Here is a 52,939-nt window from a genome sequence, read left to right as displayed (position 1 = left end):
GAGCAGCACTCCGTGCCGACCGTGCCCGCTGGCCACCCACACGCGCCGCAGCACCGGATGGGGTCCGACGAGGGGCCTGCCGTCCGGCGTCACCGGGCGCAGACCTACCAGCGTGGCGAGGCGCGGCTCTTCTGCCGCCTCCGGGACCAGGGCGCGGGCGACCGTTCGCAGCCAGCGCCGAGCGTGGAGATCGGGAATGGGTGAGGCCGAGGCGCGGGCTGTGGCCCCCACGTATAGCCCGTCGGGGCGCCCCAGGGCGTAGCCGTGAGGCCCCTCGCCGCGCCGCCGAAAGCCTACCCGCGCCGGGTGGTCGCGCGGCCCCCCCAACAACAGGGCCTGGCCCTGTACGGACCGCACGGGCACCCCGAACGCGGCGCTCCAGACCCCCGCAGCAAGCACCACCAGCGAAGCCACCCGCTCCCCCCGGTCGGTGTGGACCCGCACGCTCTTCCCCCGCGGCTGGAGGGCAAGCACCCGCGCAGGCATGAGCCGAAGCTGGCTGCGGGCAGCCCGCACCACGCTGGGAGGATGCACCTGGCCCTCGGCCGCTGCCCATACGGGGGCCTGTCCTTCTCGCAGATGCCACACCCCCGCCCGAAAGCCCACCGGCTGGCCACTGCGCGCTTCTAGGCGGGAGGCGAGCTCGGGCCAACAGCGCAGGCTCTCCTGAGCCTGGGCATCCAGGTCAGTGCCCTGTAACCGCTCTCCCGCCGGGGTCAGCAGGCCCGCGCCCGCTCGCCAGGCGGCTCCCGGCAACCCCGCGTCCAGCACCTCAACCGGGCAGCCCGCCTCCTGCAACGTCCAGGCCACCAGCGAGCCTATGATCCCAGCGCCCACCACGAGGACGGTCATACAGGCTGCTCCGGGTCAGGGAGGCGCGGCACGCCCACCGGAGGACTGCTGGGGTGAGCGTGATCGCGCTTGGGCATTCGGCCCGCCCGCCAGGCCAGGCGGCCTGCCTGCACGCCCAGCGCAAAAGCGCGGGCCATCGCCACCGGGTCGCGGGCTTCGGCAATCGCCGTATTCACCAGCACCGCGTCGGCTCCCGCCTCCAACGCCTGGGCGGCGTCGCTGGGCACCCCCAGGCCCGCATCCACCACGATGGGCACGCTCGCCCCGTCGAGCACCGTGCGCAGCAGCTCCGCCGTGCGCAGGCCGCGCCCCGTTCCGATGGGGCTGGCAAGGGGCATCACGGCGGCGCACCCGGCCTGTTCCAACGCGCGGGCCAAGACCGCGTCCGGCTGGACGTAGGGAAGGACCGTAAAGCCTTCCTCCACCAACTGTTCGGCCGCCCGCAGCGTTCCAACGGGGTCGGGAAGCAGCCAGCGGGGATCGGGAATCACCTCCAGCTTCACCCAGTTCACGCCCGTAGCGGCGCGGGCCAGCCGGGCCACCCGCACGGCTTCCTCGGCGGTGCGGCACCCCGCCGTGTTGGGCAGCAGCTGGTAGCGGCTGAGGTCGAGGGCATCCAAAAGGCCCGCGTGGCCGGGCGCCTTGAGCTCGACGCGGCGAATCGCCACCGTCACGATCTGTGCCCCGCTTGCCTCCAGCGCGTCCCGCATGACGGCAAAGTCCGGGAATTTGCCGGTGCCCAGCATCAGCCGCGAGGTGAAGGGCTGGCCGCCGATGGTCAGGGGACCGTGCATGCTTAGCCTCCTCCGATGACGCGCACAATCTCAATGACGTCTTGCTCGCTGAGCGGGCGATCCGGCACCCGCGCTCCGGGGTAGAAGTCGTCGTTCACCGCGACGGCCACCCGTTCGAGTGGAATGCCCAGCTCGCGGAGCAGGGCGTGCAGGGTGAGGCCTGCGCGGTAGGGATACAGCTCACCGTTCACCTGCATCAAAGACCTCCTGGGAGAGGCGGGCAAGCAGCGCGGCGGCGGCCTGCGCGGGATCGGGCGCGTCCAGCACCGCCCGCACCACCGCAAGGCGGGTGGCTCCCGCAGCCAGCACGTCGTCCACGGTGGACCGGTCGATGCCGCCGATCGCGTACCAGGGCACGGCGGGCGCAAGGGCCGCCACCTCCCGCACGTAGGCGAGCCCTGCGGCGGGGCGGCCCGGTTTGGTGGGCGTGGCGTGAACCGGTCCAGCGGCGATGTAGGCCGGTTCCTCGGCCAGGGCCTGCAGGGCCTGTTCCCGGCGGTGGGTGCTTAGGCCCACCAGCAGGCGGGGCGCGAGGCGGCGGGCCCACACCGGGGGAAGGTCCGCCTGCCCCAGGTGAACGCCGTCCGCGCCGCTCGCGAGCGCCACATCCACCCGGTCATTGACGAAGAGGGGGACTCCCCGCGCGTGGGCGAGGTCGCGCAGCCGCTCGGCGAGACGGATCAGGGGCCGGGCCTCCCCCTCCTTGACCCGCAGCTGCAGGGTGTCTACTCCGCCGTCGAGGGCCGCTGCCACCCGAGCGACGAACTCGGCTTCGGCTTGACCGGGGCGGGGCGTCGCGACCAGATAGAGCCGTCCCAGGCGCCGGGTCACGGCCTGTCCTCCCGGGCGCTCATCCCAACCTGCTCTGATTCCAGAACGTCCTGCAAAGACACCGCGTGTTCTTCCGCGAGTCGGTACGTTCTTCTCGGGTTCGGCTGCGACTCACCTGCAGTTGATGTCAGGTAGAGTTCGCTCCCCGCCTCGCGGAACTCGCGCGCCTTGTCCTCCAGCCCGGCGAGGACGTCCCCGGCCCGCAGCTCGTGGCTGAGCTTCATGGAGCAGAACTGGGGGCCGCACATGGAGCAGAAGTGGGCGGTTTTGGCCGCCTGGGCGGGCAGGGTCTCGTCATGCAGGGCGCGGGCCTTTTCGGGATCGAGCGAGAGGTTGAATTGATCCTCCCAGCGGAACTCGAAGCGGGCCTGGCTGAGGGCGTTGTCGCGGGCCTGGGCGCCGGGATAGCCCTTGGCAAGGTCAGCCGCATGGGCGGCGATGCGGTAGGCCAGGACGCCGTCACGCACGTCCTCCCGATTCGGCAGGCCCAGGTGTTCTTTGGGGGTCACGTAGCACAGCAGCGCGGTGCCGTACCAGGCGATCTGCGCGGCGCCGATCGCCGAGGTGATGTGGTCGTAGCCGGGCGCGATGTCGGTGGTGAGCGGCCCCAAGGTATAGAAGGGGGCCTCCTGACAAACCGCCAGTTGGCGGGTCATGTTCTCGCGGAGGCGCTGCATGGGCACATGCCCCGGCCCCTCGATCATGGTCTGTACGCCGTGCTCCCAGGCCACGCGCGTGAGCTCGCCCAGCGTCTCCAGCTCGGCAAACTGCGCGGCGTCGTTGGCGTCCTCGATGGAGCCGGGACGCAGGCCGTCACCCAGGCTCAAGGTGACGTCGTAGGCTGCCAGAATCTCACAGAGTTCTGCGAAGTGGGTGTAGAGAAAATTCTCGTGGTGATGGGCCAGGCACCAGCGAGCGAGGATAGAGCCCCCTCGCGAGACGATGCCGGTGCGCCGCCGGGCGGTCAGCGGGATGTGCGCGAGGCGGACCCCCGCGTGTACGGTGACGTAGTCCACCCCCTGCTCGGCCTGCTCGATCAGGGTATCGCGGTACACCTCCCAGGTGAGTTCCTCGGGCGCGCCCCCCACCCTTTCGAGCGCCTGGTAGATGGGGACGGTGCCCACCGGTACCGGGCTATTGCGCACAATCCATTCTCGCGTCTGGTGGATGTGCCGCCCGGTGGAGAGGTCCATCACCGTGTCGGCCCCCCAGCGAGCAGCCCACACGAGCTTTTCAACCTCCTCCTCGATGGAGCTGCTGACGACGGAGGTGCCGATATTGGCGTTGACCTTAACCCGAAAGTGACGCCCGATGACGGTGGGTTCGAGTTCGGGATGGTTGACGTTGGCGGGAATCACCGCTCGGCCCCGCGCCACCTCCGCCCGCACCCATTCGGGGGTGATCTCGCGCGGGATGCTCGCGCCGAACGCCTCGCCGGGATGCTCGTGCCGCAGCTCAAAGCCGTCAAGCTGGCGCAGGTTCTCCCGCAGGGCCACAAACTCCATCTCCGGCGTGATCTCGCCGCGCCGGGCGGCCTGAAGCTGGGTGATCGCCGCGCCGCTGCGGGCTCGGCGGGGACGCGGCGGCTGCGGAAAAGGCAACGGCCCAGCCTCGTCGAGTGGAGCCAGCAGGCGCTGCGGAGCCGCCGTCAGCCGGGAATCGCTGGCCAGCCAGGGCCGAGCATGGGGCAGCCCCCGGCGCAGGTCAATGTGAACGAGGGGATCAGTGTAGGGACCGCTTGTGTCGGGGACAAGCACATCAGGATTGGGCCGCGAGCGGGTGAAGCCGCCCACCTGTTCGAGGGTGGGGGACTGCCGAATGGCCCGCACGGGCACTCGCACCTGCGGATACAGGGTGCCCGTGAGGTACCGTTTCTCGCTGCCCGGAAAGGGCGCCGTGCTGACAACAGATTCGCGGGAATAGGCCGACATCCAAACCTCCGAGAAGGGCGAGGGGCCTCCGGGCCAAGGCGGGCGGCCCGAAGCAACAAACGCTTCAGCGGTTCAGCGGCTTTACGGCAACATCAAACCCCCCTCCTGCAACGTCGGAGGGGGGCCACACGTTCTGTGTTCAGCACCCGTCACGCTCCCTCCGCCGGTGTTACCCGGATCAGGTTCCTAGGGTTGGGCCGAACGGCCCTCTCAGCCCCCGCCTGGGCGGGTGGGCACCCCTGGTGACTGCCTGAAGTGTGCCACCAGGCCAGCCGGGGGTCAAGGGCCGCCCCACGAGCAGACCGAGGACAAGGCGGGGCTGGCCCGGACCTCGTCTCCCGAAACGGCCCCCGCCCCGGCCCACGGTCTACGATCCCTGCCATGATCGTCGCGATCGGACACGACCTGATAGAGATCGAGCGCATCCGGGGCCTGCTCGCGCGGGAGGGACGGCGGGCGGAGAAGCTCTTTGCGCCGACCGAGCTGGCGTACTGCGCCCGGCTCGCCGACCCCGCCCCCAGCCTTGCGGCCCGCTTCGCCGCCAAGGAGGCCTTTCAAAAGGTTTGGCCGCGTCCGCACGGCTGGCGTGACGTGTGGGTGGAGCGCGAGCGCACGCCGGATGGCCCCTTTCCCTTTGCCCCCCCGGTGCTGGGGTTTGCACCCGAGATCGCCGCCGAGTTGGAGGCGCGCGGCTGGGTGGCGCACCTCACGTTGACCCACACGAAGGAGCACGCCTCCGCGGTCGTGGTGCTGGAGGCACGCTAGGCCGCCTGTCCTCACCTCGGAGGAAACACCCGCAGCCCGTCTATCCCCTCCAGTTGCTCCGAGAGGCGTGCGCCGTGCAGCAGGTGTGCCTCGAGCACGCCCGGCAACCAGGGCAGCACGTCGGACGGCAGGGCTGCGGGCAAAAACCAGGCGACTTCCGACGCTTCCGGCGTGGGCTGCGGCGTGCCGTCCCAGCGGCCAGCCAGAAACAGGAAGGCTGTTCCCGTCACCCCCGCCAGGTCATAGCGGCTGACGCCCAGAAACCGCAGCTCCGCCGGATTCACCCGCACCCCAACCTCCTCCTCCGCCTCGCGGGCTGCCGCCTCGGCCAGTCCCTCGCCCCGCTCGACGTGACCGCCCGGCAGGCCCCAGAGTCCCGCGCCGTAGGCGGCTCCCGTTCGGCGGCCCAGCAGCACGCGCCCCTCATGGTCCTGCAGCACCAACCACGCGATCAGGTGAGGGATCATGGGTCGGGAAGTTGGCTCGCTCGCCAGCCGGTCAAGAGGGTGAGGGCGGTGACGGCCAGCAGGAAGCCCAGGGGCACCCGCCAACCACCCGTCCAGTCGTGCAGGGCACCAAAGAGAAAGGGGCCGGCCGCGGCCAGCAGGTAGCCGACGCCCTGTGCGAGCGCGGAGAGCTGCGGCACCTGCGCCGGATGGGCGGCCCGCTGCGCGATCAACACAAGGGCCAGCGGAAAGGTGCTCCCGCACCCGGCTCCCAGCAGCAACACCCACAGCAGCGGCCAGCCGGGGGCAAACAGCAGCCCCCAAAGCCCCCCACCGATCAGGGCCGCCGCACCGAGAACCAGCGGAAAGGGGTTCTGCAGCCGCGCGGCCAAAATGGGCACGGCCAGCGTGAAGGGGAGCTGCACGATGTTGCCGGCCGAGAGCAGCAGCCCACTGGCGGCGGCGCTTAGGCCGCGGTCTTGCAGCACGCGTGGCAGCCAGGTCAGCCAGGTAAAAAACACCAGTGACTGAAACCCCATGAAAAGCGTGACCGGGAGAGCATAGGGATTGTGCCACACGGCAGGCCCCTGCGCCGCGCGCGGCGCGTGCGTCTGCCGCCCGAACAGCGCGGGAAGCCAGGCGAGCACGCCCGCTGCGGCCAGCCCCACCCACACGCCGAGAGAAGCCCGCCATGACCCACCCAGCGCGGTTCTTAGGGGCACGGCCAGCCCGGACGCGAGGGCTGCCCCGCTCACGACGGCGAGCGTGTACACACCGGTCATCAGGCCCACCCGTTCGGGAAAGTCGCGCCGCACCAGGCTGGGAAGCAGCACGTTGACGATGGCGATGCCCGCCCCGACCAGCACCGTTCCAAGCAGAATCCACGGCAGGCTGGGCCCCACCCGCAGCAGCGCGCCCAGACCGATCACCGCCGTGCTGAGCAGGATCACCGTCTCCGAACTGCGCCGCCGCGTGAGCAGCGGGGCCAGCGGTGCAAGGACCCCCCAGCACAGCAGCGGAATCGTGGTGAGCAGGCTGACCGTCGCCGCCTTCACGTGAAGCTCGGCCTGGATCTGGCCCAGCAGTGGCCCGAAGCCCGCGATAGAGGGCCGCAGGTTGAGGGCCACCAGCACAATGCCCAGGATCAGCCAGGGCAGCGGCGTGCCCCGGCGGGTGGCGGCAGCCTCCGGTGCCTCCTGCGTTGGGCGGGTCGTTGGTTGGGTCGCGGGTGGTTTGAGCGGCATGATCCTCCTGTTTGGCGCCGTCTGGAGCTTTCCCCATCATGCTCCTCCCGGCCCGCTTGGGCTGCTATCCTGTGAGGTGCGTCACCGGGGGTGCCCTGCACAGCAGCGGGGCTGAGACACACCCCAAAGAACCTGATCCGGGTCATACCGGCGGAGGGAGCGTGATGCGCGGGCCCCGAACGGGTGACCCGTGAACGCTTCCCCTTCGTGACGCGAGGGGGATGTTTTGATGCGAAACACTGCCGTGCTGCTCGGCCTGCTGGTCGCAGGAATGGCCCAGGCCCAAACCACCCTGACGGTCATCACCCACGATTCTTTTGACCTCGACAAGAGGCTGATCGCCCGGTTCGAGCAGGCCAACAACGCCCGCGTGCGCCTCGTGAAGGGAGGAGACGCCGGCGAACTCCTCAACCGCCTGATTCTGACGCGCCGCGCGCCCATCGCGGATGTGGTGTACGGGCTAGACAACACGCTGCTGCCCCGTGCCAGGGCCGCCGGGATCCTCGAGCCCTACAAGTCTCCGGCACTGGCGCGGGTACCCGCAGCCTACCGCCTCGACGAAGCCGGTCTGCTGAACACCGTGGACGCGGGTTTTGTGGCGCTCAACTACGACCGTGCCTGGTTTCAGAAGGCGGGGCTGGCGCTGCCCCGGAGCCTGGATGACCTGAAAAAGCCCCAGTACGCGCGCCTGACGGTGGTCTCCTCCCCGGCGACGAGCAGCCCCGGGCTGGCCTTTTTGCTCGCGACCGTGAACCACTACGGCGAGGCGGGTGCCTGGGCCTGGTGGCGCGAGGCTCGCGCGAATGGCCTCAAGGTGGTGCGCGGCTGGTCCGACGCCTACGAAAAGGAATTCAGCCGCAACGGCGGCCGGTATCCCATCGTGCTGAGCTACGCGAGCAGCCCCGCCGCCGAGGTGTACTACGCCGACAGCTACGACCCCCAAAAGCTCCCCGCGCAGGCCCCGACGGGCAACCTCTTCCTGCCGGGCAGCACCTTCTTGCAGCTGGAAGGCGTGGGCATCCTCAAGGGGGCCAAACAACCCGCTCTCGCCCGCAAGTTTGTGGACTTCATGCTGAGTGCCCCTGTACAGGCCGACATCCCAACCCGGATGTGGGTGTACCCCGCTGTGAGCGGCACGCCCCTTGACCCCGTGTTCCGCTTTGCGGAGAAACCCGCCGTGCCCCCGGTCAAGGCGAGCGTGATGGCCAACCCGCAGCGCCTTGTCGACGCCTGGGTGACGAACGTCCTGCGGGCGCGGTAGGCCGCCGGCGTGTTGGCCTGGCGCGGTTGGCTGCTCGCCCTCCCCTCCCTCCTTTTCCTGCTGCTGCTCCTCGCCCTCCCCCTGGGGCGGACCCTGGTCGAGGGCGGCGTGAACCTGGGGGTGTGGCGTGACCCCTACTTTCTCGGGCGCCTCGGCTGGACGCTCGTTCAGGCAAGCCTTTCTGCCCTGATCGCTCTGGGCGTGGGTGCGCCCCTCGCCTACCTGCTGTCGCGTTTCGCCGTTCCCGGCAAGGGCCTGCTCCTGCAGGTGCTGCTGCTCCCCTTCGTGACCCCTACGCTTGTCGCGGTGCTGGGCATCACGGCCCTGTTGGGGCCGCAGGGCTGGCTGACGGCACCGCTGGGCCTCGACCTCGGCGGCACCCCCGCCCTCCTGATCCTCGGTAACCTCTTTTTCAACCTGCCGGTGATGGTGCGCCTCGCCTACGGCGGGTTTTCGCGTGTGCCGCCTGCCCTGTTGGGCGCGGCGCGGACGCTAGGGGCCTCGGGGCTACGCGCGGCCCTCACGGTGGCGTTGCCCCTCGCACTGCCGGGCCTTACAGCGGGCTTTGTCCTGGTCTTTCTGTACTCGGCCCTCAGCTTTGGGCTGCCGCTGGCGCTCGGCGGGGAACGGTACGCGACCCTGGAGGTGGAGATCTACACCCTCACCGCCTACCAGCTCCGGCTGAGCGAGGCGAGCGCCCTGATCGCCGGGCAACTGCTGCTCACGCTGGCCGCAACCTGGACCTACGTGCGTCTGCGGCAAGGAGGAACCGGTGTTCCCACAGCGAACCTTCCCCGACCTCGGGGCGGGGCGGCCGCGCTGCTGTGGACGCTGATCGCCGCCGTGCTGCTCATCTGCTTCGGGCCGCTTGTCGCGGTGATCGTGCGCGGACTGCTCGGCTCCGGCGGGCCGACGCTGAGCTACTGGCAGGGCGTCTTGCGCGACCCCGACACGCCGCTCCTGCTGTGGAATACGGTGCGTTTCGGGGTACTGGCGCTGGGGGGCGCGGTGCTGCTGGGAAGCCTTCACGCGCTGGGTGCCTGGCTCGCCCGGTCGCGAACCCTCGACCTGCTCTCGCTGCTGCCGCTGATGGTGTCACCGGTGAGCCTGGCGGTCGGATACCTGCTCGCCTATCCGGCCCTCTCGGCCACGCTGCCCCTGCTGATCGCGGCCTATACGCTGCTGGGCTTTCCACTCGTCACGCGCAGTGTGCTGCCCGCCCTGCGCGCTCTGCCGCCCCACCTGCTGGAAGCCGCCCGCAGCCTGGGTGCGGGTTCCTGGGCCGCCCACCGCACAGTCACGCTGCCCCTCACCTTTCCGGCGCTGCGGGGGGGCGCGGCCCTAGCCCTCGCCACCGTGCTGGGCGAGTTCGGCGCGACGCTGGTGCTGACGCGGCCCGAGTGGGCCACCCTCAGCGTCGGCCTGTACGAGCGCCTAGGCCGTCCCGGCGAGCGCAACCTGGGAGAGGCCTGCGCGCTGGCCACCGCGCTCCTGCTCCTCGCTGGCCTGAGTTTTACGCTGCTGGACGGGGGGGAGGGGGAGGTCACCTGACCCGTTTGAGCGTCAGGCCCACATTGCCCTGGAAATCGAAGCTGAGGCGGCCCTCGCAGCGCCCCACCAGACCCTGGAAGAGCAGCGTGCCCCGCTCGTCCAGACGGAGACTTCCGGCTAAACCTTTTTCGGCCCCACAGTCAGGGGGGAAGAGGGACCAGAGGTTCACCCGCTGCACGTCCGCCTTCCAGTGGCGGTCCAGGCGGGTACGGACAACCTCTCCGCTCCGAAGACGGAAGTCGATGAAGGTGAGTCCCTCGCGGTCCGGGCTCGCCCCCGTCAGCCGCCCGGCGGGCTGGGCGAGGACGCGGCCGTCACCGCGCGAAAGTACATACGTCACCTCGTCCTCCCCCGCGAAGCCTTCCACCAGCAGGACGTTTCCAAGAACCTGCACCTCGTTCCGGCTGGCTTTGAGAGGGGTTCGCCACAACACCCGTGCCCCCTGCCGCGCTTCCACACCGCGTTCGAAACTCGCGCGGTAGGTGATGGGAGCCGCCGCGCCACCGGCCCGCGCAAGACCGGCGAGCAACGGGACAAGGAGCGGAAGGCCTCTCAGGGACGGCATCGGCATGGACCCAGCCTAACCCCCTCACGGGGAGAATGTCATACACTGTCAGACGGGAGGCGCGAGATGCGTGTGAAACTCAGCAAGCACGGCAACAGCTTGGGCTTCGTGGTGCCCGCCAGCGTGGTGCGGGAAGAGGGGCTGGAGGCGGGGCAGGAGTATGAACTGGAGGTGGCGGAGGGCGGTGAGTTCCGCCTGATTCCTGCCCGGCGGCGCAGGAGCCGGTACACCGTGGAAGAGCTGCTGGCTGGTATGCCAGAGGAACCGCTGCGCTACGAGGACATTCCCGAATACGTTCCGGTGGGCCGGGAGCTGGACTGGTGAGTGCGCCGGAACGCGGGCAACTGGTCTGGACGGACTTTGACCCACGACGGGGAGACGAGCAGGGTGGTCGTCGGCCAGCCCTCGTCATCAGCAGCAGCGCCTACAACCGCGTGACCGGCCTGATGGTCTGCCTGCCCGTGACCAGCCGGGCGAAGGGATACCTCACGGAATTGCCCCTGCCGGGTGGACTGAAGACGCGGGGCGTCATTCTCACCTCACACGTTTACACCCTGGACTGGCAAGCGTGGGGCGTGGACATCATCGAGCCTGTCCCCGGAGACGTGCTGGAGGAAGCCGTCGACCGCCTGATGGGCCTGGTGAGCGAGTGACCACACCCGCCCTTGCCGTCCACCACCTCGCCAAACGCTTCGGGCCGACCGTCGCGGTGGACGACGTGTCCCTTACCGTCGGCGCAGGCGAAACCGTCGCCCTCCTCGGGCCGAGCGGCTGCGGCAAAAGCACCGTGCTGCGCTGTGTTGCGGGGCTAGAACGGCCCGATGCGGGCCGCGTGTGCATCGGCGGCCGGGACGTGACGGCCCTGCCTCCGGAGGCGCGGCAGGTCGGCCTGGTCTTTCAGGAGTACGCGCTCTTCCCGCATCTCAGCGTGCTGGGCAACGTCGCCTACGGCCCCCGCATGCGCGGCGCGGCGCGAGCGAAGGCGGAGGACCGAGCGCGCGAGGCGCTGGAGCTGGTCGGTCTGGACGCCCTGGCTGGACGCCGCACCACCGAACTCTCGGGCGGGCAGGCGCAACGGGTGGCGCTGGCGCGGGCGATCGCGACCGGATCGCCGCTGCTTCTGCTGGACGAGCCGCTCAGCAACCTGGATGAGCCGCTGCGGGCCCGGCTGCGGGCGGACCTGCGCGCCCTCTTTGCACACCTGCACGCTGGGGTACTGCTTGTCACGCACGACCAGCGGGAGGCGCTGGCCTTGGCCTCGCGCGTGGCGGTGATGCGCGCCGGACGGCTGGTGCAGGTCGGGCCCGCCGAGGAGGTCTTCGCTCGGCCCGCAACCGCCTGGGTCGCCGCCTTTCTGGGACACGCCAACATTCTGCCGGGGCCAAGCGGCCTGGCCCACCTGGTGCCCGAGGATGCCGTGCGGCTGGGCGAGGGCGAGGTTTTTCCCGTCACGGCGCGGCAGATGACCGACACCGGAACGGACGTGACGGTCCAGCATCCCCTGGGTCCCCTGCGGCTGCACCTCAGTCCCCGGGAAGCCGCCGCACTCTGTGGCGACGGGTTGCGCCTCACCCTGGACCCCACCCGCGTGCTCGCGCTGCCCGACGACCGGGAGCGGCCATGATCGCCTGGATCCTGGTGGGTGGACGTCTGGTGCTCACACCGGCGCTCCGGGCCCTCCCCTGCCCCGATCTGGTCCTGGCGGCAGACAGCGGCGGACGGCATGCCGCCGCGCTGGGTGTGCGGGTGGACGCCTGGGTGGGCGACTTCGATTCCTCGGAGGGACTCCAGTTGGACGCCCCCCGTGAGGTGTACCCCAGGGCCAAAGACGAGACGGACGCCGAGCTTGCCGTGCGGCTCGCGCGGGAGCGGGGAGCCAGCGAGCTGGTCTTCCTGGGGGCCTTTGGCGGGCGCTTTGACCACACGGCGGCGCTGGCCCTGGGCGGCCTGCGGCTGGCGCGGGAGGGCTTGCGGGTCATCCTGCACAGCGGCGACGAGAGCGGTCACCCGCTGCTGCCGGGCGCCCCCGTGCACCTTGACCTCCCGCCCGGCACCCTCCTCAGCGTCTTGGCCCTCAGCGACCTGCGCGGGCTGACGCTCGAGGGAACCCGCTGGCCTCTCCGGCAGGCGGCGGTACCCTTGGGCAGCGGCTGGACCGTGAGTAACGAGGCAGAAGGCGGAACGGTCCAGGCCACGCTGGAAGACGGCCTCGCGCTGGTGACGGCGCTGCACCGGCCCACCCATCCCCCGCCACCCTGAGTGCCTCAGCGGTGGAGCGGCTGGGCAGCCGGGCAAGCGGCCACGCCGGACCGGGTCTTACGGGTATAGGCGCAGCCGTAGTTGGGGTCGGCGAGGGTGCTCGGCGTCAAGACATCATCTCCGCCCGGTTTCACCCCGGTCTTCTCCCACTTGACGAGGTCATCAAAGGCCTCGATCACCTCGGCTCCGTCAAACTCGCAGTGTCCGGCGGCGCGGATGGCCCGCTGAACGAGTCGGTCCCCGTTGCCATTCGCCTGGGCCGCAAGGCGGTAGAGCTGCTGGTGGCGGAAGGGCACATAGAAGTCCCCCAGGGTGTGCAGGGTGAGCACCGGCACGCTGAACCGGCCGTCCACGGGTGGAATCCAGCGCAGGCCGCCGGGACGCGGAGCATTGGCGTTCGGGTCCGCCTCCACGCGCACCATGGCCTCGTTGAAGGCCACTTCGGCGGGTGTGGGGGTAGGGCCGTCGGTCCAGCGGTACATCCGGCCGATGTTGCCGTAGAAATTCTTGTTCAGGATGCCGTTTACGGTTCCGTCTGAGCCGCCCGTACTGAGCACGGCGTTTTGCCAGACGCCGGTGCGAAAGCCCAGCTCAAAAACCGGGCGGTCCCCACCGGTGAGGCGGCGGGCGATCTCGCGCAGCTTTGCGCCCTGCCCGGCGTTCTCCTGCCAGATGGGGCCCGAGGTGTCGGTAAAGAGCGCCGCCTTGATGTCGGGGAGCAGGGCCGGGTAGGTCTGCTGCGGGTAGGTCCGGGCTCCCAGCCCAGCCAGCTGCGCGGCAGCAAGCGTGTAGTCACCCAGCCACTGGAACTCGTACGCCTCGTCCATCACGCCGCAAAGGGGCAGGGACGCCGCATAGCGGACCCTGTGGCGCGCCGTCTGCAGGGTCTCCTGCTCCACGGCGGCGCCCGCGATGTGACCTCCCATCGAAACGCCCATGATGAGGTACTTGCTCGGCTGGCCATACCTGCCACCCGTCAGTTCGGCAAAGGCGAGGGCCAGGGCGTTGGTGTCTTCTATGCCCGCCTGTACGTCGTAGTAGTTGGCGGAGTAGCTGCTCGCAGCCCAGGCGTACCCCTGGGCAATGAGGTACGCGCGAATCGCGGGGGGATCGGCCGTGAGCTGTTCACCGGTACCGCGGTACCCGTGCGCGTACATCACCAGGGTGCCGTTCCAGTTATCGGGCACCTCGATGAGATAACTCGCTGGCCCGCGCAGGCCCCCATAGGTGCCCTTGTAGAGGGTGGCGCCCGCCAGGGCCGCCGTTGTGGGCTCCACAGGCCTAAAGGTGCGCTCGTCTTGCGGGCGCGGCTCGGAAACGGGCGCGGTGAGCTGACCGCAGCCGGCCAACCCCAGGCCGCAGGCCAGCGCGGTGAGGGCACGAGCGGAAGCACGAAAGGGCGTACCGGTCATCAGGCCTCCAGGAAAGGGCGAGTGTGGTCCACGGAGGGCCACGCGGACAAAAACTTTCAGCGGCGATGCAGCAAGAGAATATCCGTATTTAAGGGGGGCCGGTGACCCCTGTCAACCTGGGGGTTGGGGAGGCCGCGGGAACTCTGCCCTTGCTCCCCCCGTACCCTGAAGGCATGAGACGACCTGGAGTAGGCTGCGGCTGTCTGGGGTGCGGGGGCGGCACCCTGCTGGTCCTGGTGGTGCTGGGAGCCCTGGCCTGGTTTGTGGTGATCCAGCCCGCGCGCACCTTTTTGGAATCGTGGCGCCCCCCCGCGCAGACACCATCCCAGACGAGCAGCGGAACGGGAATCCAGGTTCCCAACCTGCCCGGGCGCGACGGGGCGGCGCCCCCTGCTGCCACCGGGGATGTGGACGCGCCGCTCACCCGAGCCGATGTGCAGCGCTTCGTGCGGGTACGCCGGGACATTCGGGAGGCGCTGGGCGGCAGCTTCACCAGCCTGCAGCAGGTCTGGACCGAGATCCAAAACGGACAAACGCCCAATATCTTGACGGTCGTGCGGGTGCTTGGTGACGCGGGCAGCGCCATCGGCCGCGCCCGGCAGGCCCAGACCGCCGCCCTGGCCCGCGAGGGCCTTAGCCTGGAACGCTACGCCACGCTTCGCCACACCGTGAACCGTGCCCTGGGCGTGCCCAACGTGGACTTTGCTCAGGCGGCCCAGGCCCTGCAACAGGGGCGCCTCCCCGACCTGAACACCACGGTCCAGACCGCTACTCCGGAAGAACGTGCGCTTGTCGCCCCCTACCGGGCCGAGCTGACCCAGACGGCAGCGTTGGGGCTCCTGGGGTTATAAGGGGCGCAATGGAGCCGCAGGGAATATCCTCCTCCCTGTTGTTCCTCTGCCTGCCGAGCTTTCCAACTGTTGCCTCCCTTCCCGCCTCCCCTCATCCGCCTGCCGTAAGGTAAGCGGCATGACGGCAGACATTCTTCCTTCCACCGCGCAATCGGAGGCACTGTTCGCCCGAGCTCGGGCCGTGACCCCCGGCGGCGTGAATAGCCCCGTGCGCGCCTTTAGGAGTGTGGGGGGAACTCCGCGCTTTATTCGGGAAGCCCACGGCGCCTACCTGACCGACGCCGATGGCTCCCGCCTGGTTGACTACATCGGCTCCTGGGGTCCGATGATCCTGGGCCATAACCATCCGGCGGTGCGGGAGGCCGTCGCGGCAGCGCTCGCACGCGGTACCTCCTTCGGAGCTCCCAGCGAGGGCGAGGTGCGTCTGGCCGAGACGGTCACCCGGCTGACCGGAGTGGAGCGCGTGCGCTTTGTGAGCAGCGGGACCGAGGCCACCATGAGCGCGCTGCGGCTGGCGCGGGGCTTTACTGGCCGCAAGCTCATCGTGAAGTTCCGCGGCAACTACCACGGCCACGCAGACGGCCTGCTTGTCGAAGCGGGCAGCGGGTTACTCACGAACGCAAAGGAGACCCTGGGCCGGTCTGCCCCCAGCAGCGCGGGCGTGCCCGAGGAGTACGCTCGCCTGACCCTGGTGAGCGAGTACAACGATGCGGCGGCTCTGGACACCCTCCTGCAGGAGCGCGGCCAGGAGATCGCGGCGGTGATCTTTGAGCCGGTGGTGGGCAATGCGGGCGTGCTGATCCCCACCCCAGCATTTCTGGCCGCCCTGCAGCGCGTCCGCGCGTGCGGCGCCCTCCTGATCGCCGACGAGGTGATGACCGGCTTCCGCCTCAGCCTGCGCGGGGCGACGGGCCTGCTGGGCCTAACGCCCGACCTGATCTGCTGGGGCAAGATCATCGGCGGCGGCCTGCCGGTCGGTGCGTACGGCGGGCGGGCAGACGTGATGGATTTCGTCTCACCCCAGGGGCCGGTGTACCAGGCGGGGACGCTGAGCGGGAATCCCTTGGCGATGGCTGCGGGCCTCGCCACGCTGGAGGTGCTGGAGGGTGACCCCGGCCTCTACGACCGGCTGGAGGCGTACACCACGCAGCTCGCCCAGGGCCTTAGGGCGGCGGCACAGGCGGCCGGTATCCCCCTCAGCGTGAACCACATCGGCTCGATGCTGACGGCTTTCCATCAAGATGCCCCGAACGGCAGCGTTCGCACCTACGCGGACGCCGTCCGCAGCGATACCGCCGCTTTTGCAGCCTGGTTCCAGCACATGCTCGCGCGGGGCGTCTACTGGGCCCCCTCGCAGTTCGAGAGCATCTTTGTGAGCGCAGCCCATACCGACAGCGAACTCAACGCCACGCTCGACGCGGCCCGTGCGGCCTACACCGCGCTGGGGAGGAACCCATGACCCTGCTGCAACACACCCCGGAGATCATCCGGGTTCTGACCGGGAGCAAAGTGGTGGCCGTCGTGGGATTTCACCCTGACCCCATGAAACCCGCCCACTACGTGCCGGAGTACCTGCACCGCCAGGGCTACACCATCATTCCGGTCAATCCTGCTCTTGCCGCCCGTGGCCAGAGCTTTTTCGGGCACCGGGCCGTGTCCACCCTCGCCGAGATCGGCACACCGGTGGATGTGGTGGAGGTCTTTCGCCGCAGCGACCGGGTGCGCGACCATCTCGCGGACATCCTGAACATGAACCCCCTCCCCAAGGTCGTCTGGTTGCAACTCGGAATCCGCGACGACGCCACCGCGCGAACGCTCACCGAGCACGGCATCGACGTCATTCAGGACCGCTGTATGCTCGCCGACCACCGGGCGCTGCTCTAAAGCCCAGCGGTTAGCCCCGCCACGCTCGGGGCCAAGCCTGGCGCGGGTCGCCGGGAGCTAGGCCAGCAGCAGCACCTCCACCTCTTCCCCCGCCTGCACCCCGCTCCCCTCCGGGACGATCACCAGCGCCTCGGCCTCGCTGAGGGAACGCAGCACCCCGCTGCCCTGCTGACCGTAGTCGTACACCCGCCCCTCCCGCAGCCGAGCCCGCCAAAAGGCGGTTTTGTCGTGCAGGCCCCGAAAAGGGGTAGCAGCGCGCAGGCGGAGGGTGCTCACGGGCTGACCGGTGAGCACGGGACGAACGATCACCTGAAACACCACCAGGCTGCTGACCGGATTGCCCGGCAGACCAAACACCGCAAGCCCCTTCCAGCCGCCCAGCAGGGCGGGGCCACCGGGGCGCATCCGCACCTTCCAAAAGGCGACGCGGCCGTGTTCGATAAGCAGGTCACGGATAAAGTCGTATCGGCCCATACTGACGCCACCACTCGTCAGCAGCACGTCCGCCCCCCCCGCCGCCGTGATGGCCTCCTCAAGGGCTGCCGGGCTGTCGGGCACGTGGCCCAGCGACAGCACCTCGCAGCCGCATTCTTCCAGCATGGCTTGGAGGCCGTAGCGGTTACTGTCGTACACCTGTCCGGGCCGCAGGGGCTGCCCCGGCAGGACCACCTCGTCCCCGGTCGAGAGCAGGGCCACCCGCAGGCGGCGGCGAACGGGCAGCTCGGCGTGACCGAGGGCGGCGGCGAGCGCCACGCGGGCGGGCGTGAGGCGCTGACCCGCCCGCAGCACCATCTCTCCCGCGCGAAAATCACTGCCCTCGTGCCGCACGTCGTCGGGGCTGGCCGGACGAACGAGCAGAACGTGGTCGGGGCCCTCCTCGCGCAGCTGCTCCACGGGGCAGATCGCGTCTGCGCCGGGGGGAAGCGGCGCGCCCGTGTAGATGCGCACGCACTCGCCGGGCCCAACCGTACCGGAAAAGGAGGCTCCAGCACGGCTTTCCCCCACGACGCGCAGGCGGATGGGCGCGGCGGGCGTCGCCGTCAGGGTATCGGCGGCGCGGGCCGCGATGCCGTCCAGGGCGCTTTCGGTCGCGCTGGGGTGGCTCACGCGCGCGGCGAGGTCGGCGGCGAGCGTTCGCCCGCGGCCCTCGGCCAGCGGCACGGTTTCGGTCGTGGGCGCAGGCAGCAGCGCGGCCAGCATCTCGCGCGCCTCCTGAACACTGACATGCATGGGGAAGTCGGGGCGGGGAGCGGTCATGGGGGCAGCATACGGGCAACCCAGCAACGGTTAAGTGTTCTGCTCGCGGCCCTATTCGGCAGAAGGCGGGGCGAGGGGGTAGACTCCTAGGGCAAGTCCGAGACGCCCGCATGCCTCACCGAACGGAGAACACCATGAACATCACGCAGGACAAGGTTGTCGAGATCGATTACGTGCTTAAGGTGGACGGCGAGGTGGTGGACCGCAGCGAGCCGGGTGAGCCGCTGGTGTACCTCCACGGGCACAACAACATCATTCCCGGTCTGGAACGCGCCCTAGAGGGCAAAAAGGCCGGAGACAGCCTGCATGTCACCGTCCAGCCAGAAGAAGGCTACGGCGAACGCGACGAAGACAACGTCGACGAACTTGACCGCGCTGACTTTGACGACGAGGTAGAGGTCGGCGCGACCTACTACGCCCAGGCCGAGGACGGCAGCGTTCTGCCCTTCACGGTGGTCGGCATCGAGGGGGACCGGGTGCAGGTGGACTTTAATCCTCCCCTCGCCGGACAGGTCCTGAACTTCGACGTGACGGTACGTCATGTCCGCGACGCCACGCCCGAGGAGTTGGAGCACGGACACGCCCACCTGCCGGGGATGCACGAGCACGAGTGACAGGGAAAAGAGAAAGGAGGCCACCCTATCCGGAAGTGGCCCCCTTTCTCGTTGGGGCCTGCGGGCTTCCTACACCCGCGCCGCCGCCCGCGCCGCGAGCACGTCCACCAGATGCGCGCGGTACTCCGGGCTGGCGAAGCGGTCACCAAGCAGCTGGGCGGCTTCGACCAGACCCGTTCCGGCGGGCTGGCCGCCGTTGAGGCGTGCTTCCAGACGGGTTAAGCGCTCGGCCTTTTCCCCCGCTCCGGTGTAGGCCGCGCGAATCTGTCCGTCCAGATGGCGGACGACCGCCACACCCACAATCGCGTAGTGGCTCGCCGGGTGCTTGAATTTCTCGTAGGCGCTCGCCCGCACCCGGGCGGGCACACGAAGATGCGTGAGCAGCTCACCGGGACCCACCGCGCTCTCGAACATGCCCAGGAACATTTCGTCCGCGGGAACTGCGCGCTCACCCTGTGGGCCACGAATCACGAACTCGACGCCCAGCGCCAGGGCCGCCGCCGGGTAGTCGGCGCTGGGATCAGCGTGAGCAAGCGAGCCCCCGATGGTGCCCCGGTTGCGGACCATCGGGTCACCGACCTCATGGGCGACTTCGGGAAACAGCGGAAGCTCGGAGCGCAACACCTCGGCGTGGGTGGTCATCGCGCCCACCACAAACACGTCCCCCTCACGCCGGATGCCTTTCAGCTCCTCGATCCCCCAGATGTCCAGCAGGGCGGGGGGCTGCGCCAGCCGCAGCTTCATGGCGGGCAGGAGCGAGTGTCCACCGGCGAGGATCTTGAGGTCCGGATTGGCCGCCATCAAGGCGAGCGCCTCGTCGACGGTGGCCGCCTTCTGATAGTCGAACTGGGCTGGGTACATGGTTTTCCTCCCCGGTCTCGGCGGTGGACGGCCTCACTGCCCACCGCCGAGCTCCTCTTTTCAATCGTCTGCCGCCTGCCCTAGCCCTCCACGGGCTTCACGAATGGCGCGCCAGACCTTCTCGCTGGTGTAGGGCATATCGAGGTGCCGAAGCCCGCACTCGTGCCACAGGGCGTCCATAACGGCATTCGCCACGGCGGCGGTGCTCGCGATGGTTCCCGCTTCGCCGATCCCCTTCACGCCGAGAGGATTATGCGGACTGGGGGTCACCGTGTGATCGGTGTGGAACAAGGGTAGGTCGTCCGCGCGGGGCACGGCATATTCCATAAAGGTTCCGGCGAGCAGGTTGCCGTCCTCGTCGTAGGCGGCGTCCTCCCAAAGCGCCTGTCCGGCACCCTGCGCAATGCCGCCGTGAACCTGGCCCTCGGCGATCAAGGGATTAATCAGGGGGCCGCAGTCGTCCACGCAGCCGTACGCCCGCAGACTGACCTTGCCCGTCTCGGTGTCGATCTCCACCACGGCGATGTGGGTGCCAAAGGGATAGACGAAGTTCTTGGGATCGTAGAAGGCGGTCGCCTCTAGGCCCGGCTCCATGCCTTCCGGGAGGTTGTGGGCGAGGTGCGCCATCAGAGCGACGTCAAAAAAGGTCTTGTGCTGCGTGGGGGCACCCTTGACACGAAACACGCCGTCCGTGTGCTCGATGTCCTCTTCGGACGCCTCGAGGAGGTGCGCGGCAATTCTTTTCGCCTTGGCCTTGACCTTGCCCAGGGCCAGCTTGAGGGCACTGCCGCCCACCGCCGCGCTGCGCGAGCCGTACGTTCCCCAGCCGTAGGGCATGCGGCCCGTGTCGCCATGAATCAGCTCGATGTCCTCGATAGGAATCTGGAGCTCGTCCGCGGCGATCTGGGCAAAGGCCGTCTCGTGGCCCTGGCCGTGGCTGTGCGACCCGGTGTACAGCTCCACCTTGCCGGTGGGATGCACCCGCACCAGCGAGCTTTCCCACTGCCCCGCCTGCGCGCCCAGTTGCCCGACAAGCGCCGAGGGGGCCAGCCCGCAGGCTTCCAGATAGGAGATCACCCCGATACCCAGAATCCTGCTGCTTCCCTTGCGCCGCTGCTGCTCCTCGCGCAGCTCGCGGTACCTCATCATCTCCAGCGCCTTGTCCAGCGCCGGCTCGTAGTTGCCGGAGTCGTACACCAGCGCGACGGGGGTCTGGTAGGGAAACTCGTCGGGCCCGATAAAGTTGCGGCGGCGAAACTCGGCGGGGTCCAGGCCAAGCTCGTGGGCCATCACGTCCACGGTACGTTCGATCAGGTAGGTGGCCTCCGGGCGACCCGCACCGCGGTAGGCGTCCACCGGAACGGTGTTCGTCACCACGCCGGTCACCCGCGCGTGAATGGCCGGGAATTTGTACACCCCGTTGAGCAGGGTGCCGTACAGGTAGGTGGGCACGGCGGGCGCAAACAGGGTGAGGTAGGCACCGAGGTTGGCGACGGTGTTCACGCGCAGCCCCAACAGCCGGCCCTCAGCGTCAACCGCGAGTTCCGCCTCGGACTCGTGATCGCGGCCCTGCATATCGGACACAAAGCTCTCGGAGCGGCGGGCCGTCCACTTCACGGGCTTCCCGAGCCGCTGTGCGGCAAGCAGCACAATGACCTCTTCCTGGTACTGGAAGATCTTGGAGCCGAAGCCGCCCCCCACGTCGGGGCTGATCACCCGCAGCTTGTGCTCGGGAATGCCCATCACGAAAGCCGCCAGGATCAGGCGGTGAATGTGCGGGTTTTGCGAGGTGGTATAGAGCAGGTATTCGCCGCTGGCCGGGGTGAACTGCGCGAGGGACGCGCGCGGCTCTATCGCGTTGGGCACCAGGCGGTGGTTACGAAGCTGCACCTTCACCGTCTTGTGGGCCTGCCGAAACGCCTCATGGACAGCGGCTTCATCGCCGATCTCCCAGCGAAAAGCCACGTTGCCGGGCACGTCCTCATGAACCTGTGGAGCGCCCGGCGCGAGGGCTGCGCTGCCCAGCGCGACGGCGGGCAGCGGTTCGTAGTCCACGGCGAGCAGGGCCGCTGCGTCCTCCGCCTGGGCCCGCGTTTCGGCAATCACCGCCGCCACGATGTCTCCGACGTGGTTCACTTCGCCCTGTGCGATAGCGTGGTGTGCTGGAACCTTGAGGTCCGGCAGCAGCCAGCCCACCGGGAGCGGCCCTATGCCCGCCGCCCGGAGGTCCTCGCCGGTCAGGACGGCCACCACGCCCGGCATCCCCGTCACACTGCTCGGGTCGATGTTTGTGATTCGCGCGTGTGCATAGGGACTGCGGACCATCGCCGCGTGCAGCATTCCCGGCAGCACGAAGTCGTCGGTGTAGCGCCCGGTTCCCGTGATAAAACGCGGGTCTTCCTTGCGCTTGAGCGCCTGGCCCATGTACTTTTCGGATCTGGATTCCGTCATCGGGTGCCTCCCCTGGGGCGGCTCACCATTCGCTGGCGCGCCGCCCAACCGCTCAGCGCCGCTTCAATCGTCCGCTGCCTGCTCCGCCTGCCCGGCGGCCCGGCTGGCCCGCGCGGCCTCCTGGACCGCCCGCACGATGTTGTGGTAACCGGTGCAGCGGCAGTAATTCCCCTCGAGGTGGTGGCGGATCTCCTCTTCGCTGGGGTCAGGGTTATGCCGGAGCAGCTCGGCGGCACTCATGATCATGCCGGGAGTACAAAAGCCGCACTGGAGACCGTGCTTCTCCCAAAAACCCGCCTGGAGGGGATGGAGCTCAGCAGGAGTGCCCAGGCCCTCGATGGTGGTGACCTCCATCCCGTCCGCCTGCACCGCCAAGACCGTGCAGCTCTTGACGGCGTCGCCGTTCAGATGCACCGTACAGGCGCCGCACTGGCTGGTGTCGCAGCCCACGTGGGTGCCGGTGAGCCCCAACTCCTCGCGCAGAAAGTGCACAAGCAGGGTGCGCGGCTCGACAGCACGGGTAAAGGCCTTGCCGTTGACAGTAACGGTTACGTTCACGTCGGACCTCCGGGCTCTGTAGGGCGGGCTTCCTGCATGGTCCACCTCCGGGATGAGGGTACGTGCGCTGGGGCCTAGAACCGGAGCGAGCTCCGCGCCGCCAGGCAGAAGGAACTCGCCGTGATTGTGTCTGCTTCTGTATTCAAGCACGAACTGCACCAGAATGGGGAGGGTTCGGCCGTTCGGCAGCACCCGGCTCCGTGTGGTCTGGGTGTGCGCAGTGACAGACCGAATTGGTGTAAGGTGTACGCTGTTGTCACGGGCCGGAGGAGCGACCTCCGGCGGGTTTTTGGGGCGGCGTCTGCCCTGGGCCCTGCTCGTGAATTCGTTCACAGGAGTGATTGCATGAAGACCCTAATCCTCGGTGCTGGTTATGCGGGCCTTGCCGCCGCCACCAAGCTCAAGCCTACGCCCGGCTTGGAAGCCCTGCTGGTCGAGCAAAATCCCTACCACACCTTCGAGACTCGGCTGCACGAGGCTGCGGCCCACAATACGCCCGTGACCCTGCCCATCGCGCCGCTGCTGCGCGGCACCGGCGTGCAGTTTGAACAGGCGACCGTGGAGAACGTGAACCTGGATGCCCGTGAGGTTCAGCTCAAGGATGGCCGAGTGCTCACCTACGACACGCTGGTGGTGGGTCTGGGCTCGGTGACCAACTTCTACCGCATCCCCGGACTGGCCGAGCACGCGACCGAGCTCAAACAGCTCAGCGACGCCGACGAGATCTTTAACTTCGTCAACCGCGCCTTTTCGAGTGACTACCAGGGCAACCGGGACATTGTTGTGGGCGGCGCGGGCCTGACCGGCGTGGAACTCGTCACCGAACTCGCGCAGCGTGCCCGGGTGCTGAGCCGTGAACGCGGTCTTCCCCCCTTCCAGATCTACCTGGTCGAGGCCGGTCCCAAGATTCTGCCTGTGCTTGACGACGCCCTGCGGGCCCGCGCAGAAGACATCCTGCGCGAGTACGGCATTCACATCCTGGTCGGCCACCGCATCATGAGCGCGACCGAGGACAGCGTGACGGTGCAGACCGCTGACGGCGAGCAAAAGGTGATCCACGCTGGAAAGATCATCTGGACGGGCGGCATTCAGGCGCGCAACATCGTGCAGGGCGAGCGACTCGAAAAAGGCCCCGGCGGGCGCATCGCGGTCGACGAGTACCTGCGCGCCAAGAACTACCCCGAGGTGTTCGTGATCGGCGATATGGGCCTGGCCCTCAACCAGGAGGGCAAGCCGGTCCCCACCACCGCCCAGCACGCCGGGCAGCAGGGCCGCCTGACCGGCAAGAATCTGATGCGCCTCGCCAAGGGTGAGCCGCTTGAACCCTACGAGCCGACCACGCTGGGCGAATTCGTCTCGCTCGGCGGCCTGATGGCGGTTGGTTGGATGAAGCTGCCCTGGAACCAGAAGCTGGCGATCACCGGCGGCCTGGCCCACGTGATGAAGCGCGCCTCGGAGTGGCGCTGGCGAGCGAGCATCGACTGAGGCACCCAGCGAGCTGGGGTCGGGAAAGGTGGCCCGGCCCCGGCCTTGTTTTGTCAGAGCCTTGAAGGGCGCGGCCCGTACACTGCGTGTATGGTGCGCGGTGACTTGGCGGTCTTCCCCTTTATGCCTGTCATGCAGATGCTGCTGTCAAGCGGGCGGGCCGGACGCCTCAGCGTCGCCCACCCGCGGGGCGGCGAGCTGTGGTTTCAGCCCGGCGAGGTGGTTCACGCGCGGGTGGGTGGGCTGACGGGCGAGGCCGCCTTCCAGGTGCTGAGTAGCCTAGATGGCGGACAGTTTACGTTTGCCCCCGACGTGCCCCCCGCCGAGCGAACCATGGAGCTGCGGCGAGAAGCCGCGCTGCGCCGCTTGATCGAGGACGAGGCCGCCTGGCCCGAACTGCTGCGCCTCTTTCCCGACTGGAACCGCCCGCTGCGCTTCACGCCGCGCTGGTCGGAAGCGCAGCCGGTGACCCGCACGCAGTACCTCGCGCTGCGCCTCATTCCCGAAGGCCAGCCGCTGCGCGTGCTGCTGGAAAAGACCGGCCTCCCGCCGCGTACGACGCTGGAGACGCTGCGCCCCTTCGTCACCGCGGGCCTGGTGGAGGTCGCACCCGCTATACTGGCAGGGCAGTGACCGGGAGGAGTACCCGGAAGCGGCACCCACAGGAAAGCCCTGCCGCGCCACAACCGGCGTGACTGAGAGTGGGGCCGGGCAGCCGCCGGGGAAGGTCGCCCGCGAGCGCGACGGCAGAACGGCTCCAAAGCCCAGTAGAGCCGTCCGGGCTGCGCCCGTTACAGCGCGCACGAGCGCCGCACCCGGTCAGGGACGCGGAACGGCGGTGGTACCGCGGGACACAGCGCAGAAAACGCCTCGTCTCGTCCGCACTCGGAGGTTCTCCGGCGGCGAGGCGTTTTGTGTTCTAGCCCTTATGACCATGTGACGGAAGGGAGCCTCCCCATGAGTGACACCGACACGACCACGCCGGGTTGGCCGCAGGACGCCAGCGCGGTGGCCCTCCAGAAAGCCTTTGACCCCGCCGCCATCGAGCCTGCCTGGGCCGAGCGCTGGCGCAATGAGCCGTTTCGCGCCGATGCGAGCAGCGGCAAGCCCCCCTTTACCATCGTGATTCCGCCCCCCAACGTGACCGGCAACCTGCACCTGGGGCACGCGCTCGACAACACACTGATCGACACCCTCATTCGCTACAAGCGCATGCAGGGTTTTGAGGCGCTCTATCTGCCCGGCACCGACCACGCGGGCATCTCGACCCAGGTGGTTGTGGAGCGGCAACTGAAGGCAGAGGGCCAGACGCGCTTTGACCTCGGCCGCGAGGCCTTTCTCGAACGGGTCTGGGCGTGGAAGGCGCAGTCGGGTGGCCAAATCCTTCACCAGCTCACCCGGCTGGGCGTCTCGGCCGACTGGACCCGCGAGCGGTTCACCATGGACGAGGGGCTGTCGAGGGCCGTGCGCTACCAGTTCATTCAGCTGTACCACCAGGGGCTGGCCTACCGCGGCGAGCGCATCGTGAACTGGGATCCGGTCAGCCAGACCACCCTCTCTGACCTGGAGATCGACCGCGAGGTCCGCAAGGGCAAGATGTATACCCTGCGCTACCGGCTGGAAGACCCGCAGGCACCCGCGAGCAACGGCGAGGCAGGCGAGATTCGCATCGCCACCGTGCGCCCAGAAACGATCTTCGCGGACCAGGCGATCGCCGTGCACCCCGAGGACGAGCGCTTCGCGCACCTGATCGGCCAGCGGGCCCGCATTCCCCTCTCTGGCCGCCTCATTCCCATCATCGCTGACGCGGCGGTCGAGCGGGACTTCGGCGTGGGGGCCCTCAAGATCACGCCCGCCCACGACCCGACCGATTTCGAGATCGGGGAACGGCACGGCCTCGCGCGGCCCAGCGTGATCGACCTGCACGGAAACCTCACGTCGGACCTGGTGCCGGAACCCTTCCGGGGAATGGAACGCTTCGCGGCGCGGCGGGCGGTGGTGAGGGCGCTGGCCGAGTCCGGTGACCTCGTCGAGGAACAGGATCACGACACTGCGATTGGCCTCTCCGAGCGGACCAAGGTACCGGTCGAACCCATCGTCAGTACCCAGTGGTTCGTGCGGACCCAGCCCCTGGCCGAGCGCGTCCTGCAGGGGCTGGAGGCGGGCGAGATCAGCATCACACCCGAGCGGTACGCCAAGGTCAACCGCGACTGGCTGCTGGGCATCCGCGACTGGAACATCTCGCGCCAGCTCTGGTGGGGTCACCAGATTCCAGCCTGGTACGACGAGGCGGGCAACGTCTATGTGCCTGACCTCGAGAATCCCGACCTCGACTGCGACCAGGACCCGCGGTACGCGCACCTCCAGCTGCGGCGCGACCCCGACGTCTTTGACACCTGGTTCTCCTCTAACCTGTGGCCCTTTTCGACGCTGGGCTGGCCGGACACCGACTGCGAGGACTACCGCAAGTTCTACCCCACACAGGTGCTTGTGACCGGCTACGACATCCTGTTTTTCTGGGTCGCGCGCATGGAGATGGCCGGGTACGCGCTGACCGGGCAGGCCCCCTTCTCCACGGTGATGCTGCACGGTCTGTACCTCGACGCCAAGGGCCAAAAGATGTCCAAGAGCAAGGGGAACGGCATCGATCCCCTCGAACTCTTCGACGAGTACGGGGTAGACGCCTGCCGCTTCGCCTTTACCAGCCTCTCGACCGGCGGGCAGGACATCCGGCACGACCCGAGGAGATTCGAGCAGGGCCGCAACTTTGCCAACAAGCTGTGGAACGCCGCTCGCTTTGCCCTGCTGCGCCTCGCGGAAGCCTCCCCCGGGCTCCGCGGTGAGGACGACCTGACCCACTACGTCCGCAGCGCGGTCGAGCAGCCGAGCGTGCACGGCAGTGACCCCCTGCGCAGCCGCGACGTGCTGGCCCGCCTGCGTACCCGTGAGGACCTCACCCTGGCCGACCGCTGGGTGATCAGCCGCCTCAACGCCGTGACCGCCGAAGTGAGTGCGAGGCTCGAGGAGTACGACATCGGGGCAGCGATTCGCCTCCTGTACGCCTTTACCTGGGACGAGTTCTGCGACTGGTACATCGAGGCGGCCAAGCCCGCGCTCGCGGCGGGGCAGCTCGGCACGCTCGCCACCCTCAAGGCGGTGCTGGAACACATCCTCAAGCTGCTGCACCCCTTCATGCCCTTTATCACCTCCGAGCTGTACGCCTCTCTCGGCCACCGCCGCCAGCTCGCGCTGCACTCCTGGCCGCAGTTTGATCCCGCCCTGCACGACGCCGAAGCCACCCGCGCCTTTGACGCCCTGCGCGCCGCGGTGAGTGCCGCCCGCTCCCTCAAGAGCGAGTTGGGCCTCGCGCCGCAGGACCGGCTGGACGTGGCGGTAGAGGGCGAACTGGGCGGCACGGTGACGGAAAACGCCCGCGTGGTCGAGAGCATCGCCCGCGTGACGCTGGTGCCCACCCTTGCGGGCCGCACCCTGAGCGCCGTCGAACAGGGCGTGACGGTGCGCGCACCCCTCGAGGGCACCGTGGACCTCGCCGACTGGCTGAGCAAGCAGAGAAAGCGCCTGGCAGAACTTGACCGGCAGCTTCAACAGGCCCAGGGCAAACTCAGCAACGCCGGCTTCGTCTCTCGCGCTCCAGCCGAAGTGGTCGAGGAGGAGCGCCGCCGCCTTGCGGACTTCGGGGCGCAAAAGGAGCGGCTCGAGGCAGTGCTCGCGCAGTTCTGAGGAGCGCTTCCCCCCTTTACGCCGGTCCGGGGTTCGCGGGCATCAGCCGTTAGCCCCGGCTCCACTCCGCCGCCTGCCGCAGTGCGGCTGCCGCCGCGTCCACCTCGGCTTCCGTCGTCGCTCGGCCAAAACTGAACCGCAGGGTGGCGCGGGCATCGGCCTGGGCGAGGCCGATGGCGGTCAGGACGTGGCTGGGCTGCATGGTTCCGGCACTGCACGCGCTGCCTGCACTGGCACATACACCCAGCAGGTCGAGATTCATCAGCAGCGCCTCGCCGTCTGCGCCCGGCACAGTGACGGAAGCGACCTTGGGGCTGGCGTCGGGGGGATGGTTCACCCGCAGACCGGGAAGAGAGGCCACCTGCTCAAGGAAACGCTGGCGAAGGCGGGTAAGGTGGGCAAAAGCTTCCTCGCGCACGGCCTCGGCATGGGTCAGCGCGACTCCCGCGGCATAGACGCCCGCGGTGTTCCCGGTGCCGGGGCGCAGGCCGCCCTCCTGACCGCCGCCCAGGGTGACGGGGGGCAGGGCCGTTCCTCGTTGGACGTACAGGAAGCCCACCCCCCGCGGCCCACCCCACTTGTGGGCGCTGAAGGTAGCAAAGGTGACGCCCCAGCCGCCCAGGTCGAGGGGCAGCACACCGGGGGCCTGCACGGCATCGGTGTGGTAGGGAACGCCGCGTGCGGCGGCCACAGCAGCCAGCGCGGGCGTGTCCTGCACGGTGCCGAGTTCGTTGTTCGCGTGGTGAATGGAGACGAGGGCCGTATCGTCCCGCAGCGCCTCCGCCAGTTGCTCCGGCGTGTAGCGCCCCTGGGCGTCAGGTGTCAGGAAGGTGACGGCCCAGCCCTGCGCGGCGAGAGCGCGAGCAGGAGCCAGCACGGCGGAATGCTCCGTCAGGGTGGTGACGAGGTGGCCGGGTCGCCCACGGGCCTCCTCCCAGGCGCGGGTGACGCCCAGCAGCACGTGGTTGTCCCCCTCGGTACCGCCGCTGTTGGCGACCAGGGTGCGGGCGTCCACACCCAGCGCAGCGGCGACGCGGGCGCGGCCCTCCTCCAGTCGCTCGCGGGCGGCCTGCCCCGCCGCGTGAATACTGGCCGGATTGCCGGGAAGCGCAGCGGCCTCCAGGTAGGCGGCGAGCGCCTCGGGCGTCATGGGATGGGTGGCAGCGTAGTCGAGGTAGATCATCACGGAGGGTGGGGACACAGCTACGGCTTGACGGTCGCGTACTCTTCGCCGTTCCTCCGAATGACAAAGACCGCGTCGCCGCGAACATCAACGTTTCCCTCTGCGACCGCGCCCGCAAGCTGCGTCTGATCGGTGGCGCCCTGAATCTCGCGCTCGCCGTCGGCATCACGCACGGAGATCGTATAGGTGCCCTCCGGCAGGTCGCCGGGAAAGACGTAGCGAAAGCGAACGGACCGGGGGGCAGCCTCGGGTTCCGCGGTCTCATCCGCCGCTGGCGTCGCGGGGATCTCCTCGGGGGCAAGGGGCGCTTCTGCCGGCGGGCTCTCGGGAGCCTCAGCAGAAGTGTCGGGCGCCACGGCTGACCCGGCGTTCGTCTCCGCGCTCTCTCCCTCGGCGGTGGGCGGTGGCGGCGGAAGGGGCAGGCTTCCGGTCGGCTGGCTGGGCGGACTGTAACGGGCGGTCGCGACCGTGAGGGTCACCGGGCTGCCCACCGCCACGCGCACGTAGGGCGCAGGCGTCTGTTCGAGCACCGTGTTTTCGGGAGCGTCACTGGGGCGCTGGACCACTCGGTGAACGACCAGCCCAGCGAGCCGGATCTGCTTGCGAGCCGCTTCAAAGGGCAGCCCGGTGAGATCGGCGATCCAGGTTTCCTTGCCGCGAATGCCGGTCGACACCATCACCTGCACGGACTGCCCGCGCTGAATGGCCGCGCCCGGCTCCGGCGCCTGCGCGATAATGCGGCCCTCAGGCGTCTTGGTGAGCGTGCCGTCGACCCGGATGACCTTGCCCAGCGACAAGGCGTTATCGCGCAGAGCAGCACGCGCCTGCTCGAGCGTGAGCTCCTCCAGTTTGGGCACGTTCAGCGAGGGCGGGTTATTGACCGTCAGCGTCACCAAGCGGCCCACGGGCAGGTTGGTACCCGCCGCGGGCTCCTGCCGGATCACGGCGCCAATGGGCACGTTGCCCGAGTCGCCCAGGGTGTACTCCACCCGGAAGCCCGATGCCGTGAGCTGGGCCGCAGCCTCCTGTGCGGGCCGGCCGGTCACGCTCGCCACCTCGCGCACCGGAGGATTGAGGTAGATCTGCCCAGCCTGCGTGCCCAGGTACGCTGCGCCACCCAGAAAAAACAGACCCGGCACAAAGGTCAGCCACGCGCCCGGCTGCCGCCGACGCTTCACCGGCACACCCGTAAAGGGCGCGAGCGCCTCCGCGTTCAGGCGGGTAACCTCCTCGGGCGTGCGGCCTTCGGGGGCCGGGCGCAGGTACGCTACCCGCACGTCGCGGCCCTCGACCACCACATCCGCATCCGAAAGCGCGTAGCCGTGCTCGGCCAGCCGTGCGGCCAGGGCCTGCACCGCCTGCACGACCTCCTCCTGTTTGACCGGCTGCGCAGCAACCTCCGCGAGCGGTGTGCCGGTCACGGGCTGCCACACCGCGTAGTAGGCCCCGGGACGCGCGACCACATCGGTGAGGCCTGCCGGAGCGATTGCGCGCAGGGCCGCACGGTAGGCATGAAAGCCCTGCCGAGCGGCGGGCGAGGCGACGTCAAACCACGCGACACGCCGGGTGACGCCCTCGCCCGCGCGAACCTCGCTGAGGGTCACATGCCCTTCGCGCGCGAGTTCTCGCACGACCTGGTATTTCCCGTCGATGACCGCCGCCTGACCCGTCATGCGCCGCCCAGCATAGCGCGGCCGAGGTCAGCGCGGGGAGACTCGCCTACAGTCCCGCTCCCCGCGCCCCCCAGTACGCGGCGAAGCCCCCCAGAATCCCCAGCGCGAGATTCCGACTGCGCCACAGCAGCGCCCCACCCACGGCGCACCCGATCAGACGGCGGGGCCATTCGGGGCTCCCCAGCACGTCGGGCACGATCAGCGTGGCGAACACGCTGACGGGCACAAAGCGCAGGAAAGCCAGCCAGAAGGGTGACAGCCGCAGGCGGCCCAGGCTAAGACCCAGCAGCCGCACGGGGTACGTGACTGCCCACATCAGCCCTATGACCACCAGGACGCTCATGCCCGCTCTCCCCGCGTTACCAGCCCAGCGCCCAGCAGCGCCCCGCCCACCCCGACGAGCAGCACCACCAGCCCGCCCGGCAACACGCGCGAAAGGCCCCACGCCGCCAAGCCGGAGACGAGCGCGACAAACACCGCCTCACGCCCCACCAGCAGCGGCACCAACAGCCCCAGGAAGGCAAGCGGGAAAACGACGCCCACCCCCAGCGCGGCGGGGTCCGGCAGCACGCCGCCCGCGAGGGCCCCGGCGAACGTCGCCAGGTTCCACACCACGTACAGGCTGAGTTCAGCCCCCAACACGAAGCCGAAGGAGAGGCCGCCCGGCTCGCGGGTCCCGTTCACCACCGCCACGCCGTAGGCCTCGTCGGTCAGAAACTGTGCGGCGAGCATCCGTTGCGGGCGGGTGAGGGGCACCTCTCGGGCGAGGCTCAGGCCGTACAGCACGTGCCGCGCGTTGAGCAAAAAGGTGGTGGCGACGATCCCGAGCGTCGATGCCCCCCCGGCAAAGAGGCCCGCCGCCGCGAACTGCGAGGCCCCCGCAAAGACCGTCAGGCTCATGAGCTGCGTTGCCCAGGTGCTGAGCCCCGCCGCCCGCGCCGTGACGGCATACGCCACTGCGAAGGGAATGATGCCCAGCCACAGCGGCACCAGTGCTCGGAAGCCGCGCCAGAACGCGGGCCAGAAGGACGCGGGCGTTTCCCTCAGGAAGGCGGAGGAGCGGGTCATGCGCTGCCCAGTCTAGCCCTGAAGGTGAGACAGGCTGACGTTCGCCTGAACAGGCCCGGTTAAACTCATCCCCAGTCGGAGCCGTCCACCCAGCCGGGGCAGGGGCTTCGCACGGGCCGGAGGTGGCCCGCATTCCTCATACAGGTGCCGGGTGAAACGCCAATGCGCAGAGATGCGTGTCGAAACGCCACCGTCCTTGAGTTGCTGATGGATACCCTCTACGTCCGAAGCTGGACGTAGGTGGCAGGCGGCTACAGTTCCGCCCTTCCGGGAAACGACAACCGGAAGTGCTCCACCTCCGCCACCCGCCACCTTTTGGCTTCTCGCTCCGCTCGAGGTGATGAGCGCATCATCACCTGCCAGCGACTGAGGTACATTGACGTTCTTCCTTTTTTGCACGTCACTTGCATTGCCCTAAAACCATAAGGAAGGTGTTTTTTCTATGCGCGCCTGGATCGCGCTGTTCTCGGCCATTGCCTGTGAAGTTACGGGCACGCTGGCCCTCAAACTGTTTGGCCTGAATACGCCCTGGCTGGCCGCGGCCGTCACGGGCAGTTCCATCGTTCTCTCGTACCTGCTGCTGTCGCTCGCGTTCCGCCGGATTCCGGTGGCGGTGGCCTTTGCCATCTGGGAAGCCGTGGGCCTCGTCGCCATCACGCTGCTGGGGATGTGGCTGCTGGGCGACCACCTGACAAAGCCGCAACTGCTGGCGCTGGGTGGATTGCTGCTGGGCGCGCGGCTGCTGCACGGCGGCACCCGTGCCGGGGGTGAAGCATGACCGCCGCGCTGGCTCTGCTGTGTCTGGCGGGCGCGGCGGGGCTAGACATCCTCGCCAACCTGCTGCTGAAGGCGTCGGACGGGTTTCGCCGCCCACTGCCGGGCGTGGCCGCACTCGCGCTGGTGCTGTGTGCCTTCGGCCTGCTGGGCCTCAGCCTGCGGGCGGTGCCGCTGAGCGTGGCCTATGCCGTCTGGGGCGGGCTGGGCATCGTCGGCGCGGCGCTGCTCAGCCGCCACCTGGAAGGGGTGCGCTTCACGCCGCGCGCCTGGGCGGGTCTGGCCCTGATTCTGGGCAGCGTGGCGGTGCTGCACCTGGGGCACTGACAGCGGTGGCCCCATGAGGGGTGCTTTCCTCGATCAGGAGCTAAGCTCGCCGCATGGACTGGCCTGCCCCTCAGGACTTCGTGCATGGCGACCCCCTTCCCCCGCCGACCGAGTGGGCACGGCCCGGCCTGGTGATGTTCTTCAACCTGGAATGTCCGGGGTGCGTCTCACGTGGGATTCCCTTCCTGAAGCGGCTGCACGCCGAGTTCGGAGACCAGGTGAACCTGCTGGCGCTGCACACCAGCCGCGGCCACCGCCTGCTGCCGCGGGAGGACGTGGAGCCGACCCTGATGCGGTTCGCGCGGGACTACGCCCAGCTCCCCTTTCCCGTCGCGCTTGACCTGGGGGGCGACCTCGCCCGCGCCTGGGCCACGGAGGGCACGCCCCACTGGCTGGCCTTCGCACCGGGCGGCGAGCTGCTGCGGAGCGTGTACGGCAGCCAGGAGAACGCGCAGACGCGGCTTCAGTACCTCCTGGAGGAGGTGGTGGGGGCAGGTAACCTCTGCTCGCGCCACTCTATCTATCCTGCTCGCGTGCCCGCTGCCGTTCTCCAAACGCTCCTCTCCCTGACCGCCGCCGACGCGCTGGGCGCCGCCACCGAGTTCAAGACGCCCGCAGTCATCCGTGCCCGGTACGGCGAGACCTTGACCGACTACCAGCCGGGCAGCGTCTTTGGCTTTGCCCCCGGCGAGGCGACCGACGATAGCCAAATGACCGTGGCAACCCTGCTGGGCTACGGGCAGGGCAGGGGGATAGAGGAGGTGCTGAAAGCCCTGTGTGCGTGGCTGGAGGCCGGGCCACCGGACGCGGGCCGCCTCACCCGTGCGGCGCTGCGGCACGGCACCCTTGACGGCGGTGCGCGCGCCTGGACCGCGAGCGGCTTTCAGAGTGCCGGGAATGGCGGCCTGATGCGTGTCGCGGCGGTATGGTTGGCGGGGTTCGGCGGAGAGGATCTGGCCAGGGAAGCGGCGGCCGTCACTGCGCTGACGCATGCCGACCCGCGCTGCGTGTACGCGAGCATCTTTCTGACCGCCTTTCTGGAGGCGCTCCACACAGGGCATCCTTACCGGAGTGCGGCGGAAGTGGCCCTCAGCGTCATGGACCGCCTCGATGCCCGCCGCACCCTGCTGGAAGCCGGCATCCTCGGCCTGAACACGCGGGCCGCCCATGACGCCTTCCGTGCTCAGGAGCGGGCGGCTCGCGCCCAGATCCGCGCCCGGGTCCGCTCGGGCCTGGAGGGGCACGTCTCCTCGCAAAGCGGGTTCGTGCTGGACACGCTAGAAGCCGCTGTCGCCCATGCCAGAGCCGACACCTGGCTTGCCGCCGTGGAACCCGCCGTGCTGCGCGGCGACGACAGTGACACGGTGGCCTGTGTCGTCGGAGCGATTGCCGGGGCACGCGGGCTGGACGTTCCCCCGCACCTCCTCCCACCGCTGCGCCTGGGGCACAGCTGGCCCGGCTGGAAGCGTGAATGGCCCTGCACCGAGCATTTCCCGGCCGTGCTGGAGGGCGCGCGTGACCGAGGCTGAGTTCCTGCACACCGTTCGCCTGAGGGGCCCTCTTCCAGACGGTGTGGAACGTGTTGGGCGGGCAGCCGCCGGAAGCGCACATCCGCGACTACGACCTGTTCTCCTGGGACGCCGACACCAGTTACGAGGGGGAAGACGCCGTGATCCGCCGCGCGAACGCCCTCTTCGCCGACCTGAACGCCCGCACCGAGGTCCGCAATCAGGCCCGCGTCCACCTGTGGTTCCCGCAGAAACACGGCCTGACCCGCCCTCCCCTGCGCAGCGCCCGTGAGGGCATCGAGCAGTTCCTGATGGAATGCACCTGCGTCGGCGTGGACGCGCGGGGCGAGCTGTACGCGCCGTTCGGGCTGGCCGCCTGCGCCCCAACCCCCGCAACCACACGCCCACCCTGTACGCGGCAAAGGTGGCCGACTACCGGCAGCGGTGGCCGTGGCTGCGGGAGGCAGAGACCTGAGGAACACAGACGGGCCTGAGGGACCGGCACCTGCGGACTGCCACCCTCCTCCTTCGCAGTTCTGCGAGGCCCTCACAAGTGGAGAGGGAGAAAAACGCCTTACTCACAAGCTCTCCCCTAACAAGTCGTGTCAGCCCTGATCTTTTCAAACTGGGTCAGTCGGCGGCCGATTCCTGCCTTCCAGGTCTACGTTCCAGGCAGACGAGCCGTTCGGGCCGTCAGGCCCGAGGCCTTTCAAACGGGCGGAGCACGACGTCCAGGCAGGAACCGGGGCGAGACCAGCAAGCCTTCCCACGTCCGGGACGACGCTTGCCCAGCCCAGCGCCGCTCCCCCCATCACGCCATCCGCACCCGATTCGTCTGCGCCGCGATCTGCCCCGCCGTCCACAGCACCTCCCGAACGTGCTCCAGCAGCAGCTCTCCTACCGCTCGGCCATTCAGCCGCAAGCTGAGCTGCTCCGGCGTGAGGGCACGCACGGCCTGCACCTCCCACTCTGCGAGACGAATCAGCCCCGCGTCATCGGGCGGCGGCGTGCTGCCGGTGACCTGCGCGATCCCCTGCCAAAGGGCCCGCTTGCTCCCCGTGAGCGCTGCGACCAGAGCCGCGATGCGCGGGGAAGGCTGCCCGTCGGCCAGGGCCAGCGCCGCCCGCACGCTGTAGTGCGGCCCCTGCTGCGCGCCTTCGAGGAGACGGGCCAGGTCGTGCGGCAAGAGGCTCATGGGCTCACCGCACCAGCCGGAAGGTGTCACCCTCCCGGGTGAGGCGGCCCGCGTCCAGCAGGCGGCGGAGTGCGGCGCGGGCCTGCTCGTCAGTGAGCGGCGAGGAGGCATTCAGGTCCTCGAAGGTGAACTGCCCGCCCTTGCGGTACGCCAGGCGCAGGACCATGCGTTCCTGCACGTCGCTGTACCCCGCGCGGCTCGCCCGCGACCCGAACGCCTGCCAGACCAGCCAGGCCACCAGCAGACCTACCAGCAGCGCCAGCGGCAGCGTCCGCAGCGCAAAGTCGGGGTCGGCGATCTGGGCGGCCAGGGCCGCAAGGTGTTGCCGCGCCGCCTCGACCTCGGCAGGTCCGGCCCCGCTTGCCGCCAGGTCACGGACGTCACCACGCTCGCGCAGGTAACGCAGCACACCGGCGGTGTCGCCACGGACATAACAGGCGCTGTAGGCGATCAGGGCGCTACTGAGCCCCGCGATCAGGGTGACGGCGGCGCGCGGCACGTTCATGGGGGCATGGTAGCGGTTTGGAAACAGGGCCGCCGCCACCTCCATCACGCCTGCGCCCCAGAGCGCCTGTTACCCTAACCCATGACCCTTTTCAGACTGGACGGACGGCGTGCTCTGGTGACGGGCGGCAGCAAGGGCATCGGGCTGGCTGCGGCACAGGCGCTCACGGCCCTGGGTGCCGAGGTCACCCTGGTGGCCCGGGGGGAGGAGGCGCTGCGCACCGCCGCGGCCCAACTCGGCGCACGCTGGGCCGCGGCGGATGTAGGCACTCCGGACGGCGTGCAGGCAGCGGTCGAGGCAGCGCGGCAGGCCGGGCCCATCGATATCCTGGTGAGCAACGCGGGAGGCCCGCCGCCCGGCCTGCCCAGCCAGATGACCGAGGAGGCGTGGCGACGGGGGTTCGAATTGACGTTCCTCTCCACCGTGCGCCTCGCCGACGCGGTGCTGCCGGCCATGCGCGAGCAGCGGTGGGGCCGCATCATCGCGGTGACCAGCCTGACGGTGGGGCGCCCCGCGCTGACGCTGCCCGTCAGCAATGCGATGCGCGCCGCCGTCACCAACCACCTGCGGACCCTCGCGCTGGAGGTCGCCGCCGAGGGGGTGACCTGCAACACCGTCGCGCCCGGCTATACCGCCACCGAGCGCCTCAGGGCCCTGCACGCCGACCCCGCCGAGGCCGAGCGCCTCCAGCACCGCATTCCTGCCCGCCGCTTCGGCCAGCCGGGCGAGGTGGGCGCGGCCGTGGCCTTTCTCGCCACGGGCGAGGCCGGGTACATCACCGGACAGGAACTCCTCGTCGACGGCGGCTGGAGCATCTGAGGACACGACTCACCCCGCCCCGAAGGAGGGGGGCGGGGCCGATCAGCGTCTTTAGAGCTTCAGCAGGTTGCTGTAGTCTCCCGTGACGCTGTTGCCGCTCAGGCCGTCGGGGAAGAAGCCGCCCTTCGTCGCATTCGGCTCGAGGAACACGATATTGGCCACCTGGCGGGGCGTGCGGCTGAAGGCGATGCCGTTCTGATCGGCAAGGACGATGTTGGCGCTGCGGGCAGGCACATAGTCGGGGTTCCCCGCACCGGCGGTGATGCCCTGGTCGCGGTCATCATTCCCGTCCACCGAGTCGCGCAGGTTGCTGATCGCCTGCACGACCTGGGCGACCGTCAGACCCGCCGCGGCCTGCTCGTTGCGGCGCTGGTAGAGCTCGGTGCGAATAGCCCCGGAGTGGTACGCCTCAACCGCCAGGATGCCCGCCGCGTTCTCCAGGTTGCCGCCCATCCGGTCATCCACCAGGAACCGGGCGGCTCCCTTGTAGGCGCTCACGCCCACATCTTCAAACACAAAGGCGCCGTGCAGAAAGAACAGCGGGTTGGCGTAGGGGTTGAAGTTGGTGATCGCCCCGTTCGAGGCTGCGTTCCCGGCGGCGACAAACGAGCCGCTCAGGTCGAGCCTGGGCTGGGCCACCGCGGCGGAGCCGAGCACCTGCCGGATCACCTTGACGTGGGCCAGTTCGTCGTCGGCGATCTCGTGCGCCATCGCCAGCAGGTCACCGGTCAGACCAGGCACGGTCATGCCGCCCCTTCCTGTAAAGCCCTGGGGCAAGATCACCTTGCTCGCGTCCCCCCCCGCCGCGGTCAGCTCGTCGAGGCGGCCCACGGCAGCTAGGTAAAAGGCCGCCTCCAGGTACTCCAGGTTGAGTGCAAAGTTAAAGATGACGGCGTCGAGGTTGGGCTTGGTGGGGTTGGTGGCGAGCACGTTCGTGCAGCCGGACAACACCGCGCCCGCGCCCATCATGCCCGCCATGCCCAGGAAGCGGCGGCGCGTGCTCATGCCCTGCGTGTCTTGACTCATGCCTGTGTCCTCCGAGAAAGAGAGTGGGGAAAAAGGAAAACCGCCTGAAGGGACAGGCGGCCCACCGCACCGGCTACCACCGAGACCGCTCGGGCCTTCCTGTTCCTCCACTGGGCTCGTATTCGCCCGGTGCCCAACTGGATCGGCCCAGACGCCATGCATAAAGCTTCTCTAAAGGCTGGCCGGCAGCGGCGGACCCTCAGAGCTTCTGAATAAAGAGCGGCTGGGTCGTCGGCTGCGGGCTGCCGCCGCGCGGCTCAACGCTCACGGCAATGGTGGCCTCTGGGGGCAGGCGGAGGAGCAGGCCCTCCTGAAACACTCCTCTGGAGACGGGCGAGCCGTTCTCGATCTGCCACAGCTGGTAGGTGCGGTCCTGCTCCAGCGGACGGGTCAGGCCGACATACACCCGCCCGTCCGGCAGACGTACGGCCGTTCCCAGAGGAGTGCCGTTGACCTCGATGGGGTGCACGACCGCTCCGGGCAAGCGCGCATACCGGCGGGCCGCGTCCTCATCGACCTGTGAAAGCAGGAAAATCGCCAGAGCCAGCGCAGCAGCCAGCGCCAGCCCCGCCGAAAAGCGCCAGGACGGGCGTCTGGGTGCGGGCCGTGCCCTTGGCGTCTCCCGCAGCGGCGGGGCGAGTCGTCCTTCTGCCCGGACGCGCGCGAGCAGGCGCTCACCCGCATCTGCCGGCACCGTCACTGCTCCTGGGTCGAGGTCGTCCAGGAGGTGACTCAGGGCGTCGAGGTCGGCCCGCAGCTCCGCGCGCAGGGCCGGATCGGCCGCCAGCGCAGCCTCGACTCGGGCGGCCTCCGCAGGGGGCAGCGTGCCTAGCGCGTAGGCCAAAAGGTCGTCACGGTCAGGCTTCACCGCTCCCCTCCTTTCCCTTCCGGCGTCCCGGCCCCCAAAGCCGCCCGCATGCGGTCTACGGCGGCCCGCAGGCGTGACTTCACCGTTCCGAGCGGCAACCCGGTCAGCGCCGCCAGCTCCGCGTGAGAGTATCCCCGGTAGTAGGCCAGTTCCACCAGACGGCGCTGCTCGCCCTCCAGGGCCTGCAGGGCTCGGTCGGCCAGCACCCGATCAGCGGGATCGGTGGGGACCGTGGGTTGGTCCCAGTCCTCCAGTTCCAGGCCCACTTCGGGCCGGTCTCGGAGCTGCTGAAGGAAGCGGTGGTGGGCGATGCTCACCAGCCAGGTCTTGACGCTGGCCCGTGTGGGATCAAAGCGGGCGGCGTGCCGCCAGGCATTCATAAAGGCGTCTTGCACGCAGACGTCCACATCATCCCGCTGGCGCAGCATGCGGTGACCCAGGCCGTAGAGCAGCCGCACGTACCGCCGGTGCAGTTCCAGCAGCGCGTCCTCGTCGCCTGCCGCCATCCGCTGGAGGAGCGTCTCGTCTGTGGGTTCGGCGGGTGGGGTCATGACCGTGCGGGCAGCTTAACACCCTCCCCCGGGTCAGACCGGACGCCGCAGCCCAGACTTCACTGAGTAGCCCAGAAACCGCTACTCGCGGTTGGGCTGAGCCTCCAGTCCGGCGCGCAGCTCTTCGGTGACTTGTCCGGTCGAGCGGCGGAATTCCCGCAGGGCCTGCCCCACGCCCCGGCCGAGCTCGGGGAGCTTGCGCGGCCCGAACACCAGCAGGGCCACCAGCAGAATGATCAGGACTTCGGGTGCACCGATATTCGGCATAGGTCCACTCCTCTCGCTGTCCCCGGTGGAACAGGCGCCCAGGCTGTTCACGCCTGGGAGGAACGCGGCTCCTGCCTGTGGCAGCGTGCGTTCATCTGGAGATATGCGGCTCTGTGCCCTTTGGATCGCCCGCCCGGGAAGGGTGATCCAGTGACCGGCCACGCGCATAGAAGCAGGATGAGCAGGCGTCGCCTGCACCGCCCCTTCATCTTCTGGGAGTACGCTAGAAGTTGGGGGCACCAGCCCCGTCCCACTCTCCGCTGGAGGTCAGCCCATGTCATTTGGACCCCTTGAAATCATCCTGATTCTCGTCGTGATCGCCCTGCTCTTCGGGGCGCGTAAACTCCCCGAGCTCGGCCGAGGCATGGGCCAGGGCATCAAAGAATTCAAGCGCGAGGTCCACGGACCGGTCCCGCCCGTGACCGATGTTCAGGCGCGGCCCCTTCAGCCGCAGGACAGCGCGCCCACGGAGGTGACCCGCACGGCCGATGGGCACGGGGTGACCGAGCGCGACCAACGCGCCTGAGGCGGCAACGGCATGCGGCAGGAACAGGACCTCAAGAGCGCGCCACTCCTCGACCACCTCGAAGAGCTGCGCCGGCGCCTCCTCCTCAGCGTGGTGTTCTTGGCGGTCGGGATGGCCGTGGCCTTTCAGTACCGCCTCCAGCTCATCGAGCTGATCAAGGGGCCCCTCCAGTATTCGGAGCAGTACCAGCACGGCAACGTTCAGCTCGTCACCGTGAACCTGACCGACCAGTTTCTGCTCAGCCTTAACCTGTCGTTCTGGGCGGGGCTGGCGCTGGCGCTCCCCCTGATCCTGTGGCAGGTATGGGCCTTTATCGCCCCCGGCCTCTACCCGCACGAACGGCGCTGGGCGCTTCCCTTTATCGTGGGAGCAGGGCTGTCCTTTGTGCTTGGTGCGGCCTTTGGGTACACATTTGTGCTGCCCGCGATGGTTCGCTTCCTGCTCGATTTTCTGGGCGGCACCGTAGAACAGATGCAGAGCCTGGCGAACTACATCGGGACGGTCACGACCTTTCTCATCGCCTTTGGCCTCGCCTTTGAACTCCCCATCCTGGCCGTGATTCTCACGCGCATCGGACTGGTCAACCACGTGATGCTGCGCCGGGCCTGGCGCGTGGCGCTCGTCGGGGTGATGCTGCTGGCCGCCCTGATCACGCCCACCCCCGACCCCATGAACATGCTCCTGGTGGCCCTGCCGCTCTACGCCCTGTACGAGCTGGGCGTGCTGCTCTCGCGCGTGTTCCGCGTCATTCCGCCCGAAGAGACCCCCGCGCTCGGCGCCTGACGCTCCGCTTCAGCAACGGCTCCTTCTGCACCCTCTCCCCCGGAGAGGGCTTTTTATTCGGTTGATCGGGGCAGGGGGGCAGCAACCCGGCTAGACTGCACAGGACTTATGGACCCCGTCTTCCTTCAGATCGGCAGTTTCACCATTGCCTGGTACGGCGTGCTGATCACGCTGGGCATTCTCGCGGGCGTATGGGTGGGCACTCGGCTGGCCCGCGAGCGCGGCCTGAACGTGAACCTCTTTAACGACATGATCCTGTGGATGATCATCTGGGGCCTGGTGGGCGCACGGCTGGTGTTTGTGCTGACCTCCTGGCACCAGTTCGAGAACATTCCCTTCCCACGGGTGCTGCTGGACATCATCAACCTGCGCCAAGGCGGCATCAGCATCCACGGAGGCCTGATCGGCGGAATCCTGGTGCTGCTGTACTACACCCGGCGTTACCGGCTTAACTTCTACGAGTACGCGGACCTGTGCGTGCCCGGCGTGGCCTTTGGCATCATCGGGGGTCGCATCGGCAACATCATGAACGGCACCGATACGGTGGGGCGCGTCACCGGCTGGCCCATCGGCTACCGCTGGCCCAACTCGGCCCGTGCCTTTCACGAGGGCATGTGCATCCCCAATCCTAACCCTGACCTCGACCTCTCGCGCTACTGCCAGGAGATCGGCGGGCAGATCGTCATGACGGCCCCAGTGCACTTCACGCAGCTCTACGGCGTCATCATCGGCATCATTCTCTCGGTGGCGGCCTTTTTCTGGCTGCGTTCGCGCCGCCCCGGCTGGGCCTTTTGGCAGTTCTGGCTGTGGTACTCCATCCTGCGTGCCGGTTGGGAGGAGACGTTTCGCCTCAACCCCCTCCCCCTTAAGCTGTACCTCCGCCAGGGCCCGAACGAACCGGGGATTGGCCTCCTGACCGAGACGCACCTGGTCAGCATCCCGCTGATCCTGGTGAGCCTGTGGATGCTGTGGCGGCTGCGCCACAAGCCCGAGACACGGAAGACCGCACCCACCGCGTAGGACGTGCCTGGGCAGAGGGCGGCAGTCGGGGAAGGGCCCGGCGGCCGCCCTCCGTCCTTTGCGGAGAGCCTTGAGCCGAACTTGAGATTGCGGGTTCGTGAGACCCTCTTTAGCCGCGTCGCAAAAACGTGCCGCGTTCACCCGTCAAACTTGCGGGGTCAGTGGCCATCACGCCGCCACAGCGACGAGCCGAGCAGGAAAGACACCCTTCCCCCGGTTGCTCAGGAGGACGATGATGAAGACGCCGCACGAGATTCTCGACAACATTCAGGACGCCGCCCACCAGGTTCACCTCGGGATGGAACACGGGGTCAACCGAACGCTGATGCGGCAGCATGCGGCCATCGAGGCGCGGCTCGCCCAACAGCAAAAGGACCTGCAACGGCTCCGAAGCGAGGTGGCTGTGCTTCGCAAGCAGCGCGCCTCGGGCGGCGGCTTCCCGTGGGGACTCCTGCTGCTGGCCGGTGCTGGTTACGTTCTGTACCGCAACAATCCTCAGGTGCGCGAGCAGGTTCAGGGCCTGTTGCGGCGAGTGAACCCCGGCGTGGAGGGCAACGTGACCCGCGCAGGAGACGCCGTCAAGGAAGGCGTTTCCAACCTGGCGCGGGGTGAATCTCCGGCGGCCGCGTTCCAGACTGCGGGCGGCGAACTGCGGCGGGGAGGAGAGAAAGTCGTCTCTGATGTGAAGGCGAACCTTGAGGAGGGACGGCAGGACCGTTAGGCGAGGCACACAACGTTGAGGCCTTGAGGAGGCCCCCACCGCAGCGTCTCTCCGCTGCGGTGTTTTTGCGGGCCTTTTCTTTCCCGTCTGGAGAGGGCCCGCTTCCCGTACACTGGCCCCCGGACAGGTGACCTGGAATGACTGAACCCGATCGTCCGTTGGACGTCCTTATTCTTGCCGCGGGACAAGGCACCCGCATGAAATCCGCACTTCCTAAAGTGCTTCACCCGGTGGCCGGGCGGCCCATGGTTGCCTGGGCGGTTCGCGCCGCGCAGGAACTCGGCGCGCGGCAGGTGGTTGTGGTGACGGGACACGGCGCGCCGCAGGTGGAGGCAGCACTCTCCGGAAGCGGCGTGCGCTTTGCCCGGCAGCAGCGGCAGCTGGGCACCGGACATGCCTTCCTGGTCGGCGCCCAGGCGCTGCCCAGCACGGGGGACGCCGACATCCTGGTGCTGTACGGGGACACCCCGCTCCTACGCACCGAGACGCTGCGTGAGCTTATCGCCGAACACCGCGCGCAGGGAAGCGCCCTCACGGTCCTGACGGGGGAGCTGCCCGACGCGACCGGCTATGGCCGTATCCTGCGGGACGCGGACGGCAACGTCGAGCGCATCGTGGAGGAAAAGGCCGCCACGCCCGAAGAAAAGGCGGTCCGCGAATTCAACTCCGGGGTGTACGTGATGGACGCTCGCGCCCCCGAACTCGCGCGCCGCATCACCAACAGCAACCCGGCGGGTGAGTATTACCTGACCGATCTGCTCGAACTGTACCGGGGCGAGGGCGCCAAGGTGCGCGCCTTTCGGCTGACCGATCCGGACGAGGTGACTGGGGCGAATGACCGCGCCGGTCTGGCCGCAGCCGAGGCCATCTTGCGGCGACGAATCAACGCGGCGCATATGCGGGCCGGGGTGACCCTCCAGGACCCGGACACCACCCGGATCGAGGACACCGTCACCCTGGGCCGCGACGTGACGCTCGAGCCGGGGGTGATTCTGCGGGGGCAAACGCGCGTCGCGGACGGCGTGACGGTGGGAGCCTACAGCGTGGTCACGGACAGCGTGCTCGAGGCTGGCGCTGTGGTCAAACCCCACAGCGTGCTGGAGGGAGCGCGAGTCGGTGCGGGCAGCGATGTGGGCCCATTTGCTCGCCTGCGCCCCGGTACCGTGCTGGGCGAGGGAGTCCACATCGGCAACTTTGTGGAGACGAAAAACGCGCAGCTCGCTGCGGGCGTCAAGGCGGGGCACCTCGCCTACCTGGGGGACGTCACGGTCGGCCAGGAGACGAACATCGGCGCGGGCACCATCGTCGCCAACTTCGACGGGGTGGAGAAACACCAGAGCAGCGTCGGGGCCGGCGTCTTTATCGGCTCCAACTCCACCCTGATCGCCCCCCGCGTGATCGGGAACGCGGCCTTTGTCGCGGCGGGCAGCACCGTCCACGAGGACGTTCCGGAAGGGGCCCTCGCCATCGCCCGCGGCAAGCAGCGCACCGTGGAGGGCTGGTCGCGCCGCTACTGGGGCGGCCTGCGGGAGAAGGTGGGCCAGAAACTGCCCTGGCTGGCGAGGTGGCTGGCGCGGCAGGGGGAGCGTTAGACCAAAGGGGAAGGGGGCCAGCCACGCGCTGGCCCTTTTGGCCGGTTCTTGACGCCCTCTACGCGAGTTCTTCACACCCGTCGCCTACGCTGCCTGCCAGTTCACCACCAGAGGGAGGCTCATATGGACAACGACGACGCGATGGTAGGAACGCTGCTGAGCCGCCGCCGAGCGCTCGCGCTGCTGGGTCTGGGGGGCGGGGCACTGGCAACGACGGGACTGATGGGCTGCAACGGCACGGCAGCGGGCAGCGGCACGGGAACCGGGGGAACGGGCACGGCTCTTCCCTCCTGTGTGGTGCGCCCCGCACTGACCGAGGGGCCCTACTTTGTGGACACCAAGCTTCAGCGCAGTGACATCCGCAGCGACACGGGGACGGGCACGATCCAGCTCGGCGTTCCCCTGAGCCTCACCTTTCAGATCACCCGGGTTGGCAGCGGGGGCTGCACCCCTCTCGGCGGGGTGATGGTGGACCTCTGGCAGTGTAATGCCCTCGGCGTCTACAGCGGCGTGAGCGGAAACGGCCAGCCGAGCACCGTTGGGCAGGACTTCCTGCGGGGTTACCAGCTCACGGACGCCCGGGGCGAGGCCACCTTTACGACGATCTATCCCGGGTGGTATCCGGGACGCACCCCCCATCTCCACTTCAAGCTGCGGGTGCTTTCGGCGAGCGGCTCCACCCAGGAATTTACCTCGCAGCTCTTCTTCGAGGACGCGCTCAGTGACACCATCTACCGCACCGTCAGCCCCTACGCCACCAAGGGCGCGAACCGCAGCGTGCGAAACGCCAACGACAACATCTACCAAAACGGGGGCAGCCAACTTCTCCTCACCCTCAGCGGCGACGCAGCGAGCGGCTACCGGTCCACCATAGACATCGGGATGAACATCGCCTGAACAGGCACCTCTCCTAGCCACCTCGCGCCGCGGCCAACGCCTCCACGTACTCGCGGTCTTCCACGCGCTGAACCACCGGATTCAGGAGCTGCACGGCGCAGATCACGATCACCAAGAGCCCCAGGACGGCGATGACCGGTCCGGGCGGCAGAGCGGTGGAGAGGGCCGTGACAAAGGCCATGCCCAGCGGCACCGTAAAGCGGCCCACCACGCGGCGCACCGCAAACACCCGTCCCTGAAGTTCGCGGGGCACCTGCGCCTGCCAGATCCCGGCGCTGTGGGCGTTGGTGATGGGCATCACAAAGACGGTCAGCGCAAAGGCGAAAGCGGTCAGGGCGACGTCACGGGAAAGACCCATCAGGACGATGCCGACTCCGCACAGCAGAGCCGGCAGCAGGATCCCGAGGACCCGCCGCCGCTTCAGGCCGCCCCAGGCGCTGATGGCGAGGCCACCCAACACCATGCCCGCACTGGTAGCGGTCTGGATGATGGCGAGCGCACTCGCAAAACCAAGGCCCCGCGCGGCCCGGTCCGCCTCCAGCGTAAAGGTGGTCAGCAGGGTCTGGTAGACGGGGATGGCAGCGGTGGCAAAATTCAGCGCGGCGGCCAGGATCAGCAGGTGCAGCAGGGGGGGGCGCCGCAGCAGGTACGTCCAGCCCAGCCGGGTGTCGGCCTTGAGGTTCGCGGCAGCACTGCCGTGATGTTCGGCAGGGGGAGGACTGGGAATGGCGAGGCGGGCGAGCACCGCAGCAGCCAGCAGAAAACTCAGGCCGTCGATGAGGAGGGCAAAGGGCACGCCGCTGCGCAGCGAGGCCAGCCAGCTCCCCTGCCCCAACAGCGCGGGCAGCCCGATCAGCAGCGTGGCGAGGCCGGGCGCGAGCAGGTTGGAAAACTGCCGGGTGGTCTGCATCATGCCGTTGGCCCGGGTGAGCTGGGCCTCGGGGACGATCATCACGTAGCTGCTTTCCAGGGCAGCCTCGTGGAAGAGGCTCAGGGCCTGGGTGACGAGCACAAAGGCCAGCAGCAGCGGGAAGGGGATCACCACCCCCAGCATCAGGGCGAACAGGCCCAGGGTGAGAAGCCCCGCCAGCACGTCACACGTCAGCATGACGCGCTGACGGTTGACCCGGTCCACCACCGACCCGGCGACCGGCGCGAGCAGTACCGTCACCAGGGTGGAGCCGATCGCCAAGGCCCCCAGCGCGAGGGCCAGCGGCGCTTTCTGGTCGGGCTGCGGGTACAGCGTCTGGACAACGTACACATTGAGCGCGAACCACGCCACATAGCTGCCGATCTGACTCACCGACTGCGACGCCCACAGGGCCAGAAACGTGCGCCAGCCCCCTGCCGGGATGCCTGAAAAGTGGGTTGAGGCCATGACCAGACGAGTCTAGAACGGCAGCTGTGATCAGGCGGACGCACATCAGCAGCAGCGGGGGCGCGGCGCCGGGACCTCCGTTCTCGCTCGCCGGGAGCGCGGGCCACGAACGCCCCCGCCGCCCAGATCACAGCAGAGCGCGTGTCTGGCTTGGCTATAGAGAGCCCCTGGTGCGCCGTGCCGTCTCCCGGGTCCTGAGCTTTTTGCGCTCCTCCACCGCGAGCCTATCCACCCGCTCGTTCTCGCCGTGCCCGTTGTGGCCCCGCACCCAGACAAAGGTCAGGGCATGGGTCCGGGCCAGCGTGATCAGTTCTTCCCAAAGATCCTGGTTTTTCACCGGCTCACCGCTCGCTGTTCGCCAGCCGTTGCGCTGCCACTTCAGAAGCCAGCCGTCCGTAAAGGCCTTGCGCAGATACTGGCTGTCGGTGACCACCCGCACCTGGCAGGGCCGCTTGAGAACCCTGAGCCCCTCGAGCAGGGCGCGCAGCTCCATGCGGTTGTTGGTGGTCTCTTCCTCATGGCCGCTAAGGACGAGTTCCTTGCCACGGTACTTCAGGAGGGTGGCCCAGCCGCCGTGCCCGGTCGCCGTGTCGCACGCACCGTCACTGTAGAGATCAACCTGTTCTCCCGCAACCGGCACCTGCGGCTGAATGCCCGCCTTGATGGGCAGGAGGTCGCGGGCGGCGTCCTGGGCCCTTTGTGCGGGGGATTTCCGGAAGGGGGCTTTCCCGCCTGGGCGCGTCATAACCTGGAAACTGTAGGCAGCGGAGACGCGTACTGTCAATATGAGCTTTCCCGAACCGCACCCCCCCGTTTCCCCGCCGGTTCCGGGGCCAGATCCCACCTTGATCCCCGAAGCCCAGCGCACGCCCGCCCTGATCCTGCACCTCTCGCCGCTGCTGGGGCTGGTGCTGCCCGCCTTGGGCAACGTGCTGGGGCCGCTTGCCGCGTGGCTGGCCTACCGCGACCGCGCCCCGGTGCTCGATCAGCAGGGCAAGGAAGCGCTGAATTTCCAGCTGAGCGTGTGGCTGTACTCCTTGCTCACCGGCCTGCTGTTTTTCGCCCTCTTCAGCCTGGGCTTCCTCGGCGGCGCGTTCGGGGCGGCGGCGGGCAGTCCCAGTCTGGGCGCCTTGGCCATCTTCGGCAGTTTGGCCGCCTTCTTTGCCTTTTTCATTCCGGCCAGCCTGGTGCTGTGGCTTTTTCCCCTCGTCGTGATGCTTCTCGCCGTGGTTCGGGTCAGCCAGGGGCAGACGTACCGGTATCCGCTCAGCATTCGCTTTCTTCGCTAGGGGAAAGCGCGAGCCCCCGCCCTCCACCAGGCCGATCCCCTATCCTTTTCCCCATGCGACTCATGGCCGTCTTTGCACATCCCGACGACGAGATCGGCTGTATCGGAACGCTGGCAAAACACGGGGCGCGGGGTGACGAGGTGATGCTCGTCTGGACGACGCTCGGAGAACTTGCCTCGCAGTTCGGGGACGCCCCGCACGAGGAGGTTCGTCGGGTGCGGCGCGAGCACGGGGCGTGGGTGGCTGGGCGCATCGGGGCCCGGCACCACTTCTTCGATATGGGAGACAGCCGCATGACGGGTGGGCGGCAAGAGGCGCTGCAACTCGCGCGGCTGTACGCGCACTTCCGGCCCAACGCGGTGATCACCTGGAGTGACGACCACCCGCACCCCGACCACCGCATGACCGCCAAAATCGCCTTTGACGCGCTCACCCTGGCCCGCATTCCCAAGATCATCAACGAGTCGGGCGGCGGCGCGGCCATGCCCCCAGCGCCCAACCTCAGTGGCGACGAGGCGGTCGAAAGCGGAGAGGACGTGACCCGCCTGGAAGCCTGGCGCGAGCCGGTGCGCTTCTACCAGTACTACGCGCCCGCCAGCCCCTACCCGGAAGTGTTTGTGGATATCTCCGAGACCTTTGGGGTCGCCGAAGACGTGGCGGCCTACTACCGCGACTTCTACCGCTGGAACTGGACCGCCGAGCAGTTCCGTGAGGGCCGAGCTGCTCTAGGCCGCCTCGCCGGCGTGCCGTATGCCGAGCGCTTTACCCTGCGCGCCTCGCACCCGCGCGCACGCGCCTATCTGGACTGAGGCCAGCAGGCGGCGTTTCCCGCGCTACAGTGACCTCAACATGGCCGAAGACATCCACATCAAGCAGAACCTCGTGGTGCGGGCACGGCCGGACGTGCTCTACCGCCTGGCCCTGGAACCCAAGCGGCGGGTGAAGTGGGACCCCAATCTGGTGCGGGCAGAGTACGAGGGCGGCGAGGGGCGCCTCAGCAACAATGCGTTGGTGCGCTTCAAGTTCTCGCGGCGGCTGCTCGGCCTGAGCTTCGTGGCGCGGTACGGTCAGCTGCAGGCGCCACTGCGCGGCGGCTGGGAGAGCGTGCGGCACGTGGGACCGCTGGAAAAGCTCACGCAGAGCTGGGTTTTCAAGGCCATGCCGGGCGGCACCGAGGTCACCCTGACCCTCAACGCGCGGGTACGGTACCGCTGGGTCCGCCGCCCCGTCGAGCGGCTACTCCACAACCTGGTTGTGACCACGTTGCTGGAACTTCAGCGGCAGGTGGACGCACCCGGCGCCCAGCTCCTAGAGGACATGGGCCGCGAGCTGCAACGCAAGCAGAAGGCCGAGCAGCAGGCTGCCAAAGCCGCTGCCAAAGCGGCGCGGCGCGGAAAGTAGCGCCGGCCTGAGGGCTCGCCGTGTGGACATGGGAGCAAAGGTTTTCTAGGGGTCAGGCAGCGCGTATGATGCCCTTCAGTAGGCGTCAGGGGACTGGAACCGCTTCCGTACCCTTCCCTGGGCCGGGAGGTCAGACATGAAACTAGGCATGATCGGGCTGGGCAAGATGGGCGGCAACATGGTGCTGCGGCTTCTGCGGGGCGGGCAACAGGTTGTCGGCTACGACCGGCTGGAGGCCAATGTGGCGCTGATCGAGGCCGAGGGCGCACAGGGCGCCCGCACGGTGGACGAGCTGATAGCGGCGCTGGGGCAACCCGGGGAGCGGGTGGTGTGGGTGATGGTGCCGGCCGGGATCATCACGCAGGCGGTGATCGACGACCTCGCCGCGCGCCTCGCACCGGGAGACATCATCATCGACGGCGGCAATTCCAACTTCAAGGATACGATGCGCCGAGCCGAGGCGCTGGCCGGTCGGGGCATTCACTTCGTCGACGTGGGCACCTCGGGCGGCGTGTGGGGCCTGACCGAGGGGTACGCGATGATGGTCGGGGGCCCGAAAGAGGCGGTTGAGCGCCTGCGGCCCATCTTTGAGGCGCTTGCCCCGGCGCCCGACCGGGGGTGGGGGCGCGTGGGGCCTTCGGGGGCGGGGCACTACGTGAAGATGGTGCACAACGGCATCGAGTACGGCATGATGCAGGCCTATGCCGAAGGCTTCGAGCTGATGCGCAACAAGACCGAGTTCAACCTGGATATGGCGCAGATCGCCGAACTGTGGCGGCACGGCTCGGTGATTCGCTCGTGGCTGCTGGATCTCACCGCCGAGGCGCTGAAAAACCAGGCCGATTTCAGTCAGCTCTCCGACTACGTGGCCGACTCGGGCGAGGGGCGCTGGACCGTGATCGACTCGGTCGAGCAGGGGGTCCCCACCCCGGTGATCACGCTGGCGACCCAGATGCGCTTCCGCTCACAGCAGGAGGTCAGCTACGCGGGGCAGATGCTTTCGGCGATGCGCCGTGCCTTTGGAGGACACGCCGTCAAGACGCTGGAGGCGACTCGGCAAGAAGGCGTGGTGCCGGAGGTGCAGCCCGGCGAACACCCCGTGGCCGCCGCTCCGCAGAACATCCCCACCCAGGCCGCGCGGCCCGACACCGGCAGTCAGCAGCAGGCCGAGGAACTGGGTGAGACCGGTCAGCAGCGCGTGACGGGGGACGGCGCATGACCGCAGACGACCAGACACGAGGGGCGAGTGCTCTCCCGCTTCCGCAGCGGACGCAGCCAGACACGGGCCTGATCCCCCCCGCCCGAACCCGCTCACGCACGAAGCCTGCAGAGGACACGGAAAATCCTTTTCGCGCGCTTATGCGCCGCAACCGTGCCCCGGAGCCCGCCACACTGGTGATTTTCGGGGCGACCGGCGACCTTGCCAAACGCAAGCTGCTGCCCGCCGTGTTCGGGCTGTGGCAAGACGGTCTGCTGGGAAGCGCCTTTCATATCGTGGGCGTGGGCCGGCAGGAGATGACGGACGAGCAGTTCGGGGAGTTCGTGCTGGAGGCCCTCCAACACAGCAAGGAAACCGACGAGATCCAGCCGGGTTCTCTCCAGAAGTTCCGTGACCTGCTGTACTACGAGTTCGGAGACTTCTCTGAGGACGAGGTCTACAGCCGAGTGCAGCAGGAACTTGACCGGGCTGGACAAGCACACGGCGGGCGCAAGAATGCCCTCTTTTACCTCTCGACGCCCCCCAGCCTGTTTGAGCCCATCAGCACCGGCCTGGGCCGGGTGGGCCTGGCCGATCAAAGCGAGGGCTGGCGCCGCATCATCGTAGAAAAGCCCTTTGGGCGCGATCTGGCTTCGGCACGCGAGCTGAATGCGGCCCTGCACCGCGTCTGGGACGAGTCGCAGATCTACCGTATTGACCACTACCTGGGCAAGGAGACGGTGCAGAACCTGATGGCGATTCGCTTCGGCAACGCCATCTTCGAGCCGCTGTGGAACCGCAGCTACGTCGACCACGTGCAGATTACCGCCGCCGAGGATCTAGGGCTGGAAGGCCGCGCCGGGTACTACGAGGAGGCTGGGGCGGTGCGCGACATGCTGCAAAACCACCTCATGCAGCTTTTCACCCTGACCGCGATGGAACCTCCCGCCGCCTTTGACGCCGACGCGATTCGCGACGAGAAGGTCAAGGTGCTGCGGGCGGTTCGGCCCATTCCCCCGGAACGCGTTCCGGATGTCGCCGTACGCGGTCAGTACGGTCCCGGCACGCTGTACGGCGAGCGGGTGCCGGGCTACCGCGAGGAACCCGGCGTGAAGCCCGGCAGCAGCACCCCGACCTATGTGGCCGTGAAGCTGGAGGTGGACAACTGGCGCTGGCAGGGTGTTCCCTTTTTCCTGCGCACCGGCAAGAGACTGCCTAAAAAGGTCACCGAGATCGCCGTGGTGTTCAAGCGCCCGCCGCTGGGCATGTTTCCAGGCGGACTGGAACGCAACGTGCTGGCCTTTCGCATTCAGCCCGACGAGGGCGTGAGCTTAAAGTTCTCCTCCAAGTCTCCGGGGCAAGAGATGGTGCTGCGCGAGGTGGTGATGGACTTCCGGTACGACGCTTTTGGCGCGCCCCTGGAAAGCCCGTATTCCCGGCTGCTGCTTGACGCCATGCTGGGTGACGCGACCCTCTTCCCCCGCGAGGACGAAGTCGACCATGCCTGGCAGATCGTCTCCGGCCTGCTGACGGCCTGGGGCACGCCTGCCCCCGACTTCCCCAACTACCCGGCGGGCACCTGGGGCCCCAACGCGGCCGACACGCTGATCGGGCCGGACCGGCGTTGGAGGCGGCTATGAGGAGCGCTCTCACACGCAGCGAGGTGCCTGATGACCCACTCCACTGACCTTCGCCCCCGCGGCCCCGTTGAAACCGACGTGCGCCGGGCCCAGGCCGCTCTGGACGAGCTGTGGGCGCAGACAGACGTAGAAACGCGGGCGTACACCGGAAATATCGTGGCCCTCACGGTGAGTCGGCACCTCGCGCGGGTGGAGGAGGCGCTGGCCGGGCTGGAGGGGAGATACGCGGGACGCCAGCTTATCGGCGTGATGGACGCGGAGGAACAGGAGAGCCTGCGGGTGCAGGTCATGCTCGTGCCGCAGCCGGGCGGCATCTATGTCGAGCGCCTGCGCCTGCGGGCCGATCCCGAGCAGCTCCGGGGCGCCATCCTGCCGCTGCTGCGCCCCGCAACCGTCAACCACGTGTGGTGGGCTGCGGACACGCCACCGGGAGGCGTACTCCTCGCGGAGCTGACCGAGCTCGCTGACCAGGTGATTGCCAATAGCCTCCTGCTGGATATTCCCCCGACGCGGCAGTACGCCCTGGCCGATCTGGGCTGGTCCCGCTCGGCGCACTGGCGCGAGGCGCTGGCGCAGGTGTTCGACAGCCCCGACGCGGCCCGGCAGCTTCGAGCGGTGCGGACCCTGACCGTGCAGTACGCCGGCAGCAACGCGTTACCGGCTCGCCTCTTTGCGGGCTGGGTGGCCAGCACGCTGGGTTGGCCCGACCTGAGCAACGTCACCTTCCAGGCCGCCGACTGCGAACGCGAGAACGGTGACCTGTGCGGCCTGGAACTCGCGGGCCAGGACGTGACGTTTACCCTCAGCGCCGCTGGCCGCGAACGGGTGCGCTGCGAGGCCCGGTGGCCGGGCGTAGCGCGCACCACCGAGGTCAATGTTCCCCCCATGAGCCTTGCCGAGGGCCTGGGCCGCGTGATGGCCCGTCCCGAGCGCGGAGAGGTCTTTGAGCGGGCCTGGGCGCTGGCGCGGGCCAGCCTGGAGCAGCGGTGAGGTGGCAGGTCTTGCCCACGCCCGCGGCCACGGGGCAGGCCGCCGCCGAAGCCTTTGCGCAGGCGGCGCGGGAGGCCGTCGCTACCCGCGCCGCCTTTCATGCCGCGCTTTCGGGCGGCAGCACGCC

General features: G+C 68.7%; 56 protein-coding genes, 1 pseudogene and 2 riboswitches (2 of these 59 cut by a window edge). Of the genes and pseudogenes, 32 read left to right on the top strand and 25 right to left on the bottom strand.

The features are described 5' to 3' along the window. The 5 genes and pseudogenes from EI73_RS11690 to thiC form a co-directional block, all read right to left on the bottom strand. Positions 1-852 carry the 5' portion of an FAD-binding oxidoreductase gene (locus EI73_RS11690; protein WP_034386873.1) on the bottom strand. Its footprint begins 51 nt before the window's first position, so 852 of the gene's 903 nt are visible here — the first part of the coding sequence; its start codon is at positions 850-852; its stop codon lies off the left edge, out of view. Beyond that, the gene (locus tag EI73_RS11685) at positions 849-1,646 is read right to left on the bottom strand and encodes a thiazole synthase (RefSeq protein ID WP_034386871.1); all 798 of its coding nucleotides are present in this window, start codon (positions 1,644-1,646) and stop codon (positions 849-851) included. Before EI73_RS11685 ends, EI73_RS11690 begins: the two co-directional genes overlap by 4 nt. Before the next feature lie 2 nt (positions 1,647-1,648). Next, the gene (gene thiS, locus EI73_RS11680; RefSeq protein ID WP_051935509.1) at positions 1,649-1,843 is read right to left on the bottom strand and encodes a sulfur carrier protein ThiS; all 195 of its coding nucleotides are present in this window, start codon (positions 1,841-1,843) and stop codon (positions 1,649-1,651) included. Further along, positions 1,827-2,477: a thiamine phosphate synthase gene (thiE, locus tag EI73_RS11675; RefSeq protein WP_081909022.1), complete on the bottom strand. Its 651-nt coding sequence runs from the start codon at positions 2,475-2,477 to the stop codon at positions 1,827-1,829. The genes thiS and thiE overlap by 17 nt, the downstream gene beginning before the upstream one ends. Positions 2,478-2,650: 173 nt before the next feature. Next, positions 2,651-4,408 (bottom strand): annotated as a pseudogene (gene thiC, locus EI73_RS11670) (phosphomethylpyrimidine synthase ThiC); the annotation flags it as partial. A gap of 137 nt (positions 4,409-4,545) precedes the next feature. After that, positions 4,546-4,659, bottom strand: a riboswitch (TPP riboswitch). A 130-nt stretch (positions 4,660-4,789) separates the two neighbouring features. Here thiC and EI73_RS11665 point away from each other — a divergent pair. Then, the gene (locus EI73_RS11665; protein WP_034386868.1) at positions 4,790-5,173 is read left to right on the top strand and encodes a 4'-phosphopantetheinyl transferase superfamily protein; all 384 of its coding nucleotides are present in this window, start codon (positions 4,790-4,792) and stop codon (positions 5,171-5,173) included. An 11-nt stretch (positions 5,174-5,184) separates the two neighbouring features. Here the strand turns inward: EI73_RS11665 and EI73_RS11660 are convergent, their stop codons facing one another. Then, positions 5,185-5,640 carry an NUDIX domain-containing protein gene (locus EI73_RS11660; RefSeq protein WP_051935508.1) on the bottom strand — a complete coding sequence of 152 codons (456 nt, stop codon included), beginning with the start codon at positions 5,638-5,640 and terminating at the stop codon, positions 5,185-5,187. Then, entirely contained in the window at positions 5,637-6,863 is a 1,227-nt protein-coding gene (locus tag EI73_RS11655; RefSeq protein WP_081909020.1) for an MFS transporter, read from the bottom strand. The genes EI73_RS11660 and EI73_RS11655 overlap by 4 nt, the downstream gene beginning before the upstream one ends. Positions 6,864-6,939: 76 nt before the next feature. After that, positions 6,940-7,040, top strand: a riboswitch (TPP riboswitch). Between the two features lie 52 nt (positions 7,041-7,092). On the opposite strand from EI73_RS11655, the gene EI73_RS11650 reads away from it, so the two are divergent. Together EI73_RS11650 and EI73_RS11645 are read left to right on the top strand one after the other, a co-directional pair. Further along, positions 7,093-8,124, top strand: coding sequence for a thiamine ABC transporter substrate-binding protein (locus EI73_RS11650; RefSeq protein ID WP_034386866.1), 1,032 nt, complete (start codon positions 7,093-7,095; stop codon positions 8,122-8,124). Positions 8,125-8,133: 9 nt separating this feature from the next. Further along, positions 8,134-9,675 carry an iron ABC transporter permease gene (locus EI73_RS11645; protein WP_034386865.1) on the top strand — a complete coding sequence of 514 codons (1,542 nt, stop codon included), beginning with the start codon at positions 8,134-8,136 and terminating at the stop codon, positions 9,673-9,675. Here the strand turns inward: EI73_RS11645 and EI73_RS11640 are convergent. After that, positions 9,668-10,246, bottom strand: coding sequence for a hypothetical protein (locus EI73_RS11640; protein WP_156103529.1), 579 nt, complete (start codon positions 10,244-10,246; stop codon positions 9,668-9,670). The two genes, EI73_RS11645 and EI73_RS11640, sit on opposite strands and share 8 nt — an antisense overlap. Before the next feature lie 60 nt (positions 10,247-10,306). Between EI73_RS11640 and EI73_RS11635 the strand changes: the two genes are divergently transcribed. The 4 genes from EI73_RS11635 to EI73_RS11620 are packed head-to-tail and all read left to right on the top strand — an operon-like array spanning position 10,307 to position 12,499. Next, on the top strand, positions 10,307-10,564 hold the full coding sequence (locus EI73_RS11635; RefSeq protein WP_034386862.1) for an AbrB/MazE/SpoVT family DNA-binding domain-containing protein: 258 nt from the start codon (positions 10,307-10,309) through the stop codon (positions 10,562-10,564). Continuing rightward, positions 10,561-10,893 carry a type II toxin-antitoxin system PemK/MazF family toxin gene (locus EI73_RS11630; RefSeq protein WP_034386860.1) on the top strand — a complete coding sequence of 111 codons (333 nt, stop codon included), beginning with the start codon at positions 10,561-10,563 and terminating at the stop codon, positions 10,891-10,893. The genes EI73_RS11635 and EI73_RS11630 overlap by 4 nt, the downstream gene beginning before the upstream one ends. Continuing rightward, positions 10,890-11,864 carry an ABC transporter ATP-binding protein gene (locus EI73_RS11625; RefSeq protein WP_034386859.1) on the top strand — a complete coding sequence of 325 codons (975 nt, stop codon included), beginning with the start codon at positions 10,890-10,892 and terminating at the stop codon, positions 11,862-11,864. The genes EI73_RS11630 and EI73_RS11625 overlap by 4 nt, the downstream gene beginning before the upstream one ends. Further along, a complete protein-coding gene (locus EI73_RS11620) occupies positions 11,861-12,499 on the top strand; it encodes a thiamine diphosphokinase (RefSeq protein ID WP_034386857.1) in 639 nt (212 codons plus the stop codon). The genes EI73_RS11625 and EI73_RS11620 overlap by 4 nt, the downstream gene beginning before the upstream one ends. A 5-nt stretch (positions 12,500-12,504) precedes the next feature. Here the strand turns inward: EI73_RS11620 and EI73_RS11615 are convergent, their stop codons facing one another. Next, the gene (locus EI73_RS11615; protein ID WP_034386856.1) at positions 12,505-13,911 is read right to left on the bottom strand and encodes a hypothetical protein; all 1,407 of its coding nucleotides are present in this window, start codon (positions 13,909-13,911) and stop codon (positions 12,505-12,507) included. 173 nt (positions 13,912-14,084) lie between these two features. Between EI73_RS11615 and EI73_RS11610 the strand changes: the two genes are divergently transcribed. The 3 genes from EI73_RS11610 (at position 14,085) to EI73_RS11600 (ending at position 16,646) form a co-directional block, all read left to right on the top strand. Beyond that, positions 14,085-14,762: a hypothetical protein gene (locus tag EI73_RS11610; protein WP_034388200.1), complete on the top strand. Its 678-nt coding sequence runs from the start codon at positions 14,085-14,087 to the stop codon at positions 14,760-14,762. A 118-nt stretch (positions 14,763-14,880) separates the two neighbouring features. Next, positions 14,881-16,221 (top strand): glutamate-1-semialdehyde 2,1-aminomutase, encoded by a 1,341-nt coding sequence (hemL, locus tag EI73_RS11605; protein WP_034386854.1) that lies wholly within the window; start codon positions 14,881-14,883, stop codon positions 16,219-16,221. Beyond that, complete coding sequence (locus tag EI73_RS11600; protein WP_034386853.1) at positions 16,218-16,646, top strand: CoA-binding protein; 429 nt, start codon at positions 16,218-16,220, stop codon at positions 16,644-16,646. The genes hemL and EI73_RS11600 overlap by 4 nt, the downstream gene beginning before the upstream one ends. Before the next feature lie 57 nt (positions 16,647-16,703). Here EI73_RS11600 and glp read toward each other — a convergent pair whose 3' ends face one another. Beyond that, the gene (gene glp / locus EI73_RS11595; RefSeq protein ID WP_034386851.1) at positions 16,704-17,903 is read right to left on the bottom strand and encodes a gephyrin-like molybdotransferase Glp; all 1,200 of its coding nucleotides are present in this window, start codon (positions 17,901-17,903) and stop codon (positions 16,704-16,706) included. Between the two features lie 134 nt (positions 17,904-18,037). On the opposite strand from glp, the gene EI73_RS11590 reads away from it, so the two are divergent. Next, positions 18,038-18,517, top strand: coding sequence for a peptidylprolyl isomerase (locus EI73_RS11590; protein ID WP_034386850.1), 480 nt, complete (start codon positions 18,038-18,040; stop codon positions 18,515-18,517). A 69-nt stretch (positions 18,518-18,586) separates the two neighbouring features. Here the strand turns inward: EI73_RS11590 and EI73_RS11585 are convergent, their stop codons facing one another. From EI73_RS11585 to EI73_RS11575, 3 genes are all read right to left on the bottom strand, one after another. Then, positions 18,587-19,378 (bottom strand): xanthine dehydrogenase family protein subunit M, encoded by a 792-nt coding sequence (locus EI73_RS11585; protein WP_034386848.1) that lies wholly within the window; start codon positions 19,376-19,378, stop codon positions 18,587-18,589. Between the two features lie 60 nt (positions 19,379-19,438). After that, entirely contained in the window at positions 19,439-21,829 is a 2,391-nt protein-coding gene (locus EI73_RS11580; protein WP_034386847.1) for a xanthine dehydrogenase family protein molybdopterin-binding subunit, read from the bottom strand. Positions 21,830-21,892: 63 nt separating this feature from the next. Next, positions 21,893-22,387, bottom strand: coding sequence for a (2Fe-2S)-binding protein (locus EI73_RS11575; protein WP_034386845.1), 495 nt, complete (start codon positions 22,385-22,387; stop codon positions 21,893-21,895). A 345-nt stretch (positions 22,388-22,732) separates the two neighbouring features. Here EI73_RS11575 and EI73_RS11570 point away from each other — a divergent pair, with 345 nt between their 5' ends. The 3 genes from EI73_RS11570 (at position 22,733) to EI73_RS11560 (ending at position 27,613) form a co-directional block, all read left to right on the top strand. Further along, positions 22,733-23,872, top strand: coding sequence for an NAD(P)/FAD-dependent oxidoreductase (locus EI73_RS11570; RefSeq protein WP_034386843.1), 1,140 nt, complete (start codon positions 22,733-22,735; stop codon positions 23,870-23,872). A gap of 90 nt (positions 23,873-23,962) precedes the next feature. Then, positions 23,963-24,505 carry a DUF4388 domain-containing protein gene (locus EI73_RS11565; protein WP_034386841.1) on the top strand — a complete coding sequence of 181 codons (543 nt, stop codon included), beginning with the start codon at positions 23,963-23,965 and terminating at the stop codon, positions 24,503-24,505. A gap of 324 nt (positions 24,506-24,829) precedes the next feature. After that, the gene (locus EI73_RS11560) at positions 24,830-27,613 is read left to right on the top strand and encodes a valine--tRNA ligase (protein WP_034386840.1); all 2,784 of its coding nucleotides are present in this window, start codon (positions 24,830-24,832) and stop codon (positions 27,611-27,613) included. Between the two features lie 49 nt (positions 27,614-27,662). Here EI73_RS11560 and EI73_RS11555 read toward each other — a convergent pair whose 3' ends face one another. From EI73_RS11555 to EI73_RS11540, 4 genes are read right to left on the bottom strand one after another with little or no spacing between them, the layout of a single operon-like run. After that, positions 27,663-28,796: a cysteine desulfurase family protein gene (locus EI73_RS11555; RefSeq protein WP_034386838.1), complete on the bottom strand. Its 1,134-nt coding sequence runs from the start codon at positions 28,794-28,796 to the stop codon at positions 27,663-27,665. Between the two features lie 20 nt (positions 28,797-28,816). Continuing rightward, complete coding sequence (locus EI73_RS11550) at positions 28,817-30,469, bottom strand: PASTA domain-containing protein (protein WP_034386837.1); 1,653 nt, start codon at positions 30,467-30,469, stop codon at positions 28,817-28,819. 46 nt (positions 30,470-30,515) lie between these two features. Further along, positions 30,516-30,812, bottom strand: coding sequence for an AzlD domain-containing protein (locus EI73_RS11545; RefSeq protein WP_034386836.1), 297 nt, complete (start codon positions 30,810-30,812; stop codon positions 30,516-30,518). Next, positions 30,809-31,537 (bottom strand): AzlC family ABC transporter permease, encoded by a 729-nt coding sequence (locus EI73_RS11540; protein WP_051935507.1) that lies wholly within the window; start codon positions 31,535-31,537, stop codon positions 30,809-30,811. The genes EI73_RS11545 and EI73_RS11540 overlap by 4 nt, the downstream gene beginning before the upstream one ends. Positions 31,538-31,979: 442 nt before the next feature. Here EI73_RS11540 and EI73_RS11535 point away from each other — a divergent pair, with 442 nt between their 5' ends. The 4 genes from EI73_RS11535 to EI73_RS11515 are packed head-to-tail and all read left to right on the top strand — an operon-like array spanning position 31,980 to position 34,640. Further along, positions 31,980-32,315, top strand: a complete 336-nt coding sequence (locus EI73_RS11535; RefSeq protein ID WP_034386835.1) for a multidrug efflux SMR transporter — start codon at positions 31,980-31,982, stop codon at positions 32,313-32,315. After that, positions 32,312-32,638, top strand: a complete 327-nt coding sequence (locus EI73_RS11530; RefSeq protein ID WP_034386834.1) for a multidrug efflux SMR transporter — start codon at positions 32,312-32,314, stop codon at positions 32,636-32,638. Before EI73_RS11535 ends, EI73_RS11530 begins: the two co-directional genes overlap by 4 nt. Positions 32,639-32,691: 53 nt before the next feature. Then, positions 32,692-34,167 (top strand): ADP-ribosylglycohydrolase family protein, encoded by a 1,476-nt coding sequence (locus tag EI73_RS11520; RefSeq protein WP_369699463.1) that lies wholly within the window; start codon positions 32,692-32,694, stop codon positions 34,165-34,167. A 41-nt stretch (positions 34,168-34,208) separates the two neighbouring features. After that, entirely contained in the window at positions 34,209-34,640 is a 432-nt protein-coding gene (locus EI73_RS11515; protein ID WP_231557327.1) for a nucleotidyltransferase family protein, read from the top strand. Between the two features lie 317 nt (positions 34,641-34,957). On the opposite strand, the gene EI73_RS11510 is transcribed toward EI73_RS11515, so the two are convergent. Beyond that, positions 34,958-35,341 carry a hypothetical protein gene (locus EI73_RS11510; RefSeq protein ID WP_034386833.1) on the bottom strand — a complete coding sequence of 128 codons (384 nt, stop codon included), beginning with the start codon at positions 35,339-35,341 and terminating at the stop codon, positions 34,958-34,960. 4 nt (positions 35,342-35,345) lie between these two features. Continuing rightward, entirely contained in the window at positions 35,346-35,846 is a 501-nt protein-coding gene (locus tag EI73_RS11505; RefSeq protein WP_034388190.1) for a hypothetical protein, read from the bottom strand. 81 nt (positions 35,847-35,927) lie between these two features. Here EI73_RS11505 and EI73_RS11500 point away from each other — a divergent pair, with 81 nt between their 5' ends. Next, the gene (locus EI73_RS11500) at positions 35,928-36,665 is read left to right on the top strand and encodes an SDR family oxidoreductase (RefSeq protein WP_034386832.1); all 738 of its coding nucleotides are present in this window, start codon (positions 35,928-35,930) and stop codon (positions 36,663-36,665) included. Between the two features lie 51 nt (positions 36,666-36,716). Here the strand turns inward: EI73_RS11500 and EI73_RS11495 are convergent, their stop codons facing one another. From EI73_RS11495 to tatA, 4 genes are all read right to left on the bottom strand, one after another. Continuing rightward, positions 36,717-37,691 (bottom strand): ferritin-like domain-containing protein, encoded by a 975-nt coding sequence (locus EI73_RS11495; RefSeq protein WP_034386831.1) that lies wholly within the window; start codon positions 37,689-37,691, stop codon positions 36,717-36,719. Between the two features lie 199 nt (positions 37,692-37,890). Then, positions 37,891-38,559 (bottom strand): anti-sigma factor domain-containing protein, encoded by a 669-nt coding sequence (locus tag EI73_RS11490; protein WP_034386830.1) that lies wholly within the window; start codon positions 38,557-38,559, stop codon positions 37,891-37,893. Further along, on the bottom strand, positions 38,556-39,110 hold the full coding sequence (locus tag EI73_RS11485; protein ID WP_034386829.1) for an RNA polymerase sigma factor: 555 nt from the start codon (positions 39,108-39,110) through the stop codon (positions 38,556-38,558). The genes EI73_RS11490 and EI73_RS11485 overlap by 4 nt, the downstream gene beginning before the upstream one ends. Positions 39,111-39,191: 81 nt before the next feature. Beyond that, positions 39,192-39,377 (bottom strand): twin-arginine translocase TatA/TatE family subunit, encoded by a 186-nt coding sequence (gene tatA / locus EI73_RS11480; protein WP_034386828.1) that lies wholly within the window; start codon positions 39,375-39,377, stop codon positions 39,192-39,194. Positions 39,378-39,651: 274 nt separating this feature from the next. Between tatA and EI73_RS11475 the strand changes: the two genes are divergently transcribed. From EI73_RS11475 to EI73_RS11450, 6 genes are all read left to right on the top strand, one after another. Continuing rightward, positions 39,652-39,903, top strand: coding sequence for a twin-arginine translocase TatA/TatE family subunit (locus tag EI73_RS11475; protein ID WP_034386827.1), 252 nt, complete (start codon positions 39,652-39,654; stop codon positions 39,901-39,903). Positions 39,904-39,915: 12 nt separating this feature from the next. Further along, positions 39,916-40,686 (top strand): twin-arginine translocase subunit TatC, encoded by a 771-nt coding sequence (tatC, locus tag EI73_RS11470; protein ID WP_034386826.1) that lies wholly within the window; start codon positions 39,916-39,918, stop codon positions 40,684-40,686. A 108-nt stretch (positions 40,687-40,794) separates the two neighbouring features. Continuing rightward, positions 40,795-41,706, top strand: coding sequence for a prolipoprotein diacylglyceryl transferase (lgt, locus tag EI73_RS11465; protein WP_034386825.1), 912 nt, complete (start codon positions 40,795-40,797; stop codon positions 41,704-41,706). Positions 41,707-41,941: 235 nt separating this feature from the next. Continuing rightward, positions 41,942-42,427 (top strand): hypothetical protein, encoded by a 486-nt coding sequence (locus tag EI73_RS11460; protein WP_156103528.1) that lies wholly within the window; start codon positions 41,942-41,944, stop codon positions 42,425-42,427. 137 nt (positions 42,428-42,564) lie between these two features. Next, positions 42,565-44,019 (top strand): bifunctional UDP-N-acetylglucosamine diphosphorylase/glucosamine-1-phosphate N-acetyltransferase GlmU, encoded by a 1,455-nt coding sequence (gene glmU / locus EI73_RS11455; RefSeq protein ID WP_034386824.1) that lies wholly within the window; start codon positions 42,565-42,567, stop codon positions 44,017-44,019. Between the two features lie 123 nt (positions 44,020-44,142). Beyond that, positions 44,143-44,916 (top strand): intradiol ring-cleavage dioxygenase, encoded by a 774-nt coding sequence (locus EI73_RS11450; protein ID WP_034386822.1) that lies wholly within the window; start codon positions 44,143-44,145, stop codon positions 44,914-44,916. Positions 44,917-44,929: 13 nt separating this feature from the next. Here the strand turns inward: EI73_RS11450 and EI73_RS11445 are convergent, their stop codons facing one another. Together EI73_RS11445 and rnhA are read right to left on the bottom strand one after the other, a co-directional pair. After that, entirely contained in the window at positions 44,930-46,294 is a 1,365-nt protein-coding gene (locus tag EI73_RS11445; RefSeq protein WP_034386821.1) for an MFS transporter, read from the bottom strand. Positions 46,295-46,448: 154 nt separating this feature from the next. Continuing rightward, on the bottom strand, positions 46,449-47,039 hold the full coding sequence (gene rnhA, locus EI73_RS11435) for a ribonuclease HI (protein WP_034386817.1): 591 nt from the start codon (positions 47,037-47,039) through the stop codon (positions 46,449-46,451). Between the two features lie 40 nt (positions 47,040-47,079). Here rnhA and EI73_RS11430 point away from each other — a divergent pair, with 40 nt between their 5' ends. From EI73_RS11430 to pgl, 7 genes are all read left to right on the top strand, one after another. Further along, positions 47,080-47,583: a DUF4870 domain-containing protein gene (locus EI73_RS11430; RefSeq protein ID WP_034386816.1), complete on the top strand. Its 504-nt coding sequence runs from the start codon at positions 47,080-47,082 to the stop codon at positions 47,581-47,583. A gap of 53 nt (positions 47,584-47,636) precedes the next feature. Then, positions 47,637-48,392, top strand: a complete 756-nt coding sequence (locus tag EI73_RS11425) for a PIG-L deacetylase family protein (RefSeq protein ID WP_034386814.1) — start codon at positions 47,637-47,639, stop codon at positions 48,390-48,392. A gap of 40 nt (positions 48,393-48,432) precedes the next feature. Then, on the top strand, positions 48,433-48,984 hold the full coding sequence (locus tag EI73_RS11420; protein ID WP_034386812.1) for an SRPBCC family protein: 552 nt from the start codon (positions 48,433-48,435) through the stop codon (positions 48,982-48,984). 136 nt (positions 48,985-49,120) lie between these two features. Further along, entirely contained in the window at positions 49,121-50,203 is a 1,083-nt protein-coding gene (gnd, locus tag EI73_RS11415; RefSeq protein WP_034386810.1) for a phosphogluconate dehydrogenase (NAD(+)-dependent, decarboxylating), read from the top strand. Then, positions 50,200-51,822: a glucose-6-phosphate dehydrogenase gene (gene zwf / locus EI73_RS11410; RefSeq protein WP_081909019.1), complete on the top strand. Its 1,623-nt coding sequence runs from the start codon at positions 50,200-50,202 to the stop codon at positions 51,820-51,822. Before gnd ends, zwf begins: the two co-directional genes overlap by 4 nt. A 30-nt stretch (positions 51,823-51,852) precedes the next feature. Beyond that, positions 51,853-52,812, top strand: coding sequence for a glucose-6-phosphate dehydrogenase assembly protein OpcA (locus EI73_RS11405; protein ID WP_034386808.1), 960 nt, complete (start codon positions 51,853-51,855; stop codon positions 52,810-52,812). Further along, positions 52,809-52,939, top strand: partial view of a 6-phosphogluconolactonase gene (pgl, locus tag EI73_RS11400; RefSeq protein WP_034386806.1) — the beginning only. The gene runs 544 nt beyond the window's last position; only the first 131 of its 675 coding nucleotides appear in the window; the start codon lies at positions 52,809-52,811; its stop codon lies beyond the right edge, outside the window. The genes EI73_RS11405 and pgl overlap by 4 nt, the downstream gene beginning before the upstream one ends.

Origin of the sequence: Deinococcus sp. YIM 77859 (assembly GCF_000745175.1) — a bacterium.
Classification (GTDB): Bacteria; Deinococcota; Deinococci; order Deinococcales; family Deinococcaceae; genus Deinococcus.
The sequence above is the reverse complement of the archived record's forward strand: the minus strand, read 5'-3'. Positions and strand labels throughout refer to the sequence as shown.

What these genes read in the sequence shown, in the direction of transcription:
- EI73_RS11685 (WP_034386871.1), bottom strand. Translation starts at nt 1,646, where the DNA reads ATGCACGGTCCCCTGACCATCGGCGGCCAGCCCTTCACCTCGCGGCTG.
- thiS (WP_051935509.1), bottom strand. Translation starts at nt 1,843, where the DNA reads ATGCAGGTGAACGGTGAGCTGTATCCCTACCGCGCAGGCCTCACCCTG.
- EI73_RS11665 (WP_034386868.1), top strand. Translation starts at nt 4,790, where the DNA reads ATGATCGTCGCGATCGGACACGACCTGATAGAGATCGAGCGCATCCGG.
- EI73_RS11660 (WP_051935508.1), bottom strand. Translation starts at nt 5,640, where the DNA reads ATGATCCCTCACCTGATCGCGTGGTTGGTGCTGCAGGACCATGAGGGG.
- EI73_RS11655 (WP_081909020.1), bottom strand. Translation starts at nt 6,863, where the DNA reads ATGCCGCTCAAACCACCCGCGACCCAACCAACGACCCGCCCAACGCAG.
- EI73_RS11650 (WP_034386866.1), top strand. Translation starts at nt 7,093, where the DNA reads ATGCGAAACACTGCCGTGCTGCTCGGCCTGCTGGTCGCAGGAATGGCC.
- EI73_RS11640 (WP_156103529.1), bottom strand. Translation starts at nt 10,246, where the DNA reads ATGCCGATGCCGTCCCTGAGAGGCCTTCCGCTCCTTGTCCCGTTGCTC.
- EI73_RS11635 (WP_034386862.1), top strand. Translation starts at nt 10,307, where the DNA reads ATGCGTGTGAAACTCAGCAAGCACGGCAACAGCTTGGGCTTCGTGGTG.
- EI73_RS11620 (WP_034386857.1), top strand. Translation starts at nt 11,861, where the DNA reads ATGATCGCCTGGATCCTGGTGGGTGGACGTCTGGTGCTCACACCGGCG.
- EI73_RS11615 (WP_034386856.1), bottom strand. Translation starts at nt 13,911, where the DNA reads ATGACCGGTACGCCCTTTCGTGCTTCCGCTCGTGCCCTCACCGCGCTG.
- EI73_RS11610 (WP_034388200.1), top strand. Translation starts at nt 14,085, where the DNA reads ATGAGACGACCTGGAGTAGGCTGCGGCTGTCTGGGGTGCGGGGGCGGC.
- hemL (WP_034386854.1), top strand. Translation starts at nt 14,881, where the DNA reads ATGACGGCAGACATTCTTCCTTCCACCGCGCAATCGGAGGCACTGTTC.
- EI73_RS11600 (WP_034386853.1), top strand. Translation starts at nt 16,218, where the DNA reads ATGACCCTGCTGCAACACACCCCGGAGATCATCCGGGTTCTGACCGGG.
- glp (WP_034386851.1), bottom strand. Translation starts at nt 17,903, where the DNA reads ATGACCGCTCCCCGCCCCGACTTCCCCATGCATGTCAGTGTTCAGGAG.
- EI73_RS11590 (WP_034386850.1), top strand. Translation starts at nt 18,038, where the DNA reads ATGAACATCACGCAGGACAAGGTTGTCGAGATCGATTACGTGCTTAAG.
- EI73_RS11585 (WP_034386848.1), bottom strand. Translation starts at nt 19,378, where the DNA reads ATGTACCCAGCCCAGTTCGACTATCAGAAGGCGGCCACCGTCGACGAG.
- EI73_RS11580 (WP_034386847.1), bottom strand. Translation starts at nt 21,829, where the DNA reads ATGACGGAATCCAGATCCGAAAAGTACATGGGCCAGGCGCTCAAGCGC.
- EI73_RS11570 (WP_034386843.1), top strand. Translation starts at nt 22,733, where the DNA reads ATGAAGACCCTAATCCTCGGTGCTGGTTATGCGGGCCTTGCCGCCGCC.
- EI73_RS11565 (WP_034386841.1), top strand. Translation starts at nt 23,963, where the DNA reads ATGGTGCGCGGTGACTTGGCGGTCTTCCCCTTTATGCCTGTCATGCAG.
- EI73_RS11560 (WP_034386840.1), top strand. Translation starts at nt 24,830, where the DNA reads ATGAGTGACACCGACACGACCACGCCGGGTTGGCCGCAGGACGCCAGC.
- EI73_RS11555 (WP_034386838.1), bottom strand. Translation starts at nt 28,796, where the DNA reads ATGATCTACCTCGACTACGCTGCCACCCATCCCATGACGCCCGAGGCG.
- EI73_RS11550 (WP_034386837.1), bottom strand. Translation starts at nt 30,469, where the DNA reads ATGACGGGTCAGGCGGCGGTCATCGACGGGAAATACCAGGTCGTGCGA.
- EI73_RS11545 (WP_034386836.1), bottom strand. Translation starts at nt 30,812, where the DNA reads ATGAGCGTCCTGGTGGTCATAGGGCTGATGTGGGCAGTCACGTACCCC.
- EI73_RS11540 (WP_051935507.1), bottom strand. Translation starts at nt 31,537, where the DNA reads ATGACCCGCTCCTCCGCCTTCCTGAGGGAAACGCCCGCGTCCTTCTGG.
- EI73_RS11535 (WP_034386835.1), top strand. Translation starts at nt 31,980, where the DNA reads ATGCGCGCCTGGATCGCGCTGTTCTCGGCCATTGCCTGTGAAGTTACG.
- EI73_RS11530 (WP_034386834.1), top strand. Translation starts at nt 32,312, where the DNA reads ATGACCGCCGCGCTGGCTCTGCTGTGTCTGGCGGGCGCGGCGGGGCTA.
- EI73_RS11520 (WP_369699463.1), top strand. Translation starts at nt 32,692, where the DNA reads ATGGACTGGCCTGCCCCTCAGGACTTCGTGCATGGCGACCCCCTTCCC.
- EI73_RS11510 (WP_034386833.1), bottom strand. Translation starts at nt 35,341, where the DNA reads ATGAGCCTCTTGCCGCACGACCTGGCCCGTCTCCTCGAAGGCGCGCAG.
- EI73_RS11505 (WP_034388190.1), bottom strand. Translation starts at nt 35,846, where the DNA reads ATGAACGTGCCGCGCGCCGCCGTCACCCTGATCGCGGGGCTCAGTAGC.
- EI73_RS11500 (WP_034386832.1), top strand. Translation starts at nt 35,928, where the DNA reads ATGACCCTTTTCAGACTGGACGGACGGCGTGCTCTGGTGACGGGCGGC.
- EI73_RS11495 (WP_034386831.1), bottom strand. Translation starts at nt 37,691, where the DNA reads ATGAGTCAAGACACGCAGGGCATGAGCACGCGCCGCCGCTTCCTGGGC.
- EI73_RS11485 (WP_034386829.1), bottom strand. Translation starts at nt 39,110, where the DNA reads ATGACCCCACCCGCCGAACCCACAGACGAGACGCTCCTCCAGCGGATG.
- tatA (WP_034386828.1), bottom strand. Translation starts at nt 39,377, where the DNA reads ATGCCGAATATCGGTGCACCCGAAGTCCTGATCATTCTGCTGGTGGCC.
- EI73_RS11475 (WP_034386827.1), top strand. Translation starts at nt 39,652, where the DNA reads ATGTCATTTGGACCCCTTGAAATCATCCTGATTCTCGTCGTGATCGCC.
- tatC (WP_034386826.1), top strand. Translation starts at nt 39,916, where the DNA reads ATGCGGCAGGAACAGGACCTCAAGAGCGCGCCACTCCTCGACCACCTC.
- lgt (WP_034386825.1), top strand. Translation starts at nt 40,795, where the DNA reads ATGGACCCCGTCTTCCTTCAGATCGGCAGTTTCACCATTGCCTGGTAC.
- EI73_RS11460 (WP_156103528.1), top strand. Translation starts at nt 41,942, where the DNA reads ATGAAGACGCCGCACGAGATTCTCGACAACATTCAGGACGCCGCCCAC.
- glmU (WP_034386824.1), top strand. Translation starts at nt 42,565, where the DNA reads ATGACTGAACCCGATCGTCCGTTGGACGTCCTTATTCTTGCCGCGGGA.
- EI73_RS11450 (WP_034386822.1), top strand. Translation starts at nt 44,143, where the DNA reads ATGGACAACGACGACGCGATGGTAGGAACGCTGCTGAGCCGCCGCCGA.
- EI73_RS11445 (WP_034386821.1), bottom strand. Translation starts at nt 46,294, where the DNA reads ATGGCCTCAACCCACTTTTCAGGCATCCCGGCAGGGGGCTGGCGCACG.
- rnhA (WP_034386817.1), bottom strand. Translation starts at nt 47,039, where the DNA reads ATGACGCGCCCAGGCGGGAAAGCCCCCTTCCGGAAATCCCCCGCACAA.
- EI73_RS11430 (WP_034386816.1), top strand. Translation starts at nt 47,080, where the DNA reads ATGAGCTTTCCCGAACCGCACCCCCCCGTTTCCCCGCCGGTTCCGGGG.
- EI73_RS11425 (WP_034386814.1), top strand. Translation starts at nt 47,637, where the DNA reads ATGCGACTCATGGCCGTCTTTGCACATCCCGACGACGAGATCGGCTGT.
- EI73_RS11420 (WP_034386812.1), top strand. Translation starts at nt 48,433, where the DNA reads ATGGCCGAAGACATCCACATCAAGCAGAACCTCGTGGTGCGGGCACGG.
- gnd (WP_034386810.1), top strand. Translation starts at nt 49,121, where the DNA reads ATGAAACTAGGCATGATCGGGCTGGGCAAGATGGGCGGCAACATGGTG.
- zwf (WP_081909019.1), top strand. Translation starts at nt 50,200, where the DNA reads ATGACCGCAGACGACCAGACACGAGGGGCGAGTGCTCTCCCGCTTCCG.
- EI73_RS11405 (WP_034386808.1), top strand. Translation starts at nt 51,853, where the DNA reads ATGACCCACTCCACTGACCTTCGCCCCCGCGGCCCCGTTGAAACCGAC.